Origin of the sequence: Streptomyces sp. NPDC059957, assembly GCF_042730015.1 — a bacterium.
GTDB lineage: Bacteria > Actinomycetota > Actinomycetes > Streptomycetales > Streptomycetaceae > Streptomyces.
This window is the reverse complement of record NZ_JBHWMB010000026.1, coordinates 19099-75351: the sequence shown is the minus strand read 5'-3', so window position 1 is coordinate 75351 and position 56253 is coordinate 19099. Positions and strand designations below refer to the sequence as shown.

Genomic DNA, 56253 nt, shown 5'->3' with positions numbered 1-56253 from the left:
GCCGCCGTTGCGTCCTCTCCCGGAGACCGTGGCCGCGCTGCTGCGCGAGTTGGCCGCGCCGCCCCGGCTCGCGGCGCATCTGCGACTCGTGCACGACGTGGCGTACGAACTCACCGACTGGTTCGCCGAGTTTCGACCGGCGTTGGCATTCGACCGAGGGGCCGTGCTCTTCGGCGCGGCCACGCACGACATGGGCAAGGTGGTGCACACCGCCGAACTGGACGGCCCCGGTTCCGCGCACGAGCCGGCCGGCCGTGAGTTGCTCCTCGCCTACGGGTTCGCGCCGGAACGGGCCCGCTTCGCCGCCACCCACGGTTCCTGGGCGGGGACCGGAGTGAGCGTCGAGGAGTTGTTGGTCACCACCGCGGACAAGGTGTGGAAGGGCAAGCGGGTCAGTGGCCTGGAGGACCTGCTCATCGACCACCTGGTACGGGTGTCAGGGCCCGGCGCCGAGCGCTGGCAGGTCTACCTCGAACTCGACTCACTGCTCGCCCGGATCGCGGAAGGCGCGGACGCCCGCCTGGCCTTCCAGGCCGCGTACCCGGTCCTCGTCCACCCCGCCCGCGATCCAAGCGCCGCCGTGCCGGGCGACGACGTCCCGCCGCGGGGCATGCCGCCGGGCGTCATCCAGAGGGAAGGCCGAGACCTTCCAGCTCGATGAGGAAGGCCTTCGTGGCCGAGTGCGGACGCCCTTCCGCGATCCGAACACCGGGGGCAGGTGCACCCACTGCGAGCCGGTCCGGAACGTCCGTGCGATCGCGTCGATCACCTGGCGATGATCACGCCACCGCCCCGCCCCGCTTCGGCGTCCGGTCTGGCGACAACAGGTCTTTCCGCGCCCACTGCGCACCAGCGACGGGACGACCAGACCAACGATGGACGGCAGACTGGGGTGATGAGCTTTGGGGCGGGGCATGGCGAGGGTGGCTGGGACGATGACGGGGCCCTTCGGGCTGCGTTGAGGCGTACGGCCGATGAGCTCGGGCTCGCCCTGCCCGAGTCGGACGGGGCGTGGGGTCGACTTGCGGAGTACGTCGACGGGGGGAGCGGTCGGCGCGTCATGGTGTACCCGCCCGGCGAGGGGCGGCGGACCTTCCAGGTGAACCTTCAGGACAACGGCACGCGCCTGGCCTGTGGGTGGACCGCGGACCTGACCGAGGTTGTCGGGGCGACAGTGGCGTGGACGGCCGGTGCGGGGCTCGAGGAGAGCCGGGCGCGCGCCCCGTTCATCCGGTTCAGGCCCTGGGCCCTCGAACATGAGCGGGAGCCCTTCGGTGTCGTCGAGTTGACGTGGAGGGCCAAACTCGACCGTATCCACATGCCGCCGTACGACCGGCACCCGCGCGCCCACGCGCTGCTGGCCGCGGCGTTCGCCGAGCCGGTGCTGCGCCGGCTGATGCCGGTCAACAGCCACTTCAACCTCTGGTTCTCCACCAGTGTCGAGGAGTTCAGGAAGAGCCGGGTCGGGTACGGCATCCGGCCCTACGACGAGGGGCTTTACGGGGTCCGGAACGGGGGTGAGCTGGTCGCACGCACCGAGACGCCGGAGGAAGCCGTCGCCCTCGTGGCGGCCGCCCTCCCGGAGAAGGCCGGGGAGGCGAGCTGAGGCGACGTAGAGGGCCGTGGGCAGTACGCGGGGCATTTGCGGCACGGGAAGTCGGACCGGCCGCCTTCCCGTGCTGAGGGTGAGATTCGTAGACACGCCCTGGGTGTCAGGATCTTGGAAGCCTGCCGACCGGCACGACTGCCGATGCGTGCGCCACCTCCGGCACCTGCGGGCACACACGGCACGGCTTGCGGAGAACTGTCGCGCCGCCTCGTCCTTACCGCGCACGCGGAGGCGGCGCTGGATGCCTGACGGCGACCAGGGCTACGGCCGGGCCCGAGCCTGGCCGTTGACAGGTGATCCGGTGCGCCGGGATCATGTCGGAGAGCGCTCTCCCGGTGTTCAGGCGGTTGGTGGGTGAGGGGTGGACATGCGCGACGGTGACGTGGAACTACTGCTGGACAAGCTGGATCCCGGGCAGCGGGTGCGGCTGCTGACGGGGGCCGACACCTGGCGGACCCGCGCCGAACCGGACGTGGGGCTGCGGGAGATCGTCTTCTCTGACGGTCCGGCCGGGGTGCGAGGGCCCGGCTGGGACGAGCGGTTCACCTCGGCCCTGCTGCCCTCGCCCACCGCCCTCGGGGCGCTGTGGGACGAGGACCGGGTCCGCCGGCTCGGAGAACTGCTCGGCGACGAGGCCCGGCGCAAGGGCGTGCACGTCGTCCTCGCCCCCACCCTCAACCTGCACCGCAGCCCCCTCGCCGGACGCCACTTCGAGTGCTTCTCCGAGGACCCGCTGCTCGCGGGCCGTACGGGGGCGGCCCTCATCCGCGGAGTCCAGTCGAGGGGTGTGGCCGCGACGGCGAAGCACTACGTGGCCAACGACTCCGAGACGGAGCGGCTGACGGTCGACGTACGGCTCGACGAGCGCGTGCTGCGCGAGCTCTACCTCGCGCCCTTCGAGGCCGCCGTCCAGGCGGGGGTGTGGCTCGTGATGTCGGCGTACAACAAGGTCAACGGTCTGACCATGAGCGAGAGTTCCCTGCTCGCCGAGCCTCTGAAGGGGGAGTGGGGCTTCGACGGGGTGGTCGTCTCCGACTGGGGAGGCGTCCGCTCGACGGTGGCCTCGGCCGTCGCCGCGCAGGACCTGGCCATGCCGGGACCCCGCGGTGCGTGGGGTGAGGCGCTACTGGAGGCCCTGGCGAGCGGCCAGGTCCCGGCGGAGGCGGTCGAGGACAAGGTTCGCCGATTCCTGCGGTTGGCGTCCCGGGTGAGGGCCCTCTCGGTGGGAGGCGCACTTCCGGATGCGGGGTTGGATCCGGGGGCGGGGACAGAGTCGGGGTCGGGCTCGGGGACAGAGTCGGGGTCGGAGCCGGTCCTGGACCGCCCCGCGTCGGCCGAGGCCTCCCCTCCGGGCTCAGCCGCGAGCCTGCTGTCGGCCCCGGCCCCGGCCCCGGCCCCGGCTCGGCTCGGTGTCTCGGCGGCGGGGGCGAGCGGGATCCCCGAACCCGGTGCGGCCGGTCTCGGCGGCTTGCGCCGGGAGCTGCGGGCCGCGGCCGCTGCGAGCTTCGTGTTGCTGGAGAACCGGGGGGTGTTGCCCCTGGAAGAGGGGGCGTTGGAGCGTGGGGTCGCCGTCATCGGGGTGCATGCCGATGAGCCCCGGGTCCAGGGCGGCGGGAGTTCCGAGGTGTTCCCGCAGCGTGTGGTCAGTCCGCTCGACGGGCTGCGGAGCGCGCTGGGCCCGCACGTCCGGGTCGCCTATGAAGCGGGCCCCGCGCCCGAGGGCGGCGACGGGCAGGCTCCGCTGGGCGCGAGGTACGCCCGTGACCCGGAAGGCGGCGCCCCGGGCGTGCGGTTGCGCGTGCTCGACGCCGACGGGGCGGTGCTGTGCTCCGCCCACCAGTCCTCCGGCCGGGTGCTGGAGCCGGAACTGCCTCCCGGCGCCCACACCGTCGAGCTCGCCGCAGTCCTCCATCCGGACACGAGCGGAACCTGGACCCTCGGGCTCGGCGGCTTCGGCGCGCTCCGCCTCTCCGTCGACGGAGCCGCCGTGATCGACGGCGAGTTCCCGCCCGAGACCGCCGATCCGGCGATCATCCACGTCCGCCCGCCCCAGCACACCGCCCGGATCCCGCTCACCGCCGGCCATCCGGTGCACATCGTGGCTCGGCGCGAGCTCGCCGCCGGCACCGGCCGGGCGACCGTCCTCACCGCCGCCCCGCCCCTTCCCGGTCCCGCCGAGGCGCTCGCGGCCGCCGTGGCCGCCGCCCGGGCGGCCGACGTGGCCGTCGTGGTCGTCGGCACCACCGAAGGCGCCGAGTCCGAGGGATTCGACCGCACGTCGCTCCGACTGCCGTCGCCCCAGGACGAGTTGGTGGCAGAGATCGCCCGCGCGAATCCCCGTACGGTCGTCGTCGTCAACTCCGGCGGCCCCGTCGAACTGCCCTGGCGCGAAGCCGTCGGAGCCGTCCTCCTCCCCTGGTTTCCCGGCCAGGAGGGCGGGCACGCACTCGCCGACGTCCTCCTCGGCCGCGCCGAGCCGGGCGGGCGGCTCCCCACCACCTGGCCGGCCACCCTCGCCGACGCCCCCGTTCGCTCCACGCGGCCCGTCGAAGGTCAACTCCCTTACCAGGAAGGCCTGCACGTCGGTCACCGCGCCTGGCTGCGGAGGGGATCCGCCGGTGCGGCTCCCGCGTACTGGTTCGGACACGGACTCGGCTACACCACCTGGGAGTTCGAGTCTCTCGGCGCCCCGGAACCGACCCCGGGCGGGGGCTGTGAGGTCCCCGTGATCCTCCGCAACACCGGGACCCGGCGCGGCCGCGAGGTCGTCCAACTCCACCTGGCCCGACCGGACTCGGCGGTGGAACGCCCGGTGCGCTGGCTCGCGGGCTGGGCGGCGGTGGAGGCGGAGCCGGGGGAGCGGGTGACGGCGTACGTACGGATCCCCGCGCGGGCCCTGCAGCACTGGTCTCCGCAGGCCGGGGGATGGACGGCCGAGCCGGGGCGGTTCGCCGTCCTGGCCGGTCGCAGCGCGGGCGACCTGCCGCTCCGGGGGGCGATCGAGGTCTGAGTGGGCCGTGAGCGCGGGCGGCTACAGTGCCGCCATGGACGCAGCGAGCACGGCCACCGGCACCGGTACCGGTACGGCCACCGGCCCTGGCACCGGTACGGCCACCGGCGCCGGCACGGCCCCGACCCTGGAGGACGTGGCCCGCGCCGCCGGGGTGTCCCGGGCCACGGTGTCCCGCGTGGTGAACGGGGTCCGCAATGTGGACCCCGCCATCCAGCAGGCGGTCCAGCGGGCCGTCGCCGCGACCGGGTACGTGCCGAACCGCGCGGCCCGCTCGCTGGTGACCAGGCGCTCGGGCGCGGTGGCGCTGGTGGTCTCGGGCGCTGGAGCGGACACCGGCAGGGTCTTCCAGGACCCCTTCTTCGGGCGGGTGGTGAGCGGGGTCGTACGGGCCCTGCGCCCGCGCGGTGTGCATCCGGTACTGCTGTTCGCCGACGGGGAGGCGGACCGCGCCCAGGTGCTCGCGTACCTCGCTCAGGGCGGCGGCGACGGAGCCCTGCTCGTGACGACGGACGGCCGTGACCCGCTGCCCGGCCTGCTCGCGGGCGCCGGAGTGCCCGCGGTGCTCTTCGCCCGCCCCGCGCCCGGGATCCCGCTGGACTGGGTCGACCTGCGCCACCGCGAGGGCGGGGCGCTGGCCGCGCGGCACCTCCTCGCCCGGGGCTGCCGACGGCTCGTCGCGATCGGCGGCCCGGCGGAGGTCCCGGCGAGCCGGGACCGGGTGGCGGGCTTCCGGGAGGCGGTGGCCGGAACGGCGGTACGGGTGGCCGAGGCCGACTTCACGCTGGACGGCGGCGAGCAGGCGATGCGCGCGCTCCTGTCCGAACGCCCGGATCTGGACGGGGTGTTCGCGGCGAACGACCTGATGGCCCAGGGGGCCTGTCTGGTGCTGCGCGAACACGGCCGCCGGATCCCGCACGACGTGGCGGTGGTCGGCTTCGACGACTCCGGCGCGGCGGTGGCGGCCAGGCCCCGCCTGACGACGGTCCGCCAGCCGGTGGAGGAGATGGCGGCGGAGATGGTGCGCCTCCTGCTCGACCGGGTGTCCGGCGCGGCGGCGTCCGCCCCGGTGGAAGTGCTCTTCGACCCGGAGCTGGTGGTCCGCGACTCGGCGTGAGCGCCGGTCGCTCCCGGAGCCAAAGGGGCGGGGCGTCGGGATGCGGCGCAGTCCGGGCCGCACCCCCGACTGATCCCGTGGTCCGCCACAGGCCCGCGGGATGTACGAGGAGTTCGGCAGACTGGGGCCCATGGACTCAGGACTTGCCGCATTGCTGGGCGCCGCCGTCGGTTCCGCCACCACCCTCGGGGCCGCAATCGTCAACGGCCGCGCCCAGGCGCGGTCACAGCACGCCCAATGGAGCCGAGAGCACCGCCGCGAGGCATACGCCGGCTACCTCAGTGCTCTCCATGACCGTGACATCGCCATGGACGCCGTCCTCGACGCGCTGCGTCCCGATCAGCCCGACCTCGCCGACGTCGGCGAGAAGACAGGCCGCTTCATCGCCCTGGCCCGCGAGGTCCACCGCACCGGCGAAGTCGTCATCCTCGAAGGGCCGTCGTCCCTCGCGGAAGTCGCGGATCGCATAGCCAAGGCCTCCGGCGAGCTCTCACACGTCATGCGGCGGATGGTTGAGAACGCCCGTGCGGGAGACACCACCCACAAGGCCGAGGACACCGCCCTCGCCGCCGAACGCGAGCGAACCCTCTACCAAGCAGTCAAGGAGTTCCGCCTCGCGGCCCGCGGCGTCATCGGCAAGACCGGCTGACCCGGGGATTCTCGGCCCCGGCCGTCCGATCCGTTGAGCGAGGCGCGGTTCAGTCCGAAACCGCGAACGGCGAGGTCAGCAGTCGAAGGCCTGCCAGCAGATGTCGTTGCGCAACCGCTGGTCGTCGAGCACGAGTTCGCGGATCGTCTCCGGGAGCTGCTCGCGTTGCCACCGGCATTCCTGCCGCCCCGCGGCCTCGGCATCGGCCGGCGGCGCGGCAGCGCGTGCCGCCTTGATCGCGTAGGCGGCCGCGCCGAGTTCGTGCGCGGCGACGTGGGCGACGGCCCCGGCCTGGCCTGCGGCGTACGCGGCGTGCCGTGCTGCCCCGCGCAGGTCCCTGGCCGCGCCCATCGCGTGGCCGCCCGCCGCGCGCGATTCGGTCATCGTGACCTCGCCGCGCACCCACGCGCGGGCGTGCTCGATCGCCTGGCGCGGTCGCGGGTCCTCCGGCCGGGCGGCCTCGAACAGGCCGAGGACGTGCTCCGCGCAGGTTGCCGCCCACAGGGCGAGGAGGTGATGGTCCGCGTCGGTGAGGGTCCCGCCCCGGCGGATCGTCGTGAACCGGGGGTCCCGGATCTTGGGGAGGATCATGGTCGGCACTCCTTCGGTGGCATCTGCCCCGGCGCCTGCCCCTGCCCCGGCGCCTGCGCCTGCCCCTGCACTCGCCCCGGCGCCTGCCCCGGCGCCGGCGCCGGCCCCGGCGCCTGCCCCGGCACCCTACCCGCGCCGCGCGGCCGAGCCCCCGCGCGTCTGGAGGGACGTCTGCCAGCCCGGGGCCTCCGTCGTGGGCTCCGGCGGGGTGCGGCGGCCGCCCGTGGTGAAGAAGGCCGCCAGGGGGAGGGTGGCCGCGCCCACCGTGACCGCGTCCGGGCCCAGGGAGCCCATGTCGATGGTGACCCGCGCCGCCGGATGGCGCAGCGAGTAGCGCGTCGCGTGCTCCCGTACCGCCGGGAGGATGTGCGGGCCCAGCATCAGGCCGGCCCAGCCGCCGATCAGGATCCGCTCCGGCTGGAAGAGGTTGATGACGTCCGACAGGCCCGCGCCCAGGTACTCCGCGGTCTCGTCGAGCACGTCGAGCGCGATCGGGTCCCCGTCGCCGGCCGCCGCCAGCAGCGCGGCCAGTGCGTCCTCCTCGTCCCCGGCGACCGAGTCCCCGCCGCCGCCCCGCTCCGCCCACCGGGCCAGGAGGGATTCCGCTCCCGTGTAGGCCTCCAGGCAGCCCAGCGCCCCGCAGCGGCAGCGCCGCCCGCGGACCTGCACGGTCAGGTGGCCCCACTCCAGGGGTGCGCCCCCGGTGGTGGCGCCGTCCGGGGAACCGTCGGTGATCAGGCTCGCGCCGACGCCGGAGCCGAAGAGCACGACCACCGCGTCCCGGGCCCCGCGCCCCGCGCCGAACCACATCTCGGCCTGGCCGAGCGTGCGCGCCCCGTTGTCGATGATGTACGGGACCTCGGGCGGCACGGCTCCCGTGGCGCGCAGCAGCGCCTCCAGCGGGACCGCGTCCCAGCCGATGGTCTGCCCGTGGACCACGGTTCCGCCCGGCGCGTCGCGGTCGACGATCCCGGGCACGCCGATGCCGACGCCCAGGAGCCGGTCCGTCCCCACCCCCGCCCGCTCCAGGACGGTGGCGATCCCGGTCCGTACGTGGTCGACGATCGGGCCGACGTCGTAGCAGCCGCGCGGCTGCAAGGGGAGTTCGGTCCGGGCGAGTTCGGTGAGGGTGAGGTCGAACAGCTCGACCCTGACCCGGGTTTCGCCCACGTCGATGCCGATCATGTGCGCGCTGCCGGGTGCCACGCGCAGCAGCGTGCGCGGGCGGCCGCCGTCGGAGTCGACGATGCCTGCCTCCTCCAGCAGTCCGTCCGCGACGAGTTCACCGACCACGTTGCTGACGGATCCCGAGCTCAGCCCGGTCGCGGGGCCCAGTTCCTGCCGGCTCATGGGCCCGCCGAAGTACAACTGCTGCAGCACGGCGCTGCGGTTGCCCCTTCGCAGGTCCCGCACCGTACGTCCACTGCGCCCCGTGGTCATGTGGCTCCTTCCGCCCTGACGTCGATCGCAACATACCCTTGCGCGACCCCTTGACGCGACCCTTTCACGAGGCTTAACTCACGTCCTAAATTAAGGCCTGGAAAGAGCGGAGTCGCCGAGTACCCGGTTGGGGCCTGGTACTCGCACCGCCGACCCGGCCTTGTCTCCTAACCCTGTCGAAAGGGACCGAGCCGCCATGCGCAGAACCCGAGCCGCCGCCGTCACCGCCGTCACCGTCTCCATGCTCGCAGCCGCCACCGCCTGTGGGGGCGGATCCGCGGACGCGGAGGGCTCCAACAAGGCCCCCAAGGAGATCACCTACTGGGCCTCCAACCAGGGTCCCGACATCGCGGCGGACCAGGCGACCCTCGGCCCGGAGCTGAAGAAGTTCGAGGAGCAGACCGGCATCAAGGTCAAGCTCGAAGTGGTCCCGTGGTCGGACCTGCTCAACAGGATCCTCGCCGCCACCGCTTCCGGGCAGGGCCCCGACGTCCTCAACATCGGCAACACCTGGTCCTCGTCCCTGCAGGCCACCGGCGCCCTGCTGCCCTGGGACGCCAAGAACTTCGAGGCGATCGGCGGCAAGGACCGGTTCGTGGAGTCCGCCATAGGCTCGGCGGGCGCCAAGGGCAAGGACCCGGCCGCCGTCCCGCTGTACTCGATGTCGTACGCGCTCTACTACAACAAGAAGATGTTCCAGGAGGCGGGCATCGATAAGCCCCCGGCCACCTGGGACGAGATGGTCACCGTCGGCCAGAAGCTGTCCAAGGACGGCAAGTGGGCCCTGGGCGCCGAGGGCGCGAACCTCTCGAACAACATCCACCAGGCCTTCGTCTTCTCGCAGCAGCACGGCGCGGAGTTCTTCGACGCGAGCGGCAAGCCCACCTTCGACAGCGCGGCCAACGTCGACGCCGTCAAGCAGTACGTCGACCTGATGGCCAAGGACAAGATCATCGCCCCGGGCAACGCCGAGTACGACAAGAACCAGTCCCTCCAGGACTTCGCCAACGGCAAGACCGCGATGGTCCTGTGGCAGAACGCGGCGAGCAGCTTCAAGGCCCAGGGCATGAAGGAGGGCGACTGGGGCGTGGCTCCCGCCCCCGTCCCGGCGGGCGGCGCGCCCGGCACCGGCAAGAACGTCAACTCCATGGTCGCCGGCATCAACCTGGCCGTCTTCAAGAACACCGACAACATCGACGGCTCCCTGAAGTTCGTGAAGTTCATGACCAGCGACGAGGAGCAGAAGATCCTCAACCAGACCTACGGCTCCATCCCGCCGGTCAAGGCGGCCCAGACGCACCCCGCCTTCGGCACGGAGGACCTGACGGTACTCCGCAACACCCTCTCCACCAGCGCCGCGCCGCTCCCGCAGGTCCCCGAGGAGTCCCAGTTCGAGACCGCGGTCGGTACCGCCGTCAAGGAACTCTTCGCCGACGCCGCGGCCGGCCGTCCGGTGACCACCGAGTCGGTCAAGGCGAAGCTCACCAAGGCCCAGCAGCAGATGCAGAAGTGAGTAACCGTTCATGACCTCCGCCACGGCGGGAAGGGTGCGGCGTACCACTGCCCGGGTACGCCGCACCGGGCGCCTGCGCCGCGCCGCCCTGCCCTACCTCCTGCTCCTGCCCGCCCTGTTCTTCGAACTGCTCGTCCACCTCGTGCCGATGGTGATGGGCATCGTGATGAGCTTCCGGCAGCTGACCCAGTTCTTCATCCGGGACTGGTCCAGCGCCCCCTGGTCGGGCTTCGACAACTACGAACTCGCCGTCGACATCAACAAGCCCGTCGGCGAGGCGCTCCTCAGCTCCTTCTTCACCACTTGCCTGTTCACGTTGCTCTCGGTGGCCCTGTGCTGGTTCCTCGGCACCGCCACCGCCGTGTTCATGCAGGAGACCTTCCGCGGTCGCGGACTCCTGCGCGGGCTGTTCCTGATCCCCTACGCGCTGCCCGGCTACGCGGCCGTCATCACCTGGGCGTTCATGTTCCAGCGGGACAACGGCCTGGTGAACCACGTCATCCACGACCAGCTGGGCCTCGGCGGCGCCGAGCACACCTTCTGGCTGCTGGGGGAGAACAGCTTCTGGGCCCTGCTGATCGTGTCCGTCTGGAAGGGCTGGCCGTTCGCCTTCCTCATCGTGATGGCCGCGCTCCAGAACGTCCCCAAGGACCTCTACGAGGCGGCCGCGCTGGACGGGGCCGGGACCTGGCAGCAGATCCGCCGGATCACACTGCCGTCGGTCAATGCCGTCAACCAGGTCCTGATCCTGGTGCTGTTCCTGTGGACCTTCAACGATTTCAACACCCCCTTCGTCCTGTTCGGCAAATCGGCGCCCGAAGCGGCCGACCTCATCTCCATCCACATCTACCAATCCAGCTTCGTTACCTGGAACTTCGGCACCGGCTCGGCCATGTCCGTCCTGCTGCTGCTCTTCCTGCTGCTGGTCACCGCGGTCTACCTGTTCGTCACGACCCGGGGACGGAAGGAAGCCGATGCCTGACCGCAACAGCCGGGCCGCCCTGCACGGCCGCCCGCGCACGAAGGCCCGTACGAGATCACCCCTCGACCCGCCGATGTCGTTCAAGGTGATCCGGGCCGTCTTCCTCACGCTCCTCGCCGGCTTCGTCGCCCTGCCGGTCTACGTCATGGCCGCCGGCTCGCTCAAACCCCTCAAGGACGTGGCGGGCGAGTTCCGCTGGATCCCCAGCGGGCTCACCATCCGCCCCTACATCGACATCTGGCACACGGTCCCGCTCGCCAAGTACTTCGTGAACTCGCTCATCGTGGCGGGCTCGGCCACCGTCTGCTCGGTGGTGATCGCGATCTTCGCGGCGTACGGGGTGAGCCGCTACCGGTTCCGCGGCAAGCGCCTGTTCACCGTGACCGTGCTGTCCACCCAGATGTTCCCCGGGATCCTCTTCCTGCTTCCGCTGTTCCTGATCTTCGTGAACATCGGCAACACCACCGGGATCGCCCTCTACGGATCCCGCGGCGGCCTGATCCTCACCTATCTCACCTTCTCCCTCCCCTTCTCCATCTGGATGCTCATCGGGTACTTCGACTCGGTGCCCCGCGAGCTCGACGAGGCCGCCACCGTCGACGGCTGCGGACCGCTCGGCGCGCTCTTCCGCGTCGTCATCCCGGCAGCCGTACCCGGCATCGTCGCCGTCGCCGTCTACGCCTTCATGACGGCCTGGGGCGAAGTGCTCTTCGCCTCCGTCATGACGAACGACGCCACCCGGACCCTCGCCGTCGGACTGCAGGGCTACTCCACGCAGAACGACGTCTACTGGAACCAGATCATGGCCGCCTCGCTCGTCGTCAGCATCCCCATCGTCGCCGGATTCCTGCTCCTGCAGAGGTACTTGGTGGCCGGACTCACGGCAGGAGCCGTCAAATGACCCTGTACGCAGAACGCTTCAACGCGGGTACTCCCGACACCGCCCGCGACGCCATCGACCTCTCCGCCCTGCCGCGCGACTTCGTCTGGGGCACCGCCACCTCCGCCTACCAGATCGAGGGAGCCGTCGCCGAGGACGGTCGCGCCCCCTCCATCTGGGACACCTTCACCCGCGTCCCCGGCGCCATCGACGGCGGCCACGACGGGGACACCGCCTGCGACCACTACCACCGGTGGCGGGGCGACATCGACTTGATGCGGCAGCTCGGCACCAACGCCTATCGGCTCTCCATCGCCTGGCCCCGTGTCCTGCCCGGAGGCGACGGCCCGGTCAACGCCAAGGGCCTCGACTTCTACGACCGGTTGATCGACGGCCTGCTCGCCGCCGGCATCGAACCGTCGGTCACCCTCTACCACTGGGACCTGCCGCAGGCCCTCCAGGACCGGGGAGGCTGGCCCGAGCGGGCCACCGCCGAGCACTTCGCCGCGTACGCCGGCATCGTCGCGCAGCGCCTCGGCGACCGCGTCACCCAGTGGGCGACCCTCAACGAACCCCTCTGCTCGGCGTGGATCGGCCACCTCGAAGGCAGGATGGCCCCGGGCCAGAGCGACCTGACCGCCGCCGTACGCGCCTCCTACCACCTGCTGCTCGGCCACGGCCTGGCCGCACAGGCCATCCGTGCCGCAGCACCCGGCGCGCAGATCGGCATCGTCAACAACCTCTCCACCGTCGAGCCCGCCACCGACAGCGACTCCGACCGCGCGGCCGCCCGCCGGATGGACGGCCACGTCAACCGCTGGTGGCTCGACCCGGTGCACGGCCGCGGCTTCCCCGCCGACATGCGGGAGGTCTACGGGGTCGACCTCCCCGAGCAGCCCGGTGACCTGGAGACCATCGCCGCCCCGCTCGACTGGATCGGCCTGAACTACTACTTCCCGCAGGTGGTCACCGCCGACCCGCACGGCGCCGCCCCCTACGCCCGGATGATCGACCGCCCCGACGCCCCGCGCACCGGCATGGACTGGGAGGTCGACGCGGACGGCCTGGAAGCGCTCATCATGCGGCTGACCGAGGAGTACGGGGCCCGGCGCATCCTCATCACCGAGAACGGCTCCTCCTACCCCGACACCGTCGCCCCCGACGGCAGCGTCCACGACCCCGAGCGCGCCGCGTACCTGACGGCCCACCTGGCCGCCTGCGCCCGCGCCGCCCGCCGCGGCGCACCGCTGGCCGGCTACTACGCCTGGTCCCTCCTCGACAACTTCGAATGGGCCTACGGCTACGACAAGCGGTTCGGACTGGTCCACGTGGACTACGAGACCCAGCAGCGCACCGTGAAGACCAGCGGACACCACTACGCGGACGTGATCGCCGCCCACCGCGCCCTGTAGCCTCCCCAGCCCTTCGCGCCCTCCTTCCCTCCCCCCCGGAACCGCTCCGCCGCGCCGCGCTCGCCCCCCCCCCCGGGGCGGGCGCGGCTCTTCGTGGTGGGATGGGGGCCGGGGGGCACGCGACCGGCTCACGGAGAGGCGAGAGGTATGTCCGAGGACCAAGAGGGCACGATGCGGGCGATGACGTACGACACGTACGGCGGAGTGGAGGTGCTCTCCGAGACCCGGATCCAGGTGCCCAAAGTCGGCCCGGGCGAGGTCCTCGTGCGGGTGAGGTGCGCCTCCGTCAACCCCGTCGACTGGAAGATCATGGCGGGCGGGCTGGACGGCCTGATGGACGTCGTGTACCCCGTCGTCCCCGGCTGGGACGTGGCCGGCACGGTCGAGTACGTGGGCATCGACACCCCCGAGTTCACGGCGGGCGACGAGGTCGTCGCCTACGCCCGCAAGGACTACGTCCACGGCGGCACCTTCGCCGAGTTCGTGACCGTGCCGGTACGGGCCCTCGCCCCCAAGCCCGCCTCCTTGACCTGGCAGCAGGCCGCGGGGCTGCCACTGGCCGGCCTCACCGCGTACCAGCTGCTCACGCGCCTGGACACCGGCAAGGAGGACACCGTCCTCGTGCACGGCGCCGCGGGCGGCGTCGGCTCCCTCGGCGTGCAGATCGCCCGGGCGCTCGGGGCCCGCGTCATCGGCACCGCCTCCGCGCGCAACCACGACCGGCTGCGCGAGCTGGGCTGCGAACCCGTCGAGTACGGCGACGGCCTCGCGGACCGGGTCCGCGCGCTGGCACCCGACGGAGTCACCGTCGTCGCCGACTTCGTCGGGGGAGTCCTCGACACCACCCTGGCCGTACTGGCCGAGGGCGGCCGGCACGCCTCCATCGCCGACCACACCGTGCTCGGCTCGGGCGGCCAGTGGATGTGGGTACGGCCCGTCGGCGCAGACCTCGCCGAGCTGGGCCGACTGGCCGACGCCGGACAGCTCACCGTCACCGTCGCCGAGACCTTCCCGCTCGCGCAGCTGCCGGCCGCCTTCGAGCTCAGCCGTGAAGGACACACCGCCGGGAAGATCGTCCTGGAGGTCTGAGCCCGGCGGAGGCTCGGCCGGGAACGCAGAACCGCGCGCCGCCCGGGTCAGGTTCGGGCGGCGCGCGGAGTGTGCGGGGCGTCGGGCCAGGGATCAGGCGTAGACGCCGAAGTGGAACAGGGAGTAGCCGTAGCCGGTGCCCCGCTGGGCCAGTTCGAGCCGTACGTACCGGCCCGACGCGGAGATGTCGAAGTCGTCGATGCCGCCGTCACCGTTGGAAGTGGCGTAAGCCGTCCGCCAGTTCTGGCCGTCGTCCGACACCTTGATGGTGTACGCCTTGCCGTAAGCGGTCTCCCACACCAGCTGGGCGTGCCTCAGCTGCTTCACCGACCCCAGGTCCACCTGGAGCCACTGGGCATCGGACCAAGTCGTCGCCCAGCGCGTGGTGTTGTTGCCGTCCGTGGCCAGCTGCGGACCGCACGGGCAACCGCCGTAGCCGTCGTTCTGGAAGGTCGAGGCGGTCGTGGGCCGGTTCAGCGCCACGTTCGTGCCCGACACCGGCGGCGGGACCACCTTCACCGAGCGCTGCTCGACGCCCACGTTGCCGCGGCCGTCCTTGGCCTTGACGTAGAGCTTCCACGCACCGGTCTTCGCGGGGGCCGTGACCTTGAGCGTCCCGTTGCCCAGGTGGGTCGACGGCACCGAGATCAGGCCGCCGCCCCCGTCCACGTACTTGCTGCCCCAGAGCACCTCGTACGCGAGCTGGTCGCCCTCGGCGTCGGTCGCCGGGGCCTGGATGGTGATCTCCTTTCCGGCCGGGACGGCGCCCGGGTCGGGGACGGAGGGGACGGACACGGTCGGCGGGAGGTTGTCGCCGGCCGTGCTGCCCGCGTAGGCGCGCTTGACCGCGTAGTACATCTTGCGGCGCTCCCCGGCCGGGGTCAGGTTGAACCAGTGCCCGCCGAAGTCGTACTCGGTGCCGTAGTGGAACACCGTGGCGCCCAGGGCCACGCCCCCGTGTCCGGTGACACAGTTCCAGGCGTTGGTGTAGCCGTCGGCCTTGGCCTGGTCGCCGGGCTCCAGCGGGACGCCGTTCGCGTCGTTCGCAACCTCCCACTCACCCGCCGGACCCGTCTCCGTGATGATGTAGGGCTTGGTGTAACCGCCCTGTTGCCAGGCCTGCTTGACCCCGCAGGCCTCCTTGTAGGCGTTGACGGCGTAGAGGTCCAGGTCCGGGGAGTTGCGCTTGTAGTACGTCCATGCGCCCACCCAGGCGTCTGTGGAGGTGACCGGGTGGTTGGCGTCGATGCGGTGGATGGCCTTCGCCACGTCGTTCACGTAGGTCGTGTACGCGTTGCGCTGGTTCTCCAGCTCGGTGCCGGAGTAGCAGTTCTGCAGGCCGAGCACCGACTCGTTGCCGACGTTCCACATCAGGACGGCCGGGTTGTCGCGGTAGGTCTGCACCCACTTGGTGAACTCGGCCAGCATGTTGTTCTTGTACGTCGTGTCCGTGACGTAGTTCGTGCAGCCGCCGCTGCCCGGACCGCCGCCGGGCTGGAGCCAGAAGCCGGCCACGACCTTGACGTTGTTCGCGTTGGCGGCGTCGAACAACTGGGCGCTGCTGCCGTCGGTGCCCCAGGTGCGGATGGTGTTGGCGCCCAGCGACTTCACGTCGGGGAGCAGGCGCGCGGCATCGGCCGGGGAGGGGCCCCAGGTGACGCCCTTGACGAGGTACGGAGAACCGTTGACGGTCAGCTGCCAGTTGCCCTGGGAGCCGGTCACCTTGACCACACTGCCGGCGGCCTGGGCCGGGCCGGCGGGGACGAGGGTGACGGCGCCCGCGAGCAGGGCGGCGGTCGCCACGGTGCTGCGCATGCGGGTGAGCATGCAGGAACCTCCTTGGGAGGGGGTGGGGGGAGGGGGAGTGCTTACGGGAGGCGGCCGTCGGGGCCGAGCACGGTGCCGGCCTCCGGGTGGTACTGGTCGAAGCCGCGGTTGTTGCACTGCAGGCCGCCCTTGATGCACTGGTCGACCATGGCCTTCAGCGTCCGCTCGTCCCACGCGTTGAAGAAGTCGTAGTGGAAGGAGTGCCCGGACCCGCTGGACAGCCTGACCTGCGACATGTCCCCGCTGACGGGGAAGGCCATCTTGAACTCGACCATCGGCACCGCGACCGGGTGGGAGGCCGGGCAGACGTTGTCGTTGTTGCCGGGCTTGGTGACCGGGTAGGCCATGTGCGCCTTGTGGTCCGGGACGTCGAGGTTCTTGCCGTCCCAGCAACTGGGTGACTGCATGCGGATGTTGAGCTGGGTACCGGCCGGGCAGTCGGCCGGGAACTCGGTGTTCTTGAAGCTGTCGCCGCACTCCCAGCCTTCGACCCAGCCCTTGTGCCCGCGGAATTCCGCGGCGGTCTGGGTCGGGCTTCCGACGAGGAACCGCAGACCCTTGGGGAAGGGACGCACGCTCGTGTAGTCGGTGACCCCGGTCTTGTAGTAGATGACCTGGGGACCGGTGGGCAGGACCTTCTGGCTGCCGTTGAAGAGCGTCGGCATCCAGTAGCCGGACAGGTCGCCGACCGCCGTGCAGGCGGTGCTTCCGGCGCTGAGCGAGGCGGTGGTGCTGTTGGCGTTCGTGCCGGTGTTGCCCATGAAGGTGTGGTCGTGGGAGGCGCCGGGACGGCCCGCGTAGACGATCGGGTCGTCCGGTGCGGTCTTGGTGACCGAGCAGTTGGCCTGGAACTCGTGGAAGTAGCGGTCCGGCGGGTTGTTCCACGACGGGGTCACACCGGTGACCTGCGGAACGGCCGGGATGTAGCCGTCACCGTCGGGGTCGTCGCCGCCGGCGAGCGGGGCCACGGCGGCGTGGTTCATGTTCGTGTGGACGGTGCCGGCGTCGGGTGTCGCCTGCGCGGTGAGCGCTGTGGCGCCGAGACCGGCGGCCGCGGTCACGGCGATGGCCGCCGAGACCAGGAATGCGGACAGGGTCCGCGGTCGGAGATTCATCGTTCAGCTCCTTTTGAGGGAGGGAGGGAGAGAGGCCCGGGTTGGGAGAGCGCTCTCTCAGGCGGCCCGGAAAACGCGGGGCGGCCGGCAGCCGCCCCGCGAACCGGGGGTCAGGGGGTGATCAGGGGAAAGAGACGACGGTGGAGGGGGTGGTCGAGGTGCTCGAGGTCGGCGCGCCCGTGTTGTTGATGACGTGCTCGAACTGGCCGTTGCCACCGAGTGAGACCACGAGGATGTCGTGGAACTTCACGCCCGGCTTCACCGGGACCTGGAAGCCGTGGTCCTGACGGATCGTCGGGTCGACGTTGTAGAAGCAGTAGCTGCCCAGACCCCAGCCCTCGTGGGTGTTGACCGAGTCGGCGACCTTGTAGGCGGCGTACCCCTTGATCGAACCGTTCTGGATCGCGGCCTGGTTGGGGGCGTCGTACGCCTTCTCGTTCTGGAAGAAGATCGTGCGGCCGCGCTCGCCGTTCCACTCCACGTCGTACTTGTTGAAGTGCTCGACGAACAGGCCGGTGGCCAGCACGTCGTCACCGTTGACGCGGAACCCGTAGTCGGAGCGGTTGGTCTCCCAGCCCACCCCGTCGCCGTGGTCGGCCCGCCAGATCCAGGTGTGGTCGACGATCGTGTCGTGGCTGTTGACCACCATGCCCACCGTGGCCTTGCCGGCCCCGGCGCCGCCGACGCGGATGAAGACGTCCTGGACGGTGGTCGGGTTCGCAGCGTGGTCCGTGGTGGTGCCGGCCGGGCCGACCTCCAGCAGGGTGGGGGAGTTGACCTGGCCCGCGTCGATCAGGAAACCGGCGAGCTTCACGCCGTCGACGTCGGCGACCTTCATCGCCGTCACCCCGTTGTCCGGGATGACGGTGGCGAGGCCGAGGCCCAGGACGACCGTGTCCGCGCGGTTGACCTGGATGGTCTGGTCGACGTGGTAGACGCCCGGAGTGAAGAGCAGGTTGAGGCCCTGGGCCAGTGCCTGGTTCATCGTCGCGGCGCTCGTGCCGGGCTTGACCACGTAGAACTGGCTCAGCGGGATCGAGGAGCCCTGCGGCGCCCCGTTGCCCCAGGAAGTGCCGCGTGCGTTCACGCGCTTGGCCGGGACGAACACCTTGTACTCGGAGCCGTCCAGGTACAGGAACGGCTTCTCGCGGGAGACCGGGGTGGTGTCGAGCGTGGTGTAGCGCGGCTCCGGGAAGCTCTGCGCGGGAGCGCCCTGGGTGCCGGAGAAGACCTGGTTCCAGACGCCGTTGGACCAGCCGCCGATGGAGCTGTCACGGGTGTACCACTGCTGCTGCGAGTAGTTGCCGACCTGGCCGTCGATCTTCGAGTCGGCGATGTAGCCGCCCGAGGCCCAGCCGTAGCCGTTCGGGGCGAGGTTGAGGCCGCCCTTGATGTGCATCCGGCGGAACGGCGCGGCCTGCGAGACGGCCCAGCGGTTGGTGCCGCTGACCGGGTTGACGGCGAGGTTCTCGGCCGAACGCCAGAAGTTCTGGGTGGCGTTGCCGCCGAACCAGCCCGCGTCCACGGTCACGTCGCCGTTGATGGTGGTGTCGTCCGGGTTCAGCCCGAGGCCTGAGATCGAGGTGTAGAAGCCGATCTGGGCGTTGAGGCCGTTGTAGGTACCCGGCTTGAAGAGGAACTGGTAGCGCTCGGAGCCGAACTGCGCCGACTCCTGCTGGGTGAAGACCTCGTCCAGCTTGGCCTGGATGTTCGGCGTGGACGGGTCGAAGACGATCACGTTGGGGCCGAGGTCACCGCCGCCGGGGAGGGTCGGGCCGGTGCCCCCGGCGGTTCCGTAGACCTGGAACTCCCAGAGCGAGTAGCCGTATCCGGTGGTGCGCTGGGTTCCGTACACGCGGACGTAGCGGGCGTTGCCGGTGACGTCGTGGGTCTGGACGCCGCCGGCGGAGTTGGCCGTGGAGTAGGCCGTGGACCAGTTCGCGCCGTCCGTGGACAGCTCGACGCGGTACGCCTTCGCGGCGGCGGTCTCCCAGCGCAGGACGACCTGGCTCAGCTGTGCACTGGCGCCGAGGTCGACCTGTATCCACTGCGGATCGGCGAACTGGCTCGACCAGCGGGTGCCGTTGTTGCCGTCGACGGCCGCTGAGGCGGGGGTGCCGGCGCCCTCGACGGAGGAGGCCGTGGCGGCCTTGCCCTGGGAGAGGAGCGTGGGTGCGGCGGTCGCCGCGGTGCCCGGCAGGAGCACGAGGAGGGCCGCGACCAGAGCGGCCGCCAGGGAGGCGACTGTCAGCCGGGACGGTCGCGAGGGGCGACGCGATGGGTGACGCGATGGGTGGGGCGGGTGAGCGGAGAGGAGGGGCATGCGGGGCTACTCCTGACGTTGTGGATCCGGGGGGATCGAAGCGTGAGTGAACTGCCCGGCGCCGGGGCCGTCAAGGGTTTGAACGTTCATGAACTGAAGATCCAACGACGTGTCAAACACGCACCAGGCCTGTGAACTTGGGGTTTCTTCAACTCTTGTGAAAAGTGTTGACGAAAAAACTTCACAGGACTCTACTGAGGCTCTGACCGCTCCGTCTCGCCGTGCCCGCTACGGGGAGGCGGAGCTCAGGCAGAGAGTCTTCGTCGCGTTCGGAGAGTGGGGCCCGATGGCCGGCCCGGTGCTGTCGTGCGTTCGTTACTTGTCGTCAGGAGAGGTCGGGAACGCTGCCGCAGTCGGCCCAGGTCACCGCGGTGCCGGGGAGCGTCGCCGACCAGGGCGCGGTGAGCGCCGCCAGGGTGTTCGCGTCCGGCGGTGTGTGGCCGAGGCCGATCGCGTAGCGGGCCAGGGTCGGGGTCCGCTCGAAGGGCCGGGGCCATGCGTGTACGTCCACGAGGCCCGTCTCCTCCAGGGCGCCGAGCAGGGCCCGCAGCCGGCCGCGCGTGCGGCCCAGGTTGTCCTCGAAGTCACGGGGGCGGTCACCCGTCACGGTGACCACGGCCCAGGCGGCGTGCCGGCGGTGCGGGGCCGCGGCGACGGTGAGCTGCGCCGAGGGGCTCCCCTCCAGCGACTCCCACGCGGCGAACAGCTCCCGCGTCAGCAAGTCGGCGGTTCCCGCGCCGACTTGGGTGGTGCAGCTACGCACCGGGGCAGAGGGGGTCAGCACGGTGACGGCGTCCCCGCCGCCCGGGCCGGCGGTCGGCCCCTTGGCCGGGGCCAGGCTCACCGGGGTGCGCCAGTCCCAGGCGGCCCAGGTGGCGAAGAAGGTGCGCAGCAGGGGGCCGGGGGAGAGGCCGGGGGCGGAGCGGACCGTGTGGGCGGCCAGCACGGACCAGGCGAGTCCCGGCAGCCCGCCGAAGGGCGCCGAGTCCAGACCCCGGGACCGGGCCCAGTCCTTGACCTCCCGCGCCAGCCGGCCGAACGCCGCGTGCTCCGCGCCCACGAAGGCCCGTACCGCATCGGCATCGCTCACCGCACTCAGCGCCACCGCCGCGGCCTCGCCGAGCTGCGCCCTCAGGGCCACCGCCCGGTCCGGCGGCACCGGACCGGCGGCCACCACCACCAGGTCCACGTCCAGCCCGTCCGCGCGCAGCCGCAAGCCCGGCACCCGGGCACCCGTCACCTCACGGAGCCGCTCCGCCTCGGGGAGGGCCGAGGTCAGCCGCGCCCGTACGTCCGCCAAGGCGACGGCGCCTGGCAGGGCGGCGACCAGGTCCAGATCCGCGTCGGGCAGCGCACACCCCATCCGCCGCGAGCCGGCCACGTGCACGACCCCCTCGGGGAGGGCCGCCGCGATCCGCGCCGCGAGGGCCTGGGCGCGGGCCGCGTCGTCGGCTGCCGCACCGGCGTCGGCTGCCGCACCCGCATTGGCACCGGTACCGGCCTTGGCACCGGTACCGGCCTTGGCGCCGGTACCGGCCTTGGCGCCGGTACTGGCGCTGGCGCCGGTACTGGCAGCGGCACTGACACCGGCGTCGGGTCCGGCACCGGCACCGGCAACCGCACCGCCACTGGCACCGACCTTGGCCTTGGCGCCGGTTCCGTCACTGGCCTTGGCGCCGGCCCGGGCGCCGGCTCCGGCCTTGGTGTCGGCGTAGCTCGTGCCCCCGCCCCCCGCCGGCTCCCTGCCGCCCGGGCGGGCTGTCCGCGGGCGTGGGGGTTCGGGTGCCCAGGTGACCTTGCCGGTGCCGAGTTCCACCGTCGCCCGGACCTCCATCGGGCCGTCGCCGCGGCGGGACAGGACGGCGAGCGAGTCCACGCGCGCCGACCGGCCGGCGCCGAGGCGTGCCGCGAACTCCCGCTCCGCACGCCGGGGATCGGGGCTGCGGCCCAGCGTCAGGTGGGGTGTGAACCCCTCGGCCCGGCCCCGGCAGCCCGGGAACCGTGCCGCCAGGGTCCGCCGGAGCTCCTGCCACGGCGCGTCGCCGGCTGCCGCCGGGTCCAGCCACAGGGTCGGGCCGAAGGCGTACACGCCCTCCAGCCGGGCCGTGAACGCGGCCGATTGCACGGCCGCCTCGGCCAGCAGGGGCAGTGCCGCCTCGAAGGAGGACTCCGGCACGAAGCCGAAGAGCAGGTTCACGTGCGCCGGCCAGCGCTCCGCCTGCGGGTCGTGCGCCCGGCGGACGGCGTCCACCGCCTCGTCCCGCGGTGCCAGCCAGGCCACCGCCGTCCGCGCGGTGGCAGGGACGTCGAGCACCGCGCGCCCGGACCCCTCGCCCGCCTCGGCTCCGTCGGCCGGCGGGTCGAAGTCCAAGGTGGCCTCGACCCCGTAGTGGTCGGAGATGAACAGACCGTCCGCTGCCGGGGAGTCGCCGCGCAGGGCGGCATGCGTCAGGCGAACCGCAGCCGAGTGCAGCAGGATCCGGTCCAGGCGACCGGCCCGCCCCGACAAGGACCCCACCGCGGCGAGCGGGTTGGCGACCGGATCGAAGGTGGGGGTTTCGTCCCCTGCCCCGTGCACCTCGGTCCACACGTCCCGCAGGCACAGCGCCGCCGCAGGCCCCGCGGCTCCCGACCGGCCGTCGTTGAAATCGCCGAGGAGGGCGACATCGGCCGACTCGATTCCCGACAACCCCTCCGAAAGACGTGCCAGTTCGGCCGCCCGGCGGTCCCCGCCCCGCTCCGTGTGATCGCTCGTCAGATGCGTGGCCGCGACCACCAGCGGCCCGCCCGCCGTGTCCACGGTCACGGCGACGACCGCCTTGTGCGGACCCAGTACGTGAACGCCCGCCTCCCGCACCGGAAGCCGGCTCAGCACCAGCAGCCCGCTCTCCGCCACGTCCCGGCCGCGCGGGTCCGCGGCGACCGTGTACCCGGCGCGGATCCACGGCTCGGCGAGCAGCATGCCGAGCAGCTCGCGCTCCACCTCCTGGAGCGCGATCACATCGGCGTCGGCCGCCGCGAGGTCGGCGAGCAGCAACGGCCTGCGCCGTGCGGTGTCGATGCGCGGGGCGTCGTAGCGGTCCCAGAGCGTGTTCCAGGTCAACAGGCGTACGCGCGAAGGCCCGGGGGTGCCGGTGCCGCCCTCGGGCGAAGCCGCCCGCCACGCGCCGTCGCCGGACGGGTCCCAGGCGTAGGGGGTGCGCGCGGTGAAGAACGGCGCCCGCAGCAGCCTCGGGTCACGTACCCGCCCGGCCGCGGTGCTGTCGATGGTGTCGACGCCCGTCGCCCGGTCCCACACCAGCTCGCCGTCGGCTTCCACGAACAGCACCCGGTGCCAGGGGATGTCGCCCCCGGGTACGAAGGAGGGCAGAGGGACCCGCTTCGGCTCGGCGCCGCGCTGCAGCAGTCCCAGCGTGAACCGGGCGGGGTCGAAGCGGGGGTCCCAGCGGACCTGGTGGTAGAGCTCCTCGCTGGTACGCATCAGCATCAGCCCTCCCCGCAGGTCGCCGTACGAGACGTCGTGAAGGCCGCCGTACGGGTCGGCGCACCGATCGTCCCCGCCGTGTCCTCGACGGTGCCGCCCGCCCCGATGTACCACGTGCGGTGAGCCTCACCTGGATACGGCGGAGCGAACCGGCGCAGCTGCGCCGCCAGCACCGGCTCCGGCACCGCGTGCGCACGCGCGGAGTTGCGGCGCATCAGCTCCGCCTCCTCGACCAGCAGTACGGCGTGGGTGACGAGCGCGTCGCGCCGACGGGCGACCGAGCCGGCCAGGCCGCGCTGTTGGGCCGTGAGGGAGGTGGCGTCCCAGACCACCGTGCCCCCTCGGCGCGCGGCCGAGGCGAGCGCGGAGTCCAGCCGGTCGAGGCCCTCGCGGAGCACGTCCGCGTTGTCCCGCTGGTCCGCCCGGGAACCCCTGGCGCCGCGCAGGTCGTCGAGGCTGATGTAGGTCTCCACCCCGGGCAGGTCCCGGGCGTACGTGCTCTTCCCGCTGCCCGAGGGTCCGCAGAGCTGCACCAGCCGGGGGAAGGAGGCGCCGTCGCGCCACCGCCAGGTCGCCGCGACCGCCTCCTCGGCGCCGGTCAATTTGCCCTGGCCGTAGGCGAGGCGCGCTTCGGCCCAGCAGCGGTCGGCGGCGTCGCCGCTGCCGGCATCGCCATCACCTATGCCGGCTGCGGCAAGGGCGTCTCGAAGCCCGACCCGCAGCGGCTCCAGCGGTGCGGGCCCGAGCAGCCCCGCCTCCTCGGCGTGGAGCGCGGACCACTCCACGCACTCGCCGGACCCGTCACCCCGCTCGCCGACCTCGCCCCCTTCGCCGGCCCCGGGCGACCCGACAGGACCGCCGGACCCGGAGACCGCCCCCGCCAGCGCGTGCAGCACGCCCAGATCGGCCGCCTCGGCCATCCGTACGAGCCCGGCCCGCCGTTCCGTGTCCGGGTAGGGGAAGGGCCTGCGCAGTGCCGGGTAGAGCCCGACCAGGTCCGCGACGCGCCGTGCGGTGGCCATCCCGAGCGGCCCCGCCGCCAGCCGGGATGCGAGCGCGCCTCGCGGGACGCCGTGCAGGGCCGCCGCCAGGACTCCGGCCAGACGGTCCTCGCCGGACCTGCGCACGCTCAACCCGTCGATGCGGTCCGCGACTTCGGCGACCAGTGCCTCGACTCCCGCCGCGTCGACGGCCGTGTCCGCCCCCACCGCGCGGAGCAGCCCGGCCGCGTCCGGATCCGCGCCCGACCGGACGTCCCAGAGGGCGGCCGCCGGACCGAGCCCGTTCGCCACCACCTGGGCGTACATCCAGTGCGTATCCGTCTGCACGTGCCCGCCCCGCACCCATTTGGCCACGCGGCGCCCGAAGTCGGCGCGCTCGAAGCCGGCCGTCGTGCGGACGACGTACCCCTCCTGCCGCGCCGTGTCGAGCCGCAGGCGCCGCAGCGCCCGCTCGTCGAAGACGCCGCGCCACAGGACGCGCGGTCCCGGGACCCCGAGTCCGCGGAGGAAGAGCGCGGTCCGGTCCCAGTCCAGGCAGTGGTCGCCGTCCCATACCGAGAACCCGTAGAACCACGCGTCGAGTTCCTCGTACGCGAGTGAATGCCGGGCGTAGACGTTCTCCCCGCACACCCGCCAACCGGCGGGAATTCCGGGGCCGATGCGACTCTGGAGGCCCTTGACCCAGGCCCGCGACGGATGGTGGCCCGAGTCGAGCGACCGCGCGTGCAGGCCGTCGGTGTACAGGGTGGTGTTCTCGCCGTCGAGCTTCTCGGTGACCACGACCTCGCGCCCGGCGAACCCGGCCAGCATGCCGGGCCCGGTGGTCCGCACGTCGTCGGACGTCGCACCCGGAGACCAGGGCAGGTGCGGGGTCCGGGGGTAGTGCGTGCGCATGATCCGCTCCCTGCGGGCCGAGGCTGGTGCACGGTCACTCTAGGGAGGCGGAACGGGCCCGGAACAGCGAATATCTCAGTACCCGACGGTGAACCGCCTGCCCGCGTGCGCGTCGCGCTCGATCTCGTCCAGCAGCGCGACGGCGAAGTCCTCCGTGGAGATCAGACTGTTTCCGCTCTCGTCCACGACCAGGTCGTCGAGCCCCAGTCGGTACGCGCCCGTCCGGGTGCCCGGCTCGATCGTGGCGGCGGGGCTGAGGTTGGTCCAGTGGACCTCCTCCACCGGAACGGTCCGCAGGAAGTCGAGGGCGTCCCCGTGGGCGTGCATGACGGCGACGATCGGTGCCGGAATCCCGGCCTGGTCCCAGACCTTCGGTCCGCCGGGGGTGCGCAGGGAGCCCGCGCCGCCCACGGTGACCACGCGCGGCCGGGGCCCGTCCGCACCGAGGGCCTGCACACCGCCGATCAGCGCCTTCGCCGCGCCGACGAGGGTGCCGGGATCCCCGGAGCCGGGACCGTACGCGCTGACCACCACGTCCTGCCCGGCCGCGGCCTGGGTCACGGACGCCGGGTCGAGGACGTTGCCGCGGACGACGGCGACGTCCGCGGAGCTGGCTTCGGACTCGGCGAAGTGCGCGGGATCGCGCACGACGGCCGTGACCTCGTGCCCGCGACCGAGTGCTTCGTGCAGCACCCGGGATCCGACGGTGCCGGTCGCGCCGAACAGGGCGATCTTCGCCATGGCCACTCCTGGAGGTGGAGGCTGGAGGGCCCCGGTCGGGGTCCGCCGGGCCCATCCAAGCGAATCCCGCCTCCCGGACCCGGCAGCGCCACGCGGTCAGTGGCAGCGCGGTGGGCGGCACAGCGTGAGGAACGGCGCCGGGGACAGCGCGCTCAGCGGCACAGTGCCACGATGGCCGGGTCCACCCTCCCGCGGGCCGCCGCGCACAGCGGCGCCATGTCGTACGACCGGTTCGGCGCGGGCCGGGAGCCGCGGGGCTTCGCGGCAGGAGCCGCGGGCTTCTTCGCAGCGGTACGCCGGGGCCGCTCCGGCCGGTGCCGCGGCGCGGCGGGCTTCACCCGGCTGCGCGCCCGGGCGGCGGGAGCCGCGGGCGCGGCCGGTCGCGGAGCAACGGCGGCCCCGGGCAAGGCGTTCGGGGGCTCCTCCGGCACCGGATCCGCGTCCTGCACGACCTCGGGCAGCGCCCCCAGCGGCCAGGCCTCGGCCGCCGGTCCCGGCAGGCCCGTCCGTACCCCGGCCGGCGCGGGCCGTGCTCCGGCCCCGGGAACGGCCCCCGGCCCGGCGGCCGGGGACACGGTCACACATCCGGTCACACACCCGGCCGCCACGGCCAGCGCGACGATGATCAGGGGCACCCTCGGTCCCCGGCGCGACTCCATCCGCCCACCCTGCCCGACGAACGCCCGCTCACCCGCACCCGCTCACCCGCACGGGTGGTCCGGGCTCCCCGACAGGAGGACTCAGCCGCAGGTCACGCTGTCCCTCGGCGTGTAACGGGTCTTCATCGTCTCCCGTTTGACCTCTTGGCCGCCCTTCACGAACACCCGGTCGACGGCGACGTCGAAGCCCTCCAGAGGGGACTGCGGTTCGCACTTCGGGCCGCTGTCCGCACGGGTGGCGGGCGGCTTGACGTTCGTCCGCGGACCCTTGGCCGCGCGGATCTCGTCGTACCGCTTCGTGCCCAGGAAGGTGATGGTGATCGAGGTGTCGGTCGCCTCGGCCTGGATGTAGAGGGCCTTGCCGGAGTCGTTGGCGAAGCGCAGGTCCAGGCTGCCCCAGGCCACGGTGGCCTCGCGGCCCTCCGGGTAGCGCTCGATGTAGAAGGAATGCGCCCCGTACTCCACGGGCTTGACCCCCGAGAAGAACATCGCGTTGAAGACGGTGGTGGCCACCGCCGAGACCCCGCCGCCCGCGGCCTTCTCGTACTGGCCGTTGTTGATGATCAGGCCGTCGACGAAGCCGTTCTCCTTGGTGCGCTCGCCGACGCGCCGGTTGAAGCTCCAGGTCTCGTCGGGCAGTACGAGCGAGCCGTTGATCAGTTCCGCGGCCCGCCCGATGTTCGTCGTACGGTACGGGGCCTTCTCGAAGTCGACCGTGAAGGAGGACACCTCCTCCTTGATGCCCAGCTGCCCGACCGTGTTCCCCGTCAGCTTCGGCCGGACCTCCTCCGTGGCGACCTCGCCCATGCGCTCCGCCGCGCCCGCCCGCGTCAGCAGCGGCAGCACGACGGCGGACAGGCCCTCCTCGGCGACCCGGCGTCCGGCCCGGCCCTCCTCGGCGACGGAGACCGCGCCGGCGGAGTCGGTACGCAGCTTCGCCTCCACGGGTCCCGGCGCGGCCCGGCGCAACGGCCCGGCCAGCTCCGGGTCGGCGAGCAGTGCCTTGGCGTCGAGGCCGGGCGCGAGGCGGCCTCGGCCGTCGTCCTTGAGGGTGAGGTGCTTGGCGAGGACGGCCGGGCCGACGGGTATGCGCTTGCCCTCCACGGTCAGGGTGACCGGCGCGGACACCGCCGGCCGGGCGAACTCCTTGAGCGCCCGCTCCGTCTCCTGCCGCCCTATGCGGGGCTCCGTGCTCCGGACGGGGAGCACGACCGGCCCTGCGGTCTTCCCCTCCGGGGTACGGGCGTACGAGGAGCGCAGGACGCCGAGGGAGCCGTCCACGTCGAGGTCGGTACCGATGACCGGGGCCACCACCTTGGCTTTGCCCTTCTCGAAGGAGACCGAGCCCTCCCGGGCCTCCTGCCGGGTCTTCGCGGCGAGTCCGTCCAGGGCGGCGCGGGCCGCCTTCTCGTCGAGCCGGACCACGGGCTCCACGTCGGGATCACCGGAAGAGAACAGCCGGCCGATCACGCTGACGGGACCGGAACCGGAGCGGGCCGCCCGGTCGACGGTGGCGCCCGTGTCCAGGGACAGGCCGAGCGTCGCCGGCTGCGCCTGCTCGGTCCGCTCTCCTATCCGCAAGTCCAGCGGGGCCGCGGCGGACGGGCCGAGCTCACGGTTCAGGGTCTGCCGGGCCTCGGCGCGGCTCATCCCGCCTATGTCGATGCCGCGCACCTTCGTACCGGAGGCCACCTCGTCGCCCGCCAGCAGCAGGCCCGCGGCGTACAGCCCACCGAAGCCGAGGACCGCGACGCCACCGGCCACGCCGGCCACGCCCGGGACGGTCCACCGTTTGCCGGTGGCCGCCGGGGTGCCCGTACGGGGTGCGCGTCGCATGGTCGGGTCTCTCCTCGCTCCGGTGACGTGGTCGGACCGGCGGTTTTCATGCCGCCAGTCCGCCCGGGGAACGTAGCAAGATCCGTGTAACCAGGTAATAAGGAGGTATAGGGGTGGCAAAGGGGAATGTGTGGATCTCCGTAACCCGTGGGCCGTCCGCGCTGTTGCACAGCCCGCGGGTCCACCCGTGCGGAACGCCCCCGCGAGGCCCGCGGAAACCCTGCGACGCCCGCGCGAGGGGACCGCACGACGCCCCCGAGAGGCCCCTACGGTGAATGGAGTCCGATGCCGCAGCTGACCGACGAGGACGTGACGCAGGACACGGACGGATCCCCGGCCGCACCCGAGGCCCGGACGTGCGGCCAGTCCGAGGCCCCCGCCCCGGCCGCACGTCCGGGCACGTGGATGACCCCGGAGGAGTACGGGGCCTCCCGCGCCACGCTCTGGACGGGCGCGGTCGTCCTCGTCACCGACGCCGACGGGCGCGTCCTCGTCCAGAGCGTCGACTACCGCCCCGACCGGCTGCTGCCCGGCGGCGCGGTGGACGCCGGTGAGGCACCGGCCGCGGCGGCCGCCCGCGAGATGTACGAGGAGCTCGGCGTCGAAGGCCGCTACCCGCGCGGCCTCGCCGTCGACTGGATCCCGGCCGACGCACCCGGCATGCCGCCCGGGATGCGCTTCCCCGGCGAGATCCTGCACGTCTTCGACGGCGGCACCTGGACCCGGGACCGCATCGACTCCGTCCGCCTCCCCGCACAGGAGATCACCGGCATCCACTTCGCCGAGCCGGCCGAACTGCCCGCCCTGATGGACGCGGGGGACGCCCGCCGCGCCCTGTCCGCGCTGCGGGCCCGGATCAACGGAGGCGGCGCCGCCCTGCTGGAAGACGGCCGCCCCACCACCCCCACCGCGCTCGACCGGCTCGGCGTCCTGCGCAGCCGCCGCACCCCGCTGCACGGCACCTGGCACCCGGGCGCCGTCCCCGCGCACCTGACGCCACGGGACCCCGCCGGCTGGCTCTTCGCCCCCGACGGGCGTGTCCTGCTCCTCGTCGCCCGCGCCACCGGCGCCGTCCACCTCCCGCCCCCGACGGCGGGCCGCACCGCGGCCGCCCTCCCGCTCGGGTACCGGTACGCGGACCAGGGCGCTCACCCGCGCACCGCGGCCCGGCTCACGGCGCTGCCCCCGGGCCCGGACCCGGCGTACGCCCGGCTGCTGGCCACCCCCGACCAGGTCCGCGAACTCAGCGACTGGGGTCCGGCGGGCCACGAGGAACTCGCCGCCGTGCACGGCGCCCGCGCCCACCTGTCCCTCCCGTCGCCGCCCCGCACCCCGCCGACGGAACTCCCAGCGGAGGGCTGCCACTGGTGAGCGCAGAGCGGCTCAATCCCCGGTCCGCGGGCCCCGGTCCCGCAGCATGAGGGGATGAGCGAGACTGCGATCACCTACACCGTGTACGTCCAGGCCGACCCCGCGCGGGTGTGGCAGGCCCTGACCGAGCCCGCGTTCACCCGCCGCTACTGGGGACTCGACTTCGAGACCGACTGGCGGGTGGGCTCGACGATGGACTGGGTCGAGCGCGGGGCGCGGACGAGCGATCCGGAGCAAGTGGTGCTGGAATGCGTACCGGAGCGGCTGCTCTCCTACACCTGGCACACCTTCACCCCGCAGTGGGCCGCCTCCGTGGGCATCGGGGAGGAACTGCGCACCAAGCTGGCCCGCGAGCGGCGCACGAAGGTGACGTACGAGATCGAGCCGGTCGGTGACACGCTGGCCCGGCTCACCATCCACCACGAGGGCTTCGAACCGGGCGGCACCCTCATCGGCATGTGCGGGCGCGCCTGGCCGATGCTCGCGTCCAGCCTCAAGACCCTCCTGGAGACGGGCGCCCCGCTCCCGGAGCAGGGGCACGCGAACGACCAGGGCTCCGGCGGCTACGAGAGCCACGGGGGCTGAGGGCCGCCCGGCGCGACCCGGCCGGGACCATGGTCCCGGCCGTCACCCCGGGGGAGCCGGACACGGCGCGGAGCAGGACGAGCCGGGCTCGCCCGCGGTCCGTTCGTCGGGCGCGGTCACCAGCCACGCGGTGACACCGGCGAGGACCAGGGCGGCTGCGGCTCCGACGGCCAGCCGTCCGGCGTGCCAACGGCGCTGGTCGGCCCGGAAGGCGGCGTCGCGGCCCTCGCGGCTCTGGCCATGGTTCCGGTCGCGCTTCTGGCGGCGCTTGTGGTCGCGCTCGTGGATGTCCGCGCGCGGTCGCGTGAGGAACTCCGCCGCTTCCGTCATATCAGGCCCCCGCCCATGTTTCTTGCCCCGAACCCATCTCACAGGGCGTCACCGATGCCGCACAAGCCGGACCGGGATCACGTGATGGTCCCGTGACCTGCGTAGATGGGGGCCGACTGCCGTCGGTGGCCGCGCAGTTGCCGTCTCGTACGGGCTCGATGACACCCTGACAACGTGGCGTTCACCGGTGTCGTGTGGAATGTCGGCATGGGGAGAAGCGAGTACCAGATACGCCGAGGCGGCCCGGAGCGCCGGACCGAGGGGACGACGGGCACGATGACGGTGAACACGCCGGCCGAGCACTGGCGCTACGCCCGGCACTTGGAGTCCCTGGCAGCCGTGTCCGGTCAGCCCGCGGAAGCCGAGGCCGTGGCCGCCGTCCTGCGCGACCCGGACCTGGTGATGGCCGAGAGCGCGGTGGTCACGCACCTCGACCGGCGGGCGGCCGGGCTGCTCGCCGACGAGGCCTTTCCGGCCTGGGCGCAGGCCGTCGGATCCGCCCTCGCAGGCCGCACCTTCGCTGCCCGCCGACTGCGCGAGTGGACCCTGCTGAAGGCCGTCACGCGGGGCGAGCCCTGGTCCGCGGCGGAACTCCTCGCCGCCTCCGACTGGTGTCAGCGCACGGCGGCCCAGTCGCTGCACGACGACGAGGCCCTGCGCCTGCTCGCCGCGGAGGCCCGGACCCGCCGGGTCCGCAACGCGGCGGCGCAGCGGCTGCTGCGGCGGGCCGCCTGAACGCGTGACCCCGGGACGCGGGGGAGGGCCGGAACCGCACCCGCGGTCCCGGCCCTCCGTCGTACTGCTGCGCGCCCCGTCGTCCTGCTTCCTACTTCGTGCCGCGGCGCACCCGCGCCGCCGCACGGGCCTCGGCGGCCTGCCGGGCCTCGATGGTCTTGCGGGACTCCTTGCCCTTGCCGGGACGCCCGGGCCGGGTGCCGATCCCGCGGAAGCCGAGGTCCGAGCCCGAGGGGCGGCCCTTGGCGTCGGTGGCCGCGGCGCCGGCCAGCGGCACGCCGGAGGGGGCCTTCGCGCCGGTGATCCGGCTCAGCGCGGCCTCGCCGGAGCGGACCTGGGTGATGGTCGGCCGGATCTTGGCGTCGGCCATCAGCCGGACGATGTCGCGCCGCTGGTTCGGGGTGACCAGGGTGACGACCTTGCCGGACTCGCCGGCCCGCGCGGTGCGGCCGCCCCGGTGCAGGTAGTCCTTGCTGTCGGCCGGCGGGTCCACGTTGACCACGAGGTCGAGGTCCTCGATGTGGATGCCGCGCGCGGCGACGTTGGTGGCGACCAGGACGTTCAGCAGGCCGTCCTTGAACTGCCCGAGCGTCCGGGTGCGCTGCGGCTGTGACTTCCCGCTGTGCAGCCCCTCCGCGCGCACGCCCATCGCCCGCAGGTGCTTCACGAACTGGTCGACGCCGTGCTTGGTGTCCAGGAACATCAGCACCCGGCCCTCGCGCGCCGCGATCTCGGTCGCGGCCGAGACCTTGTCGGCCGCGTGGATGTGCAGCACGTGGTGGTCCATCGTGGACACCGAGGCCGACTGCGGGTCCACGGAGTGGCCGACCGGGTCCTTCAGGTACCGCTGGACCAGCTGGTCCACATTGCGGTCCAGGGTGGCCGAGAACAGCATCCGCTGGCCGGCGTGGTGGCACTGGTCGAGGATCTCGGTGACCTGCGGCATGAAGCCCATGTCGCACATCTGGTCGGCCTCGTCGAGGACCACGATCTTCACGCGCTCCAGGTGCACGTCGCGCCGGCCGATGAGGTCGCTGAGCCGTCCCGGGGTGGCCACCACGATCTCGGCGCCGGTGCGCAGCGCGCCCGTCTGCTTGCCGATCGACAGGCCGCCGACGACCGTGGCCATGCGCAGCTTCAGGGCCTGCGCGTACGGGGCCAGGGCCTCGGTCACCTGCTGCGCCAGCTCGCGGGTCGGTACGAGGACCAGCGCGAGCGGCCGCTTCGGGTCGGCCTGCTGTCCCGCCGTACGGGCCAGCATGGCCAGGCCGAAGGCGAGCGTCTTGCCCGAGCCCGTCCGCCCGCGGCCCAGGATGTCACGGCCCGCCAGGGAGTTGGGGAGGGTCGCCGCCTGGATGGGGAACGGCTCCGCCACCCCCTGGTCGGCCATCGTCGTCACCAGCTCAGGGGGCAGGCCGAGCTCCGAGAAGGACTCCACCGGCGGCAGCGCCGGCGTGGTCGTCCGGGGCATTGAGTACTCGCCCTGGGGGCCGAGGGTCCGGGGGGTCTTCCCGCCGCCCTTCGCACCGCCCTTCGGGCCTGCCTTCGCTCCGGGCTTGATGCCGAAGCGCCCATGAGGTGACGGGTTCTTCATGCAGAACCTTCCGTGAGACGCACAAGATGATCGGGAGTGCGACGCGAACGTCGCCAAAAGGCAAATTTTACCATCGGGGTCACGGGGTCACCGGCCCCAGTTCCCCGGCCCGCACCCGGTCCAGATGGGCGGTGACCTCGGCCGTCGCCCGCCCGAACCAGTCGGCGATGACGGCGATCTCGTCCGGGGTGTATTCGGCGAACACCGCGCCGAGCCGGGCGTAGAAGGGCTCGTAGACGGCGAAGATCCGCGCGGCGGCGGCCGGCTCCGCGACCACCCGTACCCGGCGCCGGTCGGCGGGATCGGGCTGCCGGCTCGCGTACCCGGCGCGCTCCAGCCGGTTGAGCACCCCGGTCACCGCGCCGGTGGTGAGGTTGGTGAGCTCGGCGAGGTCGCCCGCGCCGAGCGGGTCCTGTCCGGCTCCCAGGATGTGGCCGAGGCAGGTCAGGTCGGTGACGTTCAGCCCCAGGAGCTGCGCCACCTCCTGCTGGCCGACGATACCGAGAGCGACGTACCGGTCCATGCGCGAGATCGCCTCCTGGACCGTGGCCGCGGGGCGGGGCTTGCCCTGCACGCGGTTACTCCTTAGCATCTAAGTTACTTAGCTCGTGAGATAAATGGCTTTCTCCGTAAGAGAACGCCTTTCGAGCCTACTGAACCGACGAAGCAGGGGAGAACGATGAGCGCTCACGGCCACGTGGACCTCGGCCACACCGTGGCGGGCTGGACCGGCACCGCGATCGCCCTGGTGGGAAGTACGGCCGCAGGTGCGGCCCTGTGCGCCTCCTGGACCCCCGGCATCTGGATCGGCCTGGGGGTCGTCGTGGCGGCGGGCATCACCACCTGGATCCTGCACCTCGCGGGCTGGGGCAAGCCGAGCGGTCCCCGCCCGGAGAGCCGATGGGACTGGCGGGTCCGCGACACCGCCGCGCACACCGGTCACGCCGACTGCCTCGGCTGCCGGGTCAGCGGACCGCGGCGAGGTGCCGCGGCAGCCCCTCGGCCTCGATCCGCCGCGTCGTTGCCCGCCGCGGACGGCAGTGCGTGAACAGTCGCCGGTCAGGCCTGCTACCCCGATTCGCGGATGGGACGGAGAAAGGTTCGAATACCCGGAAGCACCCCGGTTGGCCGCGCTTGGCGTGTGCTCGACCCGATCAATGGGCAGGATCGGGTCCGGCCGTGTGTGCGGCCGGTGGAACGTTGTGAAGGATCAGTACAGATGGCAACTGGCATCGTGAAGTGGTTCAACTCGGAGAAGGGGTTCGGCTTCATCCAGCAGGACGACGGCGGTCCCGACGTGTTCGTGCACTTCTCCGCCATCCAGTCCAGCGGCTTCAAGGCGCTGGACGAGGGGCAGAAGGTCGAGTACGACGTCACGCAGGGGCCCAAGGGGCCCCAGGCGGAGCGGGTGGTCACCCTCTAACGCCGCTTCACGAGCCCTGCCCGTGAGGTGGGCCCCGCCGGATCTTCCGGCGGGGCCCACGCGCGTCCGGGGCCGACGGGTAGCGTGGGCCGGATGATGACCGGCACGCCGGACACCCGGCTGATCGTCCTGCGCGGCAACTCCGCCGCGGGCAAGTCCTCGGTGGCGGAGGGCATCCGCGACCGCCACGGGCGGGGCCTCGCGCTCGTGGGCCAGGACAATTTGCGCCGCGTCGTGCTGCGCGAGCGGGACACCCCCGGCGCGGCGAACATCGGACTCATCGGCAGCGTCGCGCGCTACGCGCTGGACCACGGCTTCCACGTGATCGTCGAGGGAATCCTCTACGCGGACCGCTACGGCCCCATGCTCGACGCGCTGCGCCGGGCCCACCGCGGGCCGACGCACTTCTACTACCTCGACGTGCCCTTCGAGGAGACCCTGCGGCGGCACGCGGGAAAGCCGCAGGCGGGGGAGTACGGCGAGGCGGAGATGCGCGAGTGGTACCGGCCCCTCGACCTGCTGCCCGGCGACTGGGAGAGCGTCATCGAGGCGGAGCACTCGCTGGAGGACACCGTCACCCGGGTCATGGCCGAGACCGGGCTGGGCGCGGCGGGGGATGCCCCTTGACCACGGTGCGTTCTCCTGGGCGCGGGCGGTTTCAGGACCTGGCCGTCGCCCTCGGCACCCTGACCGGCCTCGCCTTGCTCGCAGGGCCGGTGTGCATGCTCTTCAACGGGGCGGAGGGCTCGTGCGGGGAGAACGAGGGGGCCGACCTGAGGGGATCACCCCGCCCGGTGCAGGGCTACGAGGAGCAGCCAGATCCGGTCCGCCAGCCCGGCCGGGTCCGCCAGGTCGGCGGGGAGATCACCGTGCAGCCAGTCCGCCAGCACGGCGGTGAAGGTGGCCGCCACGGCCGAAGCGACCAGCTCGGGGCGCGGGGCGCCCACCGCGGCGCGCTCGGCCCGGCTGCGCTCGCGCAGCTCCCGGTACAGGCGTTCGCCGAGCGGGCCGCCACCGCCCGGCAGGAGCAGGGTGCGGTAGAGCGGGGCCCGGTCGGCCGCGTCGCCCAGGAACGCGGCCAGCGCGGCCGGGGGCCGGGCCGGGGGAGGCGCTGACGGGTCCGTCTGCCAGGCGTGCAGGGCGTCGACCGCGGCGTGCACGACGTCGGCGCACGCGTCCACCGCGAGCGCGGTGAGGTCCTCGTAGTGCAGGTAGAACGTGGCCCGGCCGACGCCGGCCCGGCGGACCACGGCCGAGACGCTGACCTCGGCGAGCGGCCGGTCCGCGCACTCGGCGAGGAGGCTCTCGCGCAGCCGGGCCCTGGTCCGGGCGGTGCGGGGGTCGGTGCGGGGGGTGGCGTCCTGCCCCGGCCCGCCGGGCGGTTGCGCGCCCGGCTCGCCGGAGGTCATCCGGCGAGCAGGGCCGCGCCCAGGGCGAGGGCGCCGGGCAGGGCCTGGGCGAAGAGGATGCGGCGGTTGGCGGTCGCGGCCCCGTACACCCCGGCGACGATCACGCAGACGAGGAAGAAGATCTGCGTGGCGAGCGAGTCGATGACGAGGGACCAGACCAGGCCGGCGGCGAGGAATCCGTTGTAGAGACCCTGGTTCGCGGCGAGCGGGGCGGTCAGGCGGGCCGTGTCGGCGTCGAAGCCGTGCAGGGCGCGGCCGGGCGGTCGCTGCCACAGGAACATCTCCAGGACCAGGATGTACGCGTGCAGTGCGGCGACGAGGCCGATGAGGATCGTTGCGACCGTGTGCACGGCCACCTCCCTGGGGGCGGGGCGAGCGGAGAGCGGCCTCTCCGACTTCCTGGACAACTGTACAGGAAGTCGGGTCGCAGTCGGCGGTCCGCGGCGCGGCTACGCTGACCGCATGACTGCGCACGTATATGAAGACTTCGCCCCCGGACGCCACCGCGAGGCCACGCTGATCCGGCACGCGCTCGGCAGCGTGCACGAAGAGGCCCTGGTCGCGGGCCTGGCGGGCGGCATCGGCTTCATGTACTTCGTGTTCGAGTACGCCGGCCGGCCGCCGATGCCGACGATCGTCGCCCAGGCCCACCCCGACCCCTGGGTCCAGGTCGCCCTCGGCCGCCTGCGCATCCCCTACGAGGCCACGCGCAGCGCCAAGCCCCGCTGGCACCGGGTCGAGGCCGCACTCGACGCCGGGGCCCCGGTGTTCTGCACCGTCGACCGGTCCGCCCTGCCCTGGCACGGCCCCGCCCCGATGGCAGAACTCGCCGCCGCCGATCCGTACGTGGTCACCGTGGTCGGTTACGACGGGGACACCTACTACGTCGACGACCCGGCCGCCGGTCTGGACGGCGCCGGGAGCGCGTACGCGATCGGCCGGGAGGAGTTCGGCGCGGCCTGGTCCGGACACAAGAAGGGCCGCCACCAGATGGTGGTGACCACCGGGAAGCCCGCCGGTGAACCCGACCTGGACGCGGCGATCGCCGCCACGGTCTCCCGCCTCACCGGGCCGGTGCTCGGCAACCACTTCGACGTCAACTTCGGCTTCTCCGGCATGGAGAAGTTCGCCGCGCAGCTGCGCGACGCCGGCACCAAGACCGGCTGGGAGCGCCGCTTCGCCGCGCCCGAAGCCTTCGCGCTCGGTACGCAGCGGCTGTACGCCTGCCTGGAGGAGGAGTGGACGGCCCCGGGCGCCACCCGGCCGCTGTACGCGGAGTTCCTCGACCTCGCCGGGCACGCGGACGCGGCCGGGCTCTTCCGCGACTCCGGGCGGCAGTGGTCGCGGCTCGCGGAGCTGGCCCGTACGGCGGACCCCGAGGCGGACGCCGCGGGACGGCGGGAGCTCTTCGGTGCCTGCGCCGAGCTGGTGGACGGCGCGCTGGCGCTGGAGCGGCAGGCGGTCGCACTGCTGCCGCGGGCGGCGCCCGCCGAGTGAGGGCGACGGGGGGCCGCGTCAAAGGTTGAGTCGCTCAATTTTTGACGCGGTGAAACCCCTGGGCGTACGGTGGACAAATCGTCCCCGAGCACCCCTGAGGCCCTGTACCGCGCATGGAAATGACCCTCGTCTCGATCGTCGGCGTCAGCAGCATCGTCGCCGTCGCCGCCTTCTCGAAGCGGCTCGGCCTCGCCGCCCCACTGAGCCTGGTGGTCGTCGGCATCGCCCTCAGCTTCGTACCGGGCGTGCCGGCCCTCGCCATCGAGCCGGAGTGGGTCCTCGCGGGCGTGCTGCCACCCCTGCTCTATTCGACGGCCGTGAACATGCCCGCGTCGGACTTCCGCCGCAACATCAAGGCGATCAGCGGTCTCGCGGTCCTGCTCGTGGCCGTCACCACCCTCGGCGCGGGCTGGCTCTTCCACTGGCTCATGCCCGGCCTCGGCTGGCCCGCAGCCTTCGCCCTCGGCGCCGTGGTCAGCCCCACCGACGCGGTCGCCGCGACCTCCATGGGCAAACAGCTCGGCCTCCCGTCGCGGCTGCTGACCATGCTGGAGGGCGAGGGACTCGTCAACGACGCCTCCGCCCTGGTGCTGCTTCGCTCCGCGATCGCCGCCATGGCCGGAACCGTCTCCCTGGCCGGGGTCGCCGGGAACTTCCTCTTCTCCGTCGCCCTGGCCACCGCCGTCGGCCTCGTCGTGGGCCTCGTCAACGTCCGGGTCCGGGCGCTGCTGGGGGACAGCCTGCTGAACACGGCGATCTCCTTCGTCGTCCCCTTCGTCGCCTTCCTGCCGGCCGAGGAGTTCCACGCCTCGGGAGTCCTCGCGGTGGTCGTCGCGGGCCTGGTCACCGGCCATCAGGCCCCGCGCTTCCTCAGCGCCCAGGACCGGCTGGCCGAGGCCATGAACTGGCGCACCCTCGCCTTCCTGCTCGAAAGCGCGATCTTCCTCCTGATGGGGCTCGGCCTGAAGGGCCTCCTCGACCAGGTCGCCGCGGACGGGCTCAGCGCCTGGCGCGCCCTGCTCATCGGCCTCGCGGCCTCCGCCCTGGTGATCGTGGCGCGCATGGTGTTCGTCGCCCCGCTCATCGCCTCACTGCGCAAGGACGCGCAGCGGGCAGCCGAGAAGAAGCCCCGGCTCGACTGGCTGATGGACCGGCTCGGCGCCCCGGAGTCCGAGCAGCCGGCCAACCCGCTGCGGCCCCGCAGGGAGCTGACGCCCCGCCGCAGGGAGCAGATGAAGGAGCGCGTCACCCGGGCCTCGGCCGACGCCGACTTCAAGGTCAACGAGAGCCTCGGCTGGCGCAGCGGCGTGGCGCTGGCCTGGGCCGGGATGCGCGGGGCGATCACCGTCGCCGCGGCCCAGACCCTGCCCGAGGACACCCCGTACCGGCCCCAGTTGCTGCTCATCGCCTTCGTGGTCGCCACCACCACCCTGTTGCTGCAGGGCCTGACCCTGCCCGCCGTCATCCGGAAGGTGAAGATCTCCGGCGACGACCCGGTCCGCTTCCAGGAGGAGTACCGCAGGCTGCTCGACGAGGTCGCCGCCGCGGGCCGCGCCGCGCTGGAGGAGCCCGGCCTCGTGCAGGGCGACGGCAGCCCGTACGCGCCCGAGGTCCTGGCCAAGGTCCGCGAGGACGCCCGGCTGGACCGCAAGGACGCGGACGGGAAGGTCCCCGCGTTCGACGGCGCGCGCGAACAGTACGTGGACCTGCGGCTCGGCGTGATCGCGGCCTCGCGGGAGGCCGTACTGGCCGCCCGCTCGACCGGGATCTACAGCTCGCAGGCCATCAACCAGGCGCAGCGCGGGCTGGACCTGGACGAGGCCCTGTTCCAGCGCCTGGGAGCGGCCGCCCGGCACTGAAGCTCACGCTTCCTCGATCAGAGACGGGCGTCGAGGAACTCGCGGAACTCCTCGGCCGTCATCGGCCCGGCCTGCGTGGCCACCGGCTCGCCGGCCGTGATGAGGACGGCCGTCGGGGCCCCCGTCACCCCGTAGCGCTTGGTCTGGGCGGGGCAGCGGGTGATGTCCACGCGCACCGCCGTCAGCCGGGTCCCGTACTCCTGCGCCAGCGCGGCGACGACCGTGTCCATCGCGCGGCAGGGCTCCAGGGCCTTCGGCCAGCTCCCGCAGAAGTAGGCAAGCACCGGCCCGTCCGTCATGCCGAGGATGAAGTCGAACTCCTGGTCCTCCAGTGGCTGGTGTACCCGACGTGCCATGGATGGTGCTCCGCTTCGTGTGCCGTGCGATCCGAACGGCTCCCATCATCGCTGCCGGGGGCCGTTGTCAGTGCCGTCTGTGAAGCTGACCGGTATGGACGACAGGATGCTCCGGCGCCGGGTCTACGGCGCCGACCACGACGACCCCGACCCGGGTCCGCTCCCGGGGCACGCCTACGGAGAGCTCGTGGGCGGTCCCCTCGACGGACTGCTGCTCGACATCACGGGCTGGAGCGGCCCGCAGCTCGCCGAAGAGGCCCGGCTCCCCACGGAGATAGGGCGGTACGGGCCCGGCGGCCGGGCGCACTACCGCCGTCGCGCCGCCGATCCCGGTCACTGGGACTGGACGGGCGACAGCCGCTGACGCCGGGCGCCGGGGCGTAGGGGTGGCGGTGTGGCAGGGCGCAGGGGCGGCGGTCCCGGTCGGGTGCCGGGCCGCCCCGCCCGGTGGCCTCAGCCCGCCGCGTTCCGGCTGACCTTGCGGGCCCACAGCACCAGCGGGACCTGGACCGGCAGCCGGGCCAGGGCCACGGCCCGCACGGCGGGGGAGCGGTGACGGGCGTCGGCCGCCATCTTGACGTTCGCGGGGAACACGCCGACGAAGAACGCCGCCGTCGCCAGCGCCGCGACCCGGCGGGTGCGCGGGTGCGCGACCCCGGCCGCGAGCGCGAGCTCCGCCACGCCGCTCGCGTACGTCCACTGGCGCGGGGTGCCGGGCAGCGAGCGCGGCACGGTCGCGTCGAACTGCTTGGGGGCGACGGCGTGCGCCACCGCCGCGCCGGCCAGGAGGCCGGCGAGGAGGAACGGCGAAGAGGGCATGCGCGGCATCGGGGATCCTCTCGGAGGGGCCTGGACCCGGCGATCCTACTCACCGGTAGCTCCGGGTGGGGCGGAGACCGGAATCCCCACCGCCGCGCGCGTCCCGAAAATCTCCGAAGATTTTTCCGGGAAGCTGTCGATCCCGGCGTCTCCCGTTCGACGCAGGGGTGAGAGGCGGGGAAGGCCCCCGTCCTTCACCACCGAGGAGTCACCATGCCGCGCTTCCTTTCGCTCATCCGCATCGACGAGCAGAACCTCACCCCCGACACCCCCTTCCCGGCCGACTTCAACGACCGCATGGGCGCGCTGATGGAGGAGATCACCAAGGCCGGGGTCATGCTCGACACCGCCGGCCTGCTCCCCACCTCCGAGGGCACCCGGGTCACCTGGTCCGGCGGAAAGCTCAGCTACACCGACGGGCCCTTCACCGAGACCAAGGAGGTCGTCGGCGGGTACGCCCTCATGCAGTGCAAGGACAAGGACGAGGCGCTGGAGTGGACCAAGCGCTTCCTGGAGATCCACCCCGAGAACTGGACGGTCGGAGCCGAGCTCCGTCAGCTCGACGGAAGCTGACGGTCCGCGCCGCGCGCGCCGTTTGCCCTGCCTCGTCACGGCTGCTCTGATGGGTAGCCGTGACGGCAGTGAGTACGACCCGAGCGGTCGAAGCGGTGTTCAGGATCGAGTCCGCGCGGATCATCGCGGGCGTCGCCCGGATCGTGCGCGACGTCGGCATCGCCGAGGAGATCACCCAGGACGCGCTGGTCGCGGCGCTGGAACAGTGGCCCGCCTCCGGAGTGCCCGACAAGCCGGGGGCCTGGCTGATGGCCACCGCCAAACACCGGGCCATCGACCTCGTGCGCCGCAAGGAGACCTACGCGCGCAAGCTCGCCGAGGTGGGCCGCACCCTGGAGGACGTCCCGCCGCCGGAGGAGGAGGGTGCGCTCGCGGACCCCGAGTCCATCGACGACGACCTGCTGCGGCTGATCTTCACCGCCTGCCACCCGGTCCTCGCCACCGATGCCCGGATCGCGCTGACCCTGCGGCTGATGGGCGGCCTGACGACCCAGGAGATCGCCCGCGCCTTCCTGTGCCCCGAACCGACGGTCGCCCAGCGGATCGTCCGGGCGAAGCGGGCGCTCGCGAAGGCGGGGGTGCCCTTCGAGGTCCCGTACGGAGCCGACCGCGAAGAGCGACTCGCCTCCGTCCTGGAGGTCATCTACCTCGTCTTCAACGAGGGCTACTCGGCCACGGCCGGCGACGACCTCGTCCGCCCCGCCCTGTGCGAGGACGCCCTGCGCCTCGCCCGGGTCCTGGCCGGCCTGATGCCCAAGGAGCCCGAGGTGCACGGCCTGGCGGCGCTGCTGGAGTTCCAGGCCTCGCGGATCGCCACCCGCACCGGCCCGGACGGGGAGCCGGTGCTGCTCGCCGACCAGAACCGGTCCAAGTGGAACCGGCTGTTGATCCGTCGCGGCGTCGAAGCCCTGCACCGGGCCGGTTCCGGCCCCTACTCCCTCCAGGCCGCCATCGCCGGCGCTCACGCCAACGCCGTCCGCTACGAGGACACCGACTGGCGGACCATCGCCGCCCTCTACGGGCGGCTCGTCCTGCTGATCCCGTCACCGGTCATCGAGCTCAACCGGGCCGTTGCCGTCTCGATGGCCGAGGGCCCGGCGGCGGCCCTCCCCCTGGTCGACGCACTGGCCGCGGAACCGGCCCTGCGCTCCTACCACTTGCTGCCGAGCGTACGGGGTGACCTGCTGGAGCGGCTCGGCCGCCCGGCGGAGGCCCGGGCGGAGTTCGAACACGCCGCCTCGCTCACGCGCAACGCCCGGGAGCAGGCCCTGCTGCGCGCCCGCGCGGCCCGCCTCTGAGGCCCGCCGTCGCCGGACGCGACCGGGTCAGCCGCGGCGGGCGAACGCCGCCACGTCGAGCGGGGTCCGCGCGGGCCGGCGCGGCGGGGTCAGCGCGATGGGGCGGCGGAGCGAGCCGTGGCGGGCGATCTCCTGGACCGTCTCACGCAGGGCCTGAAGGAAACCGTCCATGGTGCGGCGGGCGGCGGGAGTGTCCGAGTAGATCGAGTTCATGTGCAGCCCGTCCGCGTCCCGCTGGAACCAGGAGCAGGCGCCGTTGGCCTGGGCCGACCACACGTGGGAGGTGGGCCGCCAGTCCTCGTGGCGCTCGGCGCCCGGGCACTTGCGCATGTCGATGTACGAGAAGAAGTTCACCGGGTACGGCCAGGAGCGGGCGGCGAACTCGCGGGGAGCGAGCAGCTCCCAGGCCCGCACGAACGGTACGTCGATGTGGCCGATCATCTCGTTGAACCCGGCCCGCACCGAGGACATGACCTGCTCGAAGTCCCGGCCCGGCGAGGCGTCGAACTCGATGGGCATGGTGTTGACGAACCAGCCCACCGAATTGCCCCACCCGGCCCGGCCGCGCTCGCTCACCGGCATGAACCCCCGGTAGACCCCCGGCCCGCCCGCCTCGCGCAGACAGACCGCGACGGCGGCGAGCACGCCCATGAACGGCTTGCCGTCCACCGCCAGGCACGCCTTCTCGAAGACCTCGGCCTCGGCGGCGTCCAGCAGCGGGGAGGCCTCGTTCACGATCGAGTACATCCGGCCCGGCTCCACACCCAGTTCGAGCGGGAAGCGCGGGAAGAACTCGCCGTCGCCGCTCGCCATGAACTCCTTCCAGTAGCCGAGCCGTTCGTCGTCCGCGTCGATGGAGAGGTAGCGGGCGCGCTGCTCCTCGGCGAAGTCGAGATAGCTCGGCGCGGGCGCCGGATCGATCAACTCGCCGCGACGCAGGGCCTCGTAGCCGTGCTCGACCTCCTGGACCACGATCGGCATCGACATGCCGTCGCAGACGATGTGGTCGAGGGCCAGGTAGACGGTCGCCGAGTCCTCGCGCAGGACGGCGCCCATCGTGAACAGCGGCCAGGACAGCGTGTCGATGCTCCGCTTGAACCGCTCCACCAGGAAGCCGGTCAGTTCCTCGGTGCGGTCGAAGTCGGCCACCTGGACGGTGTCCAGGGCCAGCTCGGCGGCGGGGATCGGAGCGCATGCCAACTCCCCTGCCAGGCGCCGGAATTCGGAGCGCAGTACTTCGTGGCGGCGTACGAACGCCAGCAGCGAGCCGGTCAGCGCGTCCTCGTCCAGCGGGCCCGCGACCTCGAAGGTGACGGCGATCCACGACGCGGTCGGGTCGTCGGCCGCGCGGCTCTCCTCGGCGACGGTGAAGTGCTTGTCCTGGTTGAAGGAGGCCCTCCTGTCCGCCACGCCGTCCGGGCCCGGGGACTGCACCCCGGCCGTGGACCGCAACCGCCACTCGACGACCCGGCCGGGTGCCATGTGGTGCATCTCCAGAGGAAACTGCCGCATTCCGTCATCCCTTCGACCCCCGAGTCAACCCCGAGCGCCTAACGACACCCGGGCCACGGAAGTGACGCGCGCCGGGAGGTTCACCGGGAGGCGCGCCGCGCGGACCGGGTGCACGCGCCCGGCGCCCAGGGCCGGCGGCCGGTCCCCTCCCGGTTCACCGCAGGCGGCGCAGGAGCGCGCGCAGACCTTTCGGACGAGGGGCTTCCTGCTCGTCGGGGAGACCCGGCGCATCAGGAAGACCGGAGGCAGGGGGGCGATCGGGTCCGTCCGGGCCGGTGCCGTCCTCGCTCTCGTCCACGGCATCGGCGAGCCGGGTCAGGAACGCGCGGAACTCGGTCTCGTCGTACGGGCGCCACCCCGGATACGCCTCGAACGTCGAGGCGAGCACCTCGTCGGAGGCGACCGCCGCGCGCAGGCCCGCCGCCTGCCGGCGCAGCGGTTCGCTGCTGATGGGGCTCACCCGCAGGGCGACGGCGTAGTGCCGGACCAGATCGTCGTCGAGCGCCGAACCGTCGCTGTGGAACATCGCGTTGTACAGAATGCCGTTGACCAGACAGGTCACCCACGGTTCGGTCGCCATCACAAAACCCTTCTCTCGCCCGGCCGGCACTCTGGCAGACTCGGCCCATGACCACTGATTCCGTCGTCGTCTGCGAGGTCCCCGACGGCCTCGGTCTCATAGAAGTCACCGGGTACGACGACGCCAGCGTGCTCCTCCTCGGGGGCCGGCCCGTCGTGCTGGAGGGCAGCGACTTCTGCGGCAGCGTCGGCTGGCTGGCCTCGCGCGCCACCGGCCCGGGCGCTCCCACCACCGCGGAGACCAAGGCGCTCACCACATGGCTGGCCGCGCCGGAGCTCGCCGATCGACCCCGCGCCCTTCCGGCTCCAGGACTGCGAACCCGTCCGCGAGGTCTTCCCCGGAGAGCCGCTGGTCCGGATGTTCCGCTACATCCGCGAAGAGGCGGACGAGGCGGCCCGGAAACGACGCACGGGCTGAACCCGGCTCCGGGGAGGCCGGACCGGGATCCTCGCGTGTCTCAGCCCGAGGCCGACTCCTGCCCATCGCCGCCGTCCGCCGCCGTGGCGTGCGCGTCGTCCGGGCGCAGTTCGATGTGGTCAGGGGCCAGGTCCACCGCCACCCGGTGTTCCATGCCCAGGGCCTCCAGGAACTTCTGCGGGAGCTGTACGCGCCCCGTCCGGTCGAGCATCACGTACTCGCGCTCGCTCACCGACTCGGCGCCGTGCTCGTCGGTGACCGTACGGCGCAGCACCTCGCTGCTGGTGCGGCCGTCGCGCATCGCCACCGTGCGCCGGACCTCGCCCGCGACGAGCGGGTCGTGGGTCACGATGACCACGGTCGCTCCCAGTTCGCGGTTGACGGTGCGGAAGGCCTCGAAGATCGCCCCGCCCGTCTCGGAGTCCAGCTCGCCCGTCGGCTCGTCGGCGAGCAGCACCGACGGATCGTTGGCCATCGCCACCGCGATGGCCACGCGCTGCTGCTGGCCGCCGGAGAGCTCGGCGGGGCGGCGGTTCGCCAGATCGCCGATCTCCAGCGCTTCGAGCAGCTCGCCGGTCCGCACCGCGTGGCGCTTGGCGGCGGCGCGCCGGCTGCCCTTCAACTGCATCGGCAGGGCGATGTTCTGCGCTGCCGTCAGGAAGGGCAGCAGGTTGCGGGCCGTCTGCTGCCATACGAAGCCGACCGCCTCGCGCCGGTAGCGCAGCCGGTCGCGCGCCGACATCTCCAGCAGGTCGTAGCCCCCGACGCTGGCGGTGCCGGCCGTGGGCACGTCCAGTCCCGCGAGGATGTTCAGCAGGGTGGATTTTCCGCTGCCGGACGCACCGACCAGGGCCATCAGATCGCCCTGCGCCACGGTCAGTTCCAGCCCTTGCAGGGCCTGTACCTCGACCCCGTCCGTACTGAAGATCCGCACCAGGCGGTCGCAGGCGATGGCCGTGTCCGCGCCGTGCCGGCGGGGCTCGGCGGCGGCCAGGGCCTGCTGCCGCAGCTCCTCGTACGTGGGCTGATCGCTGTTCACCGCTGGTCTCCCGCTCTCAATTCGGTCGTGATCTGTCGCCTGCCGGAGATCGCCGCCTCCGCGAGCACGGCCCCCGCGACGAGGACGGCCAGGCCCAGGGCCTGGGTCAGTACGGGCGTGACGAGGATCTGCAGACCGGCCGGCACCCGGGTGCCGACCAGCGTGGACAGGTCCACGGCCGGGCCCAGCAGCCCGACGGCGCCCGCCGCGAGCAGCGCGCCGCCCAGTGCGGCGGCCAAGGCCAGGGGCACCGACTCCACCAGGATCAGCCAGATCCCCTGCCGGGGCCGCAGCCCCATGGTGCGCAGGCGCGCGAGCAGCGCCGCGCGGTCGGGAGCGGCCCGGACCAGGGTCAGCAGGACCGCCAGCAGCGCGAAGCCCCCGGCTCCTGCCAGCGAGGCCCAGAACAACCGCTCGGCGGAGCGCTGGAGCGGGTCGGAGCCCAGTTCGGCGGCCGCGGCGGAGCTGGTACGGATGCGGTAGAGCTCCTCGGCGGCCGCCGGCTCCGCGGTGCGGACCGCCTGCTCCAGCCGGTGCTGGTCGACCGGACCGATCGCGAGCCAGGTGTTGGGCAGGCCCATCTGCGGTACGGCGGCCAGCACTTGGGCGGCGGGCAGCACCACGGTGGTGTACTTGGTGCCGGGCCGGGCGGGGGTACCGGTGACCACTCCGACGACCGAGAGCTTCAGCTCCCCGCCGTTCTCGAGCCGCAGCTGGAAGCCGGAGGTGTCGTCGTCGGCGAGGTCCCGGCTGATCAGCGCGGGCACCGTCGCGCCCGAGGTGCCCGCGGCTCCGGCCGCCAGGAGTGCCGGATCGAACCGGCCGGCCCCGGCCGCCGCCGACTGTTTCGCGTACTCCACCGGGTCCGCGACGACCACGGAGATCTGGGTGCTGCCCGTCTTGGTGCCGTAGAGGAACACGTTGTCGTCGGTCCACACTTTCACGGACGACCGTACGCCGGGCAGCGCGGACGCCGCCGCCGTCACGGAGTCCGGGAGCGTGCCGCCGGGCGCCGAGAGCTGCGCGTCGCCGCCGACTGCCGCGCGCGCCGCCTCGAACCGGGCGTCGGCCACCCCCGTCAGCACCGTGGCGCCGAAGCCCCCGGTGGTGACGGCCAGCAGCATCGCGATCAGAGGCAGTACGGACGGACGTGCCCGGCCCCCGGTGCCCCGCGCGGCGCGCGCCAGCCCGAGGAAGCCGATCAGCCCGGGGCCCCGCCCGGCGGCCCGGGCCAGCGCCCCGACCAGGGCGGGCTGGAGCCGGGCCAGCAGCAGGCCGCCGCAGAGTGCGAGCAGCAGCGGGGCGGCCACCAGCAGCGGGTCCACCCCGGCGCCGGCCGGGGCCACCCCGCGCGAACGGACCTCGAACACGGCGGCCGCGGTGGCCGCCAGCGCGAGCAGCTCGGCGACCAGCCGCCGCCGGGGGCCCGGCGGGCGCTTCGGCGACAGCAGCACGAAGGCCCGTACGGGGACGGCCAGCAGCGCCAGGAGCGTGGCGGCCGAAGCGGCCAGCAGGGTGCCCGCCGAGCGCGGGGTCGGCAGCAGGACCACGGCGAGCGCCGTCGCCAGGGCGGCGGCCGGCAGGACGGTGACGGCGTTCTCCGCGAGCAGCCGGCCCACGATGCCCGCGCGGGAACCGCCGCGGGCCAGCAGGAGCCGCAGCTCGGACTCCCGCCGGTCACCGGTGAGCCCGGCCGCCAGACAGAACACCACGAACGCCACTCCGGCGACCCCGGCCGGGCCCATCGCGGCGAGCGGTGCGGCGGCCTGTCGCCGGGCCTCGGCAAGGGTGAACTGCTCGGGCAGGTGGGAGGTGATCCGCAGATCGCTGCGACCGGTCTCCTGGGTGAGGCGCGCCGCTGTCGGACCGGTCACGTAGGAGGCGACGGCCTTGGCGGTGGCCGGGAGCTGGTCGGCCCGCAGCGTTCCGGTGTCCACCGGGATCCGCCAGAAGTCCTCGGTGTCCGTCTCGCCCCATTCGTGGAGCCGGCCCAGGGACTCCTGCCCGACGAGGGCGTCGGTGCTCCAGAACGACTGCGGCGGATGGGTCGGGGTCAGGGTGAGACAGGCACGGGTGAGGCAGGTGTGGTCGGTCCAGTAGTCCTCGGCGTCGTCGTTCGCGGCGTACAGACCGACGACCTCCGCCTTCACGGTGGTCATGGCCTGGCCGGCGGTGGTCTCCAGGACCATGCCGACCCGGACGCCGATGGTCTTCGCCGCGCTCTGCGACAGCGCCACGGGTACGGGGCTGCCGGGCGCCGGGCCCGGCGCGCCCGGCCAGCGTCCTTCCACCAGGCGGACGTGCTCGGAGGCCGTGCGCAGGTGGTAGAGGCCCAACTGGGGCGGGAGTCCGTCGGGGGCGGTCAGACCGCGGTTGGCCAGCGGCCGGGAACCCGCGGCGGACCCGTGGACGGCGCCGGAGGGCGCGACGGCGAAATGCGGCGCGGTACGGGAGACCAGGGTCGCCAGCACCTCGTCCAGGTTCTGCGGGCTCTGCTCCCCGTAGCGGGGGCGCGCACTGACGTACAGGCTGGTCTGAGCCGGCCCGCGCGACTCCAGGAAGGAGCGCAGGGCCTGGTCGGTACCCCGGTCCATGGCGCGCGGCAGGGCCGCGGAGAGCAGCACGGCGACGAAGGCCAGGGCCGCGCCGAGCAGGGCGCTCAGCGGGGTCGCGCGCAGCCGGGTCCGCACCCAGGGCGCGGGCGGGGGCACGGCGCGCGGGGCGGAACCTTGCGGTGCCTGCGCGCCGGTCGCGTCCGGGGCGCGCCGGTCGGCGTTGGTCGCGGCCGGCCCGGTCATATGTCCTCCACGTGCCGCAGCCGGTCGGCCGGCTTCGAGCGGTTCTGATTGCGCCGGCCGCCGAAGACCGCGGACAGCAGCGGTACGGCGGCGATGGCGGCGGCGAGCAGCAGGGTCCGCACCGCGGGCAGGTCCACCAGCACCTCGGGCACCGGGCGGCCGGCGGCCGGGGTGAGCACGGTCAGCGGTACGACGAGGTGGACGATGACCACGCCCAGCCCCACCCCGACCGCCGTGCCGAGACCCACCAGCAGGCAGCTCTCGGCGGTGGCCGAGCGGGCCAGGTCCCGGCGCCGGGCACCCAGCGCCATCAGCACCGAGAACTCCCGGGCCCGCTCCCGGGCGGCGGCCGCGGCGGAGGCGGCGAAGCCGATCGCCGCCAGCACCGCGCAGGCCACCGCGAGAGCGGCCAGCGCCCCCTGCGGGCCCGCGCTGAGCGGATCGTCCAGCAGGGTGTCGGCCACCTCCTCGCGCAGACGCACCTGCTGCGAGCCCGCGCCGGAGCGCAGCTCCGCGGCGGCGCGGGCCGGGGCCGGGTCGTCGGCGGAGGCGGCCGGCAGCCACCATTCGCGGGGCGTCGGCAGTTCCCGGCCGCCCGCCGCGAGCAGCCGGGCGGCGGTGTCCAGGTCGACGGCGATCGCGGTGTCGCCGGCCACGGGCAGCGAGCCGACCGCAGCGGTGACCCGGACCGGAAGGGTGACGTCGTCCAGCTTGACCGGCACCAGATCGCCCACGGTCCCGCCGATCGCGGACATGTACGCCCGGGTGGCGATCCCGGGAATCTCGGCGGCCGGCGCGGGACCCGTCGTCAGGCCGGCCTGGACGCCTCCGCGTTCACCGGAACCGTCCCGGTAGCGCAGCTTCACCAGGGGCGGGACGCCCGGCGCGGGCTCAGAGCCGGAGAGCAGTTCGGCCGCCGGGGAGCCGTCGCCCAGCGGCGGCGCCGACAGCTTCCAGTCGGGTGCGGGCACCGCGACCGGCGCCGCCGCGCCGTCCCGGGTCTGCGCGACGGCGAGGCCGCGTACCGTCAGCTCGTCGAAGATCTTGACCGCCGTGCCGGCCTCGCCGGAGCCGGGACCGGCACCCGGATCGGCATTCGGGTCGACACCGGGGAGCGGCCCCTCGCGGTCGTACGAGAACACGAGCCCGGCCAGGCTCAGCGGGGTGGCGGCCGATCCGATGGGGGCGCCGAGCATCGCGCCGATGTGCACGGACACGGTGGCGTCACCGCTCTCCGGGAGCTGCACCATCGCGGCCCGGTAGGTGATGCCGAACCGGTCGCGCAGCAGCAGCCCGAGCCCGGGGCGGCCGCCCGCGCCGGTGGAGCGCACGGAGACCGAGAGGTCGATGCGCTGCGGCCGGCCGGGCAGGGGGATCGAGGCGACAGCGGCGGCGGGGGAGGCGGCCAGCGGGGCGAACAGCTCGCGCAGGGGGCGCCCGTCGCGCAGGTCGGCCCGCAGGGCGAGCCGGTCGGCTGCGGCAGCCGCGTCCAGCGCCATCAGCTGCCCGGGCCGCCCGCCCGGCAGCTGCTGCGGAGCACGGAGCACCGGCAGGACGCGCTCCCCGCCGGGCAGCGCCGCGTACCGGCCGCCCCGGCCCAGCGCCGGCAGGTCGCTCTCGGAGATCAGCAGGCCCCCGGCGGTGGTGAAATCGGCCTGGTCGCGCTGGGACGCGGACCACGCGGTGTGCTGGCCCAGCGCCAGGACCCCGCTGGAGACGGCCAGTACGAGCAGCAGCACCGGCCCCGTGGCCCGTCCGGGCCGGCGGGCCAGCTGCCAGCCGACGAGCGCCGGACCCAGACCCCGTCCCCGGGCGGCGACCCGGGCGCCGAGCCGCGCCGCGAAGGGCAACAGGCGCAGCACCAGCAGGGTGCCCGCGCACAGCGCCAGTGTCGGGGCGGCGACCAGGACCGGGTCCACGCCGAACAGCCCGTCGGAGCGCGCGGCCGGGCCGGAGCCGCCGGCGCCGTAGCGGGAGAGCTGCTCGTAGGCGAGTACGGCCAGGACCACCAGCGCCAGGTCCGCGCCGGAGCGGGCCGCGCCGGCAACGAGCGCCTGGCGGCGGCCGGTCCGGTGCAGGGCGGCGGCCGCCGCGCCCCGCAGGACCACCGGGAGGGTGGTCAGCACGACGCACCCGAGGGCGCATCCCGCGGCGACGGGCCAGAGCAGCCAGCTCCGGTCGACCGTGAACGGGACGTGCGCCAGCGAGCCGTAGCCGCCGAGCAGCCGCAGCAGTGGCGGGGTCAGCAGGGGCGCGAGGAGGGCTGCGGGCAGTGCCAGCAGCAGCGACTGCGCCGCGGTGAGGACACCGAGCCGCCCGCGGGAGGCGCCGCGCGCGGCGAGCAGGGCGCGCTCGCCCTCCTGGCGCTCCGTCAGCAGGTGCGAGACGAGCAGCAGCGCCGCCCCGGCGAGCACGGCCAGTTGCAGTGCGCCGACCAGCAGCGTGGAGCGGGCGACGGTCAGGCCCGAGCGCAACTCCCCGAGCAGCGCGGGAAGCTCGGTCGACGGGGCGAGCCCGGAATTCGCCTGGAGCTCCTTCAAGGCCTTGCCAGCCCGGCCGCGGACCGCCTCGGCCCCGGCCGCGTCCACGGTGGAGAAGTCGGCGGTGAGGAGCACGGCGCGGCTGTCCTGGACCAGCCCGCCCGCGGTGAAGGCGGAATCGTCCACCAGCAGCGGCCCGTAGGTGGCGAACCCGGCGACCTGCAGACCGCGCGCACCGAGCGGATCGAGCCGCCAGTACGGGGAGTCCGGTTCGGCCGCCCGGTAGACGCCGGTCACCAGCACGGTCAGCGGGGAGCCGCCGTACCGGTCGTCGAGCCGCACCTGCGCGGGCAGCGCTCCCTCGGCCAGCCCGAGCCGGTCCAGGGCCGCCTTCGGCACGGCCACGGGAACCGGGCCGCCCCGGTCGGACACCGGGCCCGCGACGGGCTGCGGCCAGGTGCCCGCGAGGAGTCGTACGCGCTCCTTGGCGAAGGCCGCCAGCAGCGTCAGATCGGCGTCCTTGCCCGGCGTGTGCGGGCCGGGCAGCCCGTACGAACGGCTGCGCGCCACGCTCTCGGCACCGGTCGGGAGGGGGCCGAACAGCCCGCGCGCGAAGCTCCGTACCGCCTCGTCGTCCTTGGCACGGTCGGCCGCCGGGTGGGAACCGGTGACCAGCACGGTGCCGCGCGAGAGGCCGGGCCCCTGGAGGGCCTGGCGCAGTCCGGCGTCGCCCACTCCGCGGGTGAAGGCGAAGAGCGCGGTGAGCACGGTCGTGGTGATCAAAACGGTCAGCAAAACAGCGGCTGCGAGCGGCAATCGCCCGCGCAGCCGGCGCACGACGAAGCCGAGCATGTGCCTGTTCCTCCCCCGCACCGGACTGGTGGCCCCGGATACCGGACGATGCTGCCAGATTCGAACAGTGAGCGGAAGGTACTTGCGTGAGCAGTGCAACGGATGAACAAATCGTGGGGGCGGGACCGCAAGAACGCCGATTTCAGCTTGGAGGGGGAGCCGCAGCATGACGCAGGACCAGGACCAGGAGACGGAGCAGGGCCGGGAGCAGGAACGGCGACAGGAACCGGGACCCGGACCGCGGCAGGACGCCGGGGCGCCGCCGATGGTGGTCGTGGACGACGTGCGGCGCAGTTTCGGGACGGGCCGGCAGGCCGTGCACGCCCTGCGCGGGGTGTCCTTCGAGGTCCGCCGCGGCGAACTCACCGCGCTCAAGGGGAGGTCCGGCTCCGGCAAGACCACCCTGCTGAACCTGGTCGGCGGCCTCGACACCCCGACCGGCGGCAGCGTCGCCCTCGACGGCACCGATCTGGCCGGCCTCGACGAGGACGGCCGCCTCGCACTGCGCCGCGACCGGATCGGTTTCGTGTTCCAGTCCTTCGGCCTGATCCCCGCTCTGACCGCCGCCGAGAACGTCGGGGTTCCGATGCGGCTGCGCAAAATACCGGCGAAGCAGCGCGAGGAACGGGCCCGCACCCTGCTCGCTCTCGTCGGCCTCTCCGAACACACCGAGCAGCGCCCCGGCGAACTCTCCGGCGGCCAGCAGCAGCGGGTCGCCGTCGCCCGGGCCCTCGCGAACGAGCCCGATCTGATCATCGCCGACGAGCCGACGGGCCAGCTCGACTCCGACACCGGCCGGCAGATCATGCGGCTGCTGCGCGCGGTGGTGCGCAGCGAGGGGGTCACGGCGCTGGTCGCCACGCACGACCCGGCGCTGATGGAGCTGGCGGACCGGGTGGTGGAGCTGCGCGACGGGCGCATCGTGGAGGCTTCGGCGGAGGGCGGGCCGGCTGCCGGGGAGCCGGCCGAGGCCCCGTCGGCCGGGTAGGCGGGGTGGGCCGGGCAGGGGCCGGGTCGGCCTGCTGGGCCGGGTGGGCCCCGCAGGGCTGAGCCTGGCGGGGCCCACTGCGGGCCCTACTCGGTGTGCAGGGCCGAGGCGATGGTCATCCGGGCCGCAGAGCGGGCCGGGATCAGTGCGCCCAGGACGGCGATCGCGACCCCCGCGCACAGCATGCCGGCGAGCTGCGGCGCGTGCCAGACGTCCTTCATCGACTCCGGGAAGGCGACGATGCCCACGTTGTCCACGACGAGCCGGTGCCCGGCGATCCCGAGGGGGATCCCGAGCAGCCCGCCGACCAGGCCCAGTCCGGTCACCGAGGTCACCGTCATCGCGACCACCTGGCGCGGGGTCATGCCGATCGACTTGAGCATGCCCAGGTCGCGGCGCCGGTCGCGGGTGTTCAGCAGGACGGTGTTGAACACGCCGAGCGAGGCGACGAGGGCCAGCAGGACCGAGAACACCGAGGAGAAGCCGACGACCGTGGTGGTGGCGGCATTGACCTTGGCGGAGTCCTCGACCTCGGCGTGCAGCCCGGGGTCGGCGGCGTCGACGGCGTCCGCGTAGGCGCGGGCGTCCGTGCCCGGCGCGAGCCGGACGGTGTACTCGATCGCGCTGCTGTCCGGGGCGAGTTGCCCGAGGGTCTCCCACGTGGATTCCAGGGAGCGCGCGTCGCTGTCGATCAGCTGGCCGACGAGGGTCGCGGTCGCCCGCCTCCCGTTGGCCTCCAGGGTCACCCTGTCGCCCACCGCCAGCCCGCGTTCGGTGAGGAAGGCGGGCCCCGCGGCGATCTCACCGGGTCCGCTGGGCGGCCGGCCCTCCACGAACGCGGCGCCGGCCGGGGAGATGCTCCCCCGGTAGAAGGTCCCGAACGCCGGCTGTGCGTAGCCGACCAGGCCGACTTGGGTCAGCGCGCGGGCCCGTACCTCCTGAGCACCCAGCGACCACAGCCGTCCCTCGATCTGCGCATCGCTCAGCAGCGGCTCTTTGCGGTTGTCGCCGTGGCCGCCGACCATGACGTAGACCACCGTTCCGCCGGGACCGCGGGCGGTTTGCGCGTACGAGACCATCGTGCTGGTCAGACCGGTTGCCAGGGTCACCGTGGTGACACCCAGGGCGATGGCGGCCGTGGTCATGAAGGCGCGGCCGGGGCGGGAGAACGGGTGGCCCAGACCCATGCTGACGGAGCGCGGCAGCCGCGAGGAGGCGAGCACGCGCTGGACGCGCAGCCCGCGCCCGGGCCGGGGCGCGCCGCCCGCGCTGATGGCCCGCGCGGCCGGCAACCGGTGTGCGCGCAGGGCCGGTACGAGCGCGGTCAGCAGGACCAGGGCGGGCATCCCGGCCAGGCACGCGAGGCTGACCCAGGGCGGGACGCTGCCCACGCCCGCCATCCCCGTTTCGATGCCGGAGAACGCGATCTGCAGGATGGGCGCGGCCAGCGCGTTGCCGAGCAGGGTGCCCAGGACGCAGCCGGCCACGGCGGGGACCGAGACCATCGTCAGGTAGACGGCGACGACCTGGTTCGGTGTGAAGCCGATGGCCTTGAGGACGCCGATGTGCCGGTTGCCGGAGACCACGGCGCCGCTGACCACGTTCGCGACGATCAGCGCGGAGACGAGCAGGCCGAGGACACCGAAGAGGGCGATGAAGGGCAGATAGGCGTCCGCGCGGGCGGAAAAGGCCTTCTTGAGGGTGAGGTAGCCCTGCGCGGCCGTCAGTGAGTCCGCGGGAAGTCCGTCCGTCGCCCGGGCGAGCGAATCGCGCAGGTGCGCGCCGGTGGACGGGTCGGTGAAGCGGTAGAGCATCTGCGTGGACGTGGGGTGGAGGTCCGCGGCCTGCTCGGGCGTCACCCAGGCGGCGGCCGACTGGCTCATGCTCGTCGCGAATCCGACGACGGTGAGCGTCGGGCGCCCGGGTACCTCCAGCCTGGTGCCTAGGAGATCGGCGTCGGGCGTGCCGGTGGTGGTCCAGTTGACGACGATTTCGCCGGGCGCCTCGGCCCAGCGCCCGCGCCGCATCTCGACGCGGTCCACCGGCCCCGCCGGATCGGCGCGCCCCACCACGGTGAGGGGGCCCGGCGGACTCCCGAGCCAGTCCGTGGGTACGTCGATGACGGCTTGAGGGAACGGGCCCGCCGCGGCCGCGACCCCCGGACGGTGAGCCGTCCGCGCGAGCTGGGCATCGGAGACCTTCGCCGGGTCGTACGTGGCCACGGTGTGCGCGCCGCGCTGCGCGGTGTAGGCCTTGTCGAAGGGGCCCGAGGCGGCGGCGAGCAGGCCGAGCGCGAGCAGGACGGTCGTGGTGGAGCAGAGGACGACGAGGCCGATGACGAAGGTCTGGACCCTGCGGCGTTTCACGGCGGCGCGGGAGGCGCGCCAGACGGCGCTCATGCGGAACGCTCCAGGGTCTCGCTGTCGGGCGCCTGGCCGTGCCCCGTCTGCCCCTCCGGCGTCTGGGCGTCCGGCGTCTGGACGTTCAGCGTCTGGGGGTCCGGCGTCTGGTCCTCCGGCGTTCGGCCGTCCAGGGCGCGTTCGCGGGCGACGCGGCCGTCGGCCATCTCGACGAGTCGGCCGGCGCAGCGGGTCGCCAGGTGCGGGTCGTGGGTGACGATGAGGAGGGTCTGCCCGATCTGGTTGAGGTCGATCAGCAGGTCCATCACCTGCTCGCCGGAGCGGCTGTCGAGGGCGCCGGTCGGCTCGTCGGCCAGGAGCAGCGCCGGACGGTTCATCAGGGCGCGTGCCACACCGACGCGTTGGCGTTCTCCGCCGCTGAGCGTCGTCGGGTAGTTGTTGCGGCGGTCGGCGACCCCGAGCTCGTCGAGGAGTTCCAGGGCGCGGCGGCGGGCATGGCGCGCGGAGGTACCGGTGAGCTGGGCGGCCAGCGCGACGTTGTCGAGCGCCGGCAGATCGTCGATGAGGTTGAAGAACTGGAAGATCATGCCGACGTCGCGGCGGCGGTAGAGGGCGAGGCCGGTCTCCGTCAGGCTGCCGAGGTCCTGGCCGTGCACGCTGATCGTGCCGGCGGTCGGCCGGTCCAGGCCGGCCACCATGTTGAGCAGCGTGGACTTTCCGCAGCCGGAGGGGCCCATCACGGCGACGGCTTCGCCCCGGCGGATCTCCAGGGACAGGGCGTCGAGGGCCAGCGTGTCGCCGTACTCCTTCGATACGCGGTCCAGTCGGACGACGACCTGGCCGGCGCTGTCGTGATGAGGTGTCATGGCACGAACCTAGAAGGCCGGTCGGACGGGCCGCGTCACCCCCCGGATGTAAACGGGCGGCGGGGTCATCCTGGGGATGTACGCGGGACGGAACCGGGAGAGGGATGTGGACTACACGGGGTGCCTGCGAAGGTCGGGTGACAGAATCCTGGAACGATGATCACGGGCGGGGGAGGGGGAGTTGCTGTGACGACGGGGTGGGTGGTCGCTGCCGTGGTGGCCGCGGTGGGTGCGGTGTCGGCCGGGTTCGGGCTGACCGTGGCGCTCCTGCGGGCCCGCGCGGCGCACCGGGCGGCGATCGAGGAGCGCGGCTGGCTGCTGGAGCGGGAGCGGGAGACCG

46 protein-coding genes (1 of these 46 only partly in view) are annotated in these 56253 nt (G+C 73.2%); 22 read left to right on the top strand and 24 right to left on the bottom strand.

The window, feature by feature from the left end; translation table 11 throughout:
• From ACFWBW_RS19295 to ACFWBW_RS19275, 5 genes are all read left to right on the top strand, one after another.
• Nucleotides 1–661: the 3' portion of a phosphohydrolase gene (locus ACFWBW_RS19295; protein ID WP_385373949.1), read on the top strand. The gene continues 47 nt to the left of window position 1, outside the view; the window shows 661 of its 708 coding nt (coding positions 48–708); its start codon lies off the left edge, out of view; it ends in the stop codon at nucleotides 659–661.
• Nucleotides 662–1060: 399 nt separating this feature from the next.
• Nucleotides 1061–1606 carry a DUF6193 family natural product biosynthesis protein gene (locus ACFWBW_RS19290; protein WP_385373947.1) on the top strand — a complete coding sequence of 182 codons (546 nt, stop codon included), beginning with the start codon at nucleotides 1061–1063 and terminating at the stop codon, nucleotides 1604–1606.
• 370 nt (nucleotides 1607–1976) lie between these two features.
• Nucleotides 1977–4619 (top strand): glycoside hydrolase family 3 C-terminal domain-containing protein, encoded by a 2643-nt coding sequence (locus ACFWBW_RS19285; RefSeq protein ID WP_385373945.1) that lies wholly within the window; start codon nucleotides 1977–1979, stop codon nucleotides 4617–4619.
• A gap of 34 nt (nucleotides 4620–4653) precedes the next feature.
• Nucleotides 4654–5736 carry a LacI family DNA-binding transcriptional regulator gene (locus ACFWBW_RS19280; protein WP_385373943.1) on the top strand — a complete coding sequence of 361 codons (1083 nt, stop codon included), beginning with the start codon at nucleotides 4654–4656 and terminating at the stop codon, nucleotides 5734–5736.
• 130 nt (nucleotides 5737–5866) lie between these two features.
• A complete protein-coding gene (locus ACFWBW_RS19275; RefSeq protein ID WP_385373941.1) occupies nucleotides 5867–6385 on the top strand; it encodes a proline dehydrogenase in 519 nt (172 codons plus the stop codon).
• A 75-nt stretch (nucleotides 6386–6460) separates the two neighbouring features.
• Here the strand turns inward: ACFWBW_RS19275 and ACFWBW_RS19270 are convergent, their stop codons facing one another.
• Nucleotides 6461–6976, bottom strand: coding sequence for a putative immunity protein (locus tag ACFWBW_RS19270; RefSeq protein WP_385373939.1), 516 nt, complete (start codon nucleotides 6974–6976; stop codon nucleotides 6461–6463).
• A 126-nt stretch (nucleotides 6977–7102) separates the two neighbouring features.
• Nucleotides 7103–8416, bottom strand: a complete 1314-nt coding sequence (locus ACFWBW_RS19265; RefSeq protein WP_385373937.1) for an ROK family protein — start codon at nucleotides 8414–8416, stop codon at nucleotides 7103–7105.
• Nucleotides 8417–8612: 196 nt separating this feature from the next.
• On the opposite strand from ACFWBW_RS19265, the gene ACFWBW_RS19260 reads away from it, so the two are divergent.
• The 5 genes from ACFWBW_RS19260 to ACFWBW_RS19240 all read left to right on the top strand — a co-directional run bounded on the left by ACFWBW_RS19260 (nucleotide 8613) and on the right by ACFWBW_RS19240 (nucleotide 14292).
• Nucleotides 8613–9929 carry an ABC transporter substrate-binding protein gene (locus ACFWBW_RS19260; protein WP_385373935.1) on the top strand — a complete coding sequence of 439 codons (1317 nt, stop codon included), beginning with the start codon at nucleotides 8613–8615 and terminating at the stop codon, nucleotides 9927–9929.
• Between the two features lie 10 nt (nucleotides 9930–9939).
• Nucleotides 9940–10911 (top strand): carbohydrate ABC transporter permease, encoded by a 972-nt coding sequence (locus tag ACFWBW_RS19255; protein WP_385373933.1) that lies wholly within the window; start codon nucleotides 9940–9942, stop codon nucleotides 10909–10911.
• Complete coding sequence (locus tag ACFWBW_RS19250) at nucleotides 10904–11812, top strand: carbohydrate ABC transporter permease (RefSeq protein WP_385373932.1); 909 nt, start codon at nucleotides 10904–10906, stop codon at nucleotides 11810–11812. The genes ACFWBW_RS19255 and ACFWBW_RS19250 overlap by 8 nt, the downstream gene beginning before the upstream one ends.
• Nucleotides 11809–13203: a GH1 family beta-glucosidase gene (locus tag ACFWBW_RS19245; RefSeq protein WP_385373930.1), complete on the top strand. Its 1395-nt coding sequence runs from the start codon at nucleotides 11809–11811 to the stop codon at nucleotides 13201–13203. Before ACFWBW_RS19250 ends, ACFWBW_RS19245 begins: the two co-directional genes overlap by 4 nt.
• 171 nt (nucleotides 13204–13374) lie before the next feature.
• A complete protein-coding gene (locus tag ACFWBW_RS19240) occupies nucleotides 13375–14292 on the top strand; it encodes an NADP-dependent oxidoreductase (protein WP_385374004.1) in 918 nt (305 codons plus the stop codon).
• Between the two features lie 93 nt (nucleotides 14293–14385).
• Here ACFWBW_RS19240 and ACFWBW_RS19235 read toward each other — a convergent pair whose 3' ends face one another.
• From ACFWBW_RS19235 to ACFWBW_RS19200, 8 genes are all read right to left on the bottom strand, one after another.
• Nucleotides 14386–16119 (bottom strand): discoidin domain-containing protein, encoded by a 1734-nt coding sequence (locus tag ACFWBW_RS19235; protein WP_385373928.1) that lies wholly within the window; start codon nucleotides 16117–16119, stop codon nucleotides 14386–14388.
• A 41-nt stretch (nucleotides 16120–16160) separates the two neighbouring features.
• Nucleotides 16161–17234, bottom strand: coding sequence for a DUF1996 domain-containing protein (locus ACFWBW_RS19230; RefSeq protein ID WP_385373926.1), 1074 nt, complete (start codon nucleotides 17232–17234; stop codon nucleotides 16161–16163).
• A gap of 121 nt (nucleotides 17235–17355) precedes the next feature.
• Complete coding sequence (locus tag ACFWBW_RS19225) at nucleotides 17356–19557, bottom strand: discoidin domain-containing protein (RefSeq protein ID WP_385373924.1); 2202 nt, start codon at nucleotides 19555–19557, stop codon at nucleotides 17356–17358.
• A 325-nt stretch (nucleotides 19558–19882) separates the two neighbouring features.
• Entirely contained in the window at nucleotides 19883–23038 is a 3156-nt protein-coding gene (locus tag ACFWBW_RS19220; RefSeq protein WP_385374002.1) for a poly(A) polymerase, read from the bottom strand.
• Nucleotides 23039–23043: 5 nt separating this feature from the next.
• Entirely contained in the window at nucleotides 23044–24936 is a 1893-nt protein-coding gene (locus ACFWBW_RS19215; protein WP_385373922.1) for an RNA ligase family protein, read from the bottom strand.
• 75 nt (nucleotides 24937–25011) lie between these two features.
• Nucleotides 25012–25677, bottom strand: a complete 666-nt coding sequence (locus tag ACFWBW_RS19210) for an NAD(P)-dependent oxidoreductase (RefSeq protein WP_385373921.1) — start codon at nucleotides 25675–25677, stop codon at nucleotides 25012–25014.
• A gap of 152 nt (nucleotides 25678–25829) precedes the next feature.
• Entirely contained in the window at nucleotides 25830–26312 is a 483-nt protein-coding gene (locus tag ACFWBW_RS19205; protein WP_385373919.1) for a hypothetical protein, read from the bottom strand.
• Nucleotides 26313–26417: 105 nt separating this feature from the next.
• The gene (locus ACFWBW_RS19200; RefSeq protein WP_385373917.1) at nucleotides 26418–28172 is read right to left on the bottom strand and encodes a VanW family protein; all 1755 of its coding nucleotides are present in this window, start codon (nucleotides 28170–28172) and stop codon (nucleotides 26418–26420) included.
• A 285-nt stretch (nucleotides 28173–28457) separates the two neighbouring features.
• On the opposite strand from ACFWBW_RS19200, the gene ACFWBW_RS19195 reads away from it, so the two are divergent.
• Both ACFWBW_RS19195 and ACFWBW_RS19190 read left to right on the top strand, forming a co-directional pair.
• The gene (locus tag ACFWBW_RS19195) at nucleotides 28458–29543 is read left to right on the top strand and encodes an NUDIX domain-containing protein (RefSeq protein ID WP_385373915.1); all 1086 of its coding nucleotides are present in this window, start codon (nucleotides 28458–28460) and stop codon (nucleotides 29541–29543) included.
• 54 nt (nucleotides 29544–29597) lie between these two features.
• Entirely contained in the window at nucleotides 29598–30128 is a 531-nt protein-coding gene (locus ACFWBW_RS19190) for an SRPBCC domain-containing protein (RefSeq protein ID WP_385373913.1), read from the top strand.
• A 42-nt stretch (nucleotides 30129–30170) separates the two neighbouring features.
• Here ACFWBW_RS19190 and ACFWBW_RS19185 read toward each other — a convergent pair whose 3' ends face one another.
• Nucleotides 30171–30458, bottom strand: coding sequence for a hypothetical protein (locus ACFWBW_RS19185; protein WP_385373911.1), 288 nt, complete (start codon nucleotides 30456–30458; stop codon nucleotides 30171–30173).
• 207 nt (nucleotides 30459–30665) lie between these two features.
• Between ACFWBW_RS19185 and ACFWBW_RS19180 the strand changes: the two genes are divergently transcribed.
• Nucleotides 30666–31193 (top strand): hypothetical protein, encoded by a 528-nt coding sequence (locus ACFWBW_RS19180; protein WP_385373909.1) that lies wholly within the window; start codon nucleotides 30666–30668, stop codon nucleotides 31191–31193.
• Between the two features lie 91 nt (nucleotides 31194–31284).
• Here ACFWBW_RS19180 and ACFWBW_RS19175 read toward each other — a convergent pair whose 3' ends face one another.
• The gene (locus ACFWBW_RS19175) at nucleotides 31285–32787 is read right to left on the bottom strand and encodes a DEAD/DEAH box helicase (protein ID WP_385373907.1); all 1503 of its coding nucleotides are present in this window, start codon (nucleotides 32785–32787) and stop codon (nucleotides 31285–31287) included.
• A 79-nt stretch (nucleotides 32788–32866) separates the two neighbouring features.
• Entirely contained in the window at nucleotides 32867–33361 is a 495-nt protein-coding gene (locus ACFWBW_RS19170) for a MarR family transcriptional regulator (protein ID WP_385373905.1), read from the bottom strand.
• Between the two features lie 105 nt (nucleotides 33362–33466).
• Here ACFWBW_RS19170 and ACFWBW_RS19165 point away from each other — a divergent pair, with 105 nt between their 5' ends.
• The 3 genes from ACFWBW_RS19165 (at nucleotide 33467) to ACFWBW_RS19155 (ending at nucleotide 34837) form a co-directional block, all read left to right on the top strand.
• On the top strand, nucleotides 33467–33835 hold the full coding sequence (locus ACFWBW_RS19165) for an HGxxPAAW family protein (protein ID WP_385373903.1): 369 nt from the start codon (nucleotides 33467–33469) through the stop codon (nucleotides 33833–33835).
• 171 nt (nucleotides 33836–34006) lie between these two features.
• Nucleotides 34007–34210, top strand: a complete 204-nt coding sequence (locus ACFWBW_RS19160) for a cold-shock protein (RefSeq protein ID WP_356510213.1) — start codon at nucleotides 34007–34009, stop codon at nucleotides 34208–34210.
• A 96-nt stretch (nucleotides 34211–34306) separates the two neighbouring features.
• Nucleotides 34307–34837: an AAA family ATPase gene (locus ACFWBW_RS19155; protein ID WP_385374000.1), complete on the top strand. Its 531-nt coding sequence runs from the start codon at nucleotides 34307–34309 to the stop codon at nucleotides 34835–34837.
• A 155-nt stretch (nucleotides 34838–34992) separates the two neighbouring features.
• Here the strand turns inward: ACFWBW_RS19155 and ACFWBW_RS19150 are convergent, their stop codons facing one another.
• Both ACFWBW_RS19150 and ACFWBW_RS19145 read right to left on the bottom strand, forming a co-directional pair.
• On the bottom strand, nucleotides 34993–35619 hold the full coding sequence (locus ACFWBW_RS19150) for a TetR family transcriptional regulator (protein ID WP_385373900.1): 627 nt from the start codon (nucleotides 35617–35619) through the stop codon (nucleotides 34993–34995).
• Entirely contained in the window at nucleotides 35616–35969 is a 354-nt protein-coding gene (locus ACFWBW_RS19145) for a DUF1304 domain-containing protein (protein ID WP_274547246.1), read from the bottom strand. Before ACFWBW_RS19145 ends, ACFWBW_RS19150 begins: the two co-directional genes overlap by 4 nt.
• Before the next feature lie 112 nt (nucleotides 35970–36081).
• Between ACFWBW_RS19145 and ACFWBW_RS19140 the strand changes: the two genes are divergently transcribed.
• Both ACFWBW_RS19140 and ACFWBW_RS19135 read left to right on the top strand, forming a co-directional pair.
• Complete coding sequence (locus tag ACFWBW_RS19140; RefSeq protein WP_385373898.1) at nucleotides 36082–37116, top strand: BtrH N-terminal domain-containing protein; 1035 nt, start codon at nucleotides 36082–36084, stop codon at nucleotides 37114–37116.
• Between the two features lie 113 nt (nucleotides 37117–37229).
• Nucleotides 37230–38975, top strand: coding sequence for a cation:proton antiporter (locus ACFWBW_RS19135; protein ID WP_385373896.1), 1746 nt, complete (start codon nucleotides 37230–37232; stop codon nucleotides 38973–38975).
• Between the two features lie 17 nt (nucleotides 38976–38992).
• Here the strand turns inward: ACFWBW_RS19135 and ACFWBW_RS19130 are convergent, their stop codons facing one another.
• On the bottom strand, nucleotides 38993–39331 hold the full coding sequence (locus ACFWBW_RS19130; protein WP_385373894.1) for a thioredoxin family protein: 339 nt from the start codon (nucleotides 39329–39331) through the stop codon (nucleotides 38993–38995).
• 94 nt (nucleotides 39332–39425) lie between these two features.
• Between ACFWBW_RS19130 and ACFWBW_RS19125 the strand changes: the two genes are divergently transcribed.
• Nucleotides 39426–39695: a hypothetical protein gene (locus tag ACFWBW_RS19125; protein ID WP_214951747.1), complete on the top strand. Its 270-nt coding sequence runs from the start codon at nucleotides 39426–39428 to the stop codon at nucleotides 39693–39695.
• Between the two features lie 89 nt (nucleotides 39696–39784).
• Here the strand turns inward: ACFWBW_RS19125 and ACFWBW_RS19120 are convergent, their stop codons facing one another.
• Complete coding sequence (locus ACFWBW_RS19120) at nucleotides 39785–40159, bottom strand: hypothetical protein (protein ID WP_385373892.1); 375 nt, start codon at nucleotides 40157–40159, stop codon at nucleotides 39785–39787.
• Nucleotides 40160–40363: 204 nt separating this feature from the next.
• Between ACFWBW_RS19120 and ACFWBW_RS19115 the strand changes: the two genes are divergently transcribed.
• Nucleotides 40364–40723: a YciI family protein gene (locus tag ACFWBW_RS19115; protein ID WP_266875698.1), complete on the top strand. Its 360-nt coding sequence runs from the start codon at nucleotides 40364–40366 to the stop codon at nucleotides 40721–40723.
• Between the two features lie 68 nt (nucleotides 40724–40791).
• Entirely contained in the window at nucleotides 40792–42021 is a 1230-nt protein-coding gene (locus tag ACFWBW_RS19110; protein ID WP_385373890.1) for an RNA polymerase sigma factor, read from the top strand.
• Nucleotides 42022–42048: 27 nt separating this feature from the next.
• Here the strand turns inward: ACFWBW_RS19110 and ACFWBW_RS19105 are convergent, their stop codons facing one another.
• The 5 genes from ACFWBW_RS19105 to ACFWBW_RS19085 form a co-directional block, all read right to left on the bottom strand.
• Nucleotides 42049–43533 carry a condensation domain-containing protein gene (locus tag ACFWBW_RS19105; RefSeq protein ID WP_385373888.1) on the bottom strand — a complete coding sequence of 495 codons (1485 nt, stop codon included), beginning with the start codon at nucleotides 43531–43533 and terminating at the stop codon, nucleotides 42049–42051.
• Between the two features lie 154 nt (nucleotides 43534–43687).
• Nucleotides 43688–44113: a hypothetical protein gene (locus tag ACFWBW_RS19100; protein WP_385373886.1), complete on the bottom strand. Its 426-nt coding sequence runs from the start codon at nucleotides 44111–44113 to the stop codon at nucleotides 43688–43690.
• 457 nt (nucleotides 44114–44570) lie between these two features.
• On the bottom strand, nucleotides 44571–45569 hold the full coding sequence (locus ACFWBW_RS19095) for an ABC transporter ATP-binding protein (RefSeq protein ID WP_385373884.1): 999 nt from the start codon (nucleotides 45567–45569) through the stop codon (nucleotides 44571–44573).
• On the bottom strand, nucleotides 45566–48367 hold the full coding sequence (locus tag ACFWBW_RS19090; RefSeq protein ID WP_385373882.1) for a hypothetical protein: 2802 nt from the start codon (nucleotides 48365–48367) through the stop codon (nucleotides 45566–45568). The genes ACFWBW_RS19095 and ACFWBW_RS19090 overlap by 4 nt, the downstream gene beginning before the upstream one ends.
• Complete coding sequence (locus ACFWBW_RS19085) at nucleotides 48364–51699, bottom strand: FtsX-like permease family protein (protein WP_385373880.1); 3336 nt, start codon at nucleotides 51697–51699, stop codon at nucleotides 48364–48366. Before ACFWBW_RS19085 ends, ACFWBW_RS19090 begins: the two co-directional genes overlap by 4 nt.
• 265 nt (nucleotides 51700–51964) lie before the next feature.
• Here ACFWBW_RS19085 and ACFWBW_RS19080 point away from each other — a divergent pair, with 265 nt between their 5' ends.
• Nucleotides 51965–52687 (top strand): ABC transporter ATP-binding protein, encoded by a 723-nt coding sequence (locus ACFWBW_RS19080; protein ID WP_385373998.1) that lies wholly within the window; start codon nucleotides 51965–51967, stop codon nucleotides 52685–52687.
• An 86-nt stretch (nucleotides 52688–52773) separates the two neighbouring features.
• Here the strand turns inward: ACFWBW_RS19080 and ACFWBW_RS19075 are convergent, their stop codons facing one another.
• Both ACFWBW_RS19075 and ACFWBW_RS19070 read right to left on the bottom strand, forming a co-directional pair.
• On the bottom strand, nucleotides 52774–55086 hold the full coding sequence (locus tag ACFWBW_RS19075; RefSeq protein ID WP_385373878.1) for an FtsX-like permease family protein: 2313 nt from the start codon (nucleotides 55084–55086) through the stop codon (nucleotides 52774–52776).
• The gene (locus ACFWBW_RS19070; protein ID WP_385373876.1) at nucleotides 55083–55913 is read right to left on the bottom strand and encodes an ABC transporter ATP-binding protein; all 831 of its coding nucleotides are present in this window, start codon (nucleotides 55911–55913) and stop codon (nucleotides 55083–55085) included. Before ACFWBW_RS19070 ends, ACFWBW_RS19075 begins: the two co-directional genes overlap by 4 nt.
• Between the last annotated feature and the right edge of the window lie 340 nt (nucleotides 55914–56253).

What these genes read in the sequence shown, in the direction of transcription:
- ACFWBW_RS19290 (WP_385373947.1), top strand. Translation starts at nt 1,061, where the DNA reads ATGGTGTACCCGCCCGGCGAGGGGCGGCGGACCTTCCAGGTGAACCTT.
- ACFWBW_RS19285 (WP_385373945.1), top strand. Translation starts at nt 1,977, where the DNA reads ATGCGCGACGGTGACGTGGAACTACTGCTGGACAAGCTGGATCCCGGG.
- ACFWBW_RS19280 (WP_385373943.1), top strand. Translation starts at nt 4,654, where the DNA reads ATGGACGCAGCGAGCACGGCCACCGGCACCGGTACCGGTACGGCCACC.
- ACFWBW_RS19275 (WP_385373941.1), top strand. Translation starts at nt 5,867, where the DNA reads ATGGACTCAGGACTTGCCGCATTGCTGGGCGCCGCCGTCGGTTCCGCC.
- ACFWBW_RS19270 (WP_385373939.1), bottom strand. Translation starts at nt 6,976, where the DNA reads ATGATCCTCCCCAAGATCCGGGACCCCCGGTTCACGACGATCCGCCGG.
- ACFWBW_RS19265 (WP_385373937.1), bottom strand. Translation starts at nt 8,416, where the DNA reads ATGACCACGGGGCGCAGTGGACGTACGGTGCGGGACCTGCGAAGGGGC.
- ACFWBW_RS19260 (WP_385373935.1), top strand. Translation starts at nt 8,613, where the DNA reads ATGCGCAGAACCCGAGCCGCCGCCGTCACCGCCGTCACCGTCTCCATG.
- ACFWBW_RS19255 (WP_385373933.1), top strand. Translation starts at nt 9,940, where the DNA reads ATGACCTCCGCCACGGCGGGAAGGGTGCGGCGTACCACTGCCCGGGTA.
- ACFWBW_RS19250 (WP_385373932.1), top strand. Translation starts at nt 10,904, where the DNA reads ATGCCTGACCGCAACAGCCGGGCCGCCCTGCACGGCCGCCCGCGCACG.
- ACFWBW_RS19245 (WP_385373930.1), top strand. Translation starts at nt 11,809, where the DNA reads ATGACCCTGTACGCAGAACGCTTCAACGCGGGTACTCCCGACACCGCC.
- ACFWBW_RS19240 (WP_385374004.1), top strand. Translation starts at nt 13,375, where the DNA reads ATGCGGGCGATGACGTACGACACGTACGGCGGAGTGGAGGTGCTCTCC.
- ACFWBW_RS19235 (WP_385373928.1), bottom strand. Translation starts at nt 16,119, where the DNA reads ATGCTCACCCGCATGCGCAGCACCGTGGCGACCGCCGCCCTGCTCGCG.
- ACFWBW_RS19230 (WP_385373926.1), bottom strand. Translation starts at nt 17,234, where the DNA reads ATGAATCTCCGACCGCGGACCCTGTCCGCATTCCTGGTCTCGGCGGCC.
- ACFWBW_RS19225 (WP_385373924.1), bottom strand. Translation starts at nt 19,557, where the DNA reads ATGCCCCTCCTCTCCGCTCACCCGCCCCACCCATCGCGTCACCCATCG.
- ACFWBW_RS19220 (WP_385374002.1), bottom strand. Translation starts at nt 23,038, where the DNA reads ATGCGTACCAGCGAGGAGCTCTACCACCAGGTCCGCTGGGACCCCCGC.
- ACFWBW_RS19215 (WP_385373922.1), bottom strand. Translation starts at nt 24,936, where the DNA reads ATGCGCACGCACTACCCCCGGACCCCGCACCTGCCCTGGTCTCCGGGT.
- ACFWBW_RS19210 (WP_385373921.1), bottom strand. Translation starts at nt 25,677, where the DNA reads ATGGCGAAGATCGCCCTGTTCGGCGCGACCGGCACCGTCGGATCCCGG.
- ACFWBW_RS19200 (WP_385373917.1), bottom strand. Translation starts at nt 28,172, where the DNA reads ATGCGACGCGCACCCCGTACGGGCACCCCGGCGGCCACCGGCAAACGG.
- ACFWBW_RS19195 (WP_385373915.1), top strand. Translation starts at nt 28,458, where the DNA reads ATGCCGCAGCTGACCGACGAGGACGTGACGCAGGACACGGACGGATCC.
- ACFWBW_RS19190 (WP_385373913.1), top strand. Translation starts at nt 29,598, where the DNA reads ATGAGCGAGACTGCGATCACCTACACCGTGTACGTCCAGGCCGACCCC.
- ACFWBW_RS19185 (WP_385373911.1), bottom strand. Translation starts at nt 30,458, where the DNA reads ATGACGGAAGCGGCGGAGTTCCTCACGCGACCGCGCGCGGACATCCAC.
- ACFWBW_RS19180 (WP_385373909.1), top strand. Translation starts at nt 30,666, where the DNA reads ATGGGGAGAAGCGAGTACCAGATACGCCGAGGCGGCCCGGAGCGCCGG.
- ACFWBW_RS19175 (WP_385373907.1), bottom strand. Translation starts at nt 32,787, where the DNA reads ATGAAGAACCCGTCACCTCATGGGCGCTTCGGCATCAAGCCCGGAGCG.
- ACFWBW_RS19165 (WP_385373903.1), top strand. Translation starts at nt 33,467, where the DNA reads ATGAGCGCTCACGGCCACGTGGACCTCGGCCACACCGTGGCGGGCTGG.
- ACFWBW_RS19160 (WP_356510213.1), top strand. Translation starts at nt 34,007, where the DNA reads ATGGCAACTGGCATCGTGAAGTGGTTCAACTCGGAGAAGGGGTTCGGC.
- ACFWBW_RS19155 (WP_385374000.1), top strand. Translation starts at nt 34,307, where the DNA reads ATGACCGGCACGCCGGACACCCGGCTGATCGTCCTGCGCGGCAACTCC.
- ACFWBW_RS19150 (WP_385373900.1), bottom strand. Translation starts at nt 35,619, where the DNA reads ATGACCTCCGGCGAGCCGGGCGCGCAACCGCCCGGCGGGCCGGGGCAG.
- ACFWBW_RS19140 (WP_385373898.1), top strand. Translation starts at nt 36,082, where the DNA reads ATGACTGCGCACGTATATGAAGACTTCGCCCCCGGACGCCACCGCGAG.
- ACFWBW_RS19135 (WP_385373896.1), top strand. Translation starts at nt 37,230, where the DNA reads ATGGAAATGACCCTCGTCTCGATCGTCGGCGTCAGCAGCATCGTCGCC.
- ACFWBW_RS19130 (WP_385373894.1), bottom strand. Translation starts at nt 39,331, where the DNA reads ATGGCACGTCGGGTACACCAGCCACTGGAGGACCAGGAGTTCGACTTC.
- ACFWBW_RS19125 (WP_214951747.1), top strand. Translation starts at nt 39,426, where the DNA reads ATGGACGACAGGATGCTCCGGCGCCGGGTCTACGGCGCCGACCACGAC.
- ACFWBW_RS19120 (WP_385373892.1), bottom strand. Translation starts at nt 40,159, where the DNA reads ATGCCGCGCATGCCCTCTTCGCCGTTCCTCCTCGCCGGCCTCCTGGCC.
- ACFWBW_RS19115 (WP_266875698.1), top strand. Translation starts at nt 40,364, where the DNA reads ATGCCGCGCTTCCTTTCGCTCATCCGCATCGACGAGCAGAACCTCACC.
- ACFWBW_RS19105 (WP_385373888.1), bottom strand. Translation starts at nt 43,533, where the DNA reads ATGCGGCAGTTTCCTCTGGAGATGCACCACATGGCACCCGGCCGGGTC.
- ACFWBW_RS19100 (WP_385373886.1), bottom strand. Translation starts at nt 44,113, where the DNA reads ATGGCGACCGAACCGTGGGTGACCTGTCTGGTCAACGGCATTCTGTAC.
- ACFWBW_RS19090 (WP_385373882.1), bottom strand. Translation starts at nt 48,367, where the DNA reads ATGACCGGGCCGGCCGCGACCAACGCCGACCGGCGCGCCCCGGACGCG.
- ACFWBW_RS19085 (WP_385373880.1), bottom strand. Translation starts at nt 51,699, where the DNA reads ATGCTCGGCTTCGTCGTGCGCCGGCTGCGCGGGCGATTGCCGCTCGCA.
- ACFWBW_RS19080 (WP_385373998.1), top strand. Translation starts at nt 51,965, where the DNA reads ATGGTGGTCGTGGACGACGTGCGGCGCAGTTTCGGGACGGGCCGGCAG.
- ACFWBW_RS19075 (WP_385373878.1), bottom strand. Translation starts at nt 55,086, where the DNA reads ATGAGCGCCGTCTGGCGCGCCTCCCGCGCCGCCGTGAAACGCCGCAGG.
- ACFWBW_RS19070 (WP_385373876.1), bottom strand. Translation starts at nt 55,913, where the DNA reads ATGACACCTCATCACGACAGCGCCGGCCAGGTCGTCGTCCGACTGGAC.